Raw genomic sequence first — 56,303 nt, 5'->3', positions numbered from 1 at the left:
CCATTCGGTGAGGATTTCGTCGCGGTTCTTCGAGGCCCAGGCAAAGTCGTTCTTGATCAGGCGCTGCTCGTAATCCGCCGGCAATTCGGTCTGCGGCTTGGCAATACCCGGCTGTGCCAGCACGGCGAAGTTTTCCTTGTACAGCTCCATGGCCGCCGGGCTGGCCGAGAAATCCGCCAGCTTCTTCGCCGCCTCTTCATGGGGGGTGCCCTTCATCACCGCAGTCGCCTCGATCTCCCAACCCAGGCCTTCCTTCGGCAGGATGATGTCCAGTGGCGCGCCCTGACGCTTCAGCTGCACCGCCGGGTATTCGAAGGAAATACCGATCGGGAATTCACCCGACGCCGCCAGCTTGCACGGTTTGGAACCGGAGTGAACGTACTGGCCGATGTTCTGGTGCAGTTCATCCATGTACTTCCAGCCCTGCTCCTGGCCGAAGGTCTGCAACCAGGCGCTGACATCCAGGAAACCGGTGCCGGACGAGGCCGGGTTCGGCATCACGATCTTGCCCTTGTACTCGGGTTTGGTCAGGTCCTGCCAGCTCACCGGCTTGGTCAAATGCTGCTTCTCGGCTTCGACGGTGTTGAAGCAGATGGTCGCGGCCCAGACATCCATGCCAACCCAGGACGGCGGGTTCGCCGCGTCGCGATAGTGGTTGCCGATCTTGCCCAGGTCCTTGGGTGCGTAGCTTTGCAGCATGCCCTGCTGATCGAGGATCGCCAGGCTGGAAGCCGCCAGGCCCCAGACCACGTCAGCCTGCGGCCGCGCCTTCTCGGCCAGAAGCTTGGCGGTGATGATGCCGGTGGAATCGCGCACCCACTTGATTTCCACGTCCGGGTTGGCCGCTTCGAAAGCTTTCTTGTAGGCGGTCAACTGCTCGGACTCAAGGGCCGTGTACACGGTCAGTTCGGTTTTCGCGGCAAAGGCATTCAGGCTGAAAGCAGTGAGGACAGCAGCGGCAAGAGCCAGGGGCTTGAACATGGTGCGGTTCCTTGGTGAGTGTGGTTGGGTTGGGCAAATGGGTTGTGGCGGGATCAATGCCCGGGCTCGGTCTGCCGCCAGGCCTGGGAGCGGCGTAACACGCCGCGCGACGCCCAGGCCAGCAGCAGCGAGACGGCCACCGAGGTAAACAGGATCAGGCTCGACATGGCGGCGGCACCGCCGACATTGCCGGCGTCGTCCATATTCAGCACCGCCACCGCCGCGAGGATGGTGTCGGGGCTGTAGAGAAAGATCGCCGCCGACACCGTGGTCATCGCCGAGACGAACAGGTAACGCACGATGTCGAGCAACGCCGGCAGACAGATCGGCAACGTGACCCGCAAGTAGTGCCGGTAGAGCGGTGCCTTGAGCGACAGCGCGGCGGCTTCGAACTCGTTGTCGAGCTGGCGCAACGCGGTGGTGGCGGTCATCTGCGCGGTGGTCAGGTAATGGGCGATGGTGCAGACCACCAGCAGGGTCATGGTCCCGTAGAACACATTCAGCGGGTTGCCATTGAGGTTGAAGAAGAACACGTAGCCCAGGCCCAGGACCAAACCCGGGACCGCCATCGGCACGAAACCGAGGATGCGCAAGGCCAGGTTCAGGCCGCGTTGGCTGCGGGTTTTCTCCATCAGGTAGGCCCCGGTGAAAATCAGCCCGCTGCCGATCAGCGCCGTGCTCAGGGCCAGGGTCAGGCTGTTGCGGTAGGCCAGCCAACCGCTGCCGGTGGTCGCATTGAAGGCGTAGTGACTGAACGACAACGACAGGTTGTACGGCCAGAACTTCACCAGCGACGAGTACACCGCCATGCCGAATACCAGCAGCAGGGCCGCGCAGATCAACAGCACGATCGCCAGGTAGCAGGCGTCGCGGCGGCGTGACGGTGCCGGTTTGAATACCTGGGCCCGCCCGCTCATGGCCTCGCCATGACGGCGGCGCAGCCAGGCATCGACGGCAAAACTGAACAGCGCCGGCAACAGCAGGATCATGCCAATCAAGGCGCCACGCCCGAATTGCTGCTGGCCGACCACCGCCTTGTAGGCTTCCAGCGCCAGCACCTGATAGTCGCCGCCCACCACCACCGGCACGCCGAAGTCGGTGATCGTCAGGGTGAATACCAGGCAGAAGGCGGCGAATACCGCCTGGCGGCTGGCCGGCCAGGTGATGCTGTGAAACGCCTTCCAGGGACTGGCGCCCATGCTCGACGCGGCGTCGAACAACCGCGCATCGGCCAGGGACAAGGCCGAGATCAGGATCATCAGGGCATGGGGAAAGGTGTAGATGACTTCGCCCAGGACTATTCCCCAGAAACCGTAGATATTTTCCGACAGCAGGCCACGCAGCAGGCCCTGGTTACCGAACAGGTAGACCAGGGCGATACCCGGCAGCATCGACGGGGCCATCAGCGGCAACAGGGACAGGGCGCGCCACAGGGATTTGCCGGGAATCAGGGTCCGTTGCAGGGCGTAGGCAAACAGATAGGCCAGGGGTACGACGATGGCCGCCACACTGAGGGAAACCTTCAGGCTATTACCCAGCAGCCAGTGGAAATTGTCGCTGTTCACCAGTTCCTTTGCCGCGATCCAGCCACCGCCCTGCCCGGCTTCACTGCTGAAACCGCGCCAGAAGATCGCCAGCAATGGCAGCAGCACCGCCACACCCAGCAGACAGAGCCAGAGCAGCTTGCCGCCGACCACGAACAGACGGTCGCCGAGGCCGACCCGGGCAGTCTTCACGCTCGACTGCCGGGACAGGGCCAGGCTGATTTCAGCGGCCATCTCAGGCAAACACCTGGAGGCTGCGCGGCGGCAATGCCACCCAGATATCCGGCGCACCGAGACGTGGCATGTCCTGCGGACCGATTTCGGCCAACAGCGCATGACCGGGCAACTGGTTGAGTTCGAAGCTCATGCGGCAGCGATTGCCGAGGAAGGTGATCTCGCGAACCCGGGCCGGAAACAGGTTTTCCTCATGCACCGGCGGGTTGACGTTGATCGCCTCGGGGCGGCAGAACAGCCGACCGGAAGCCGCCCGTGCGGTGCCATCAGCCAGGCGCACATCCATGCCACCGACCCGCGCATGGCTGTCGCTGCTGCGCTGGAACGGCAGCCAGTTGCCCTGGCCGACAAATTCGGCGACGAACGGCGTGGCCGGCCTGTCGTAGATTTCCTGGGGCGTGGCGTACTGCTCGACCTTGCCGTTGTTCATCACGGCGATGCGGTCGGCCATCAGCATGGCCTCGTCCTGGTTGTGGGTGACCATCAGGGTGGTCACGCCGAGGTTGCGTTGCAGCTGGCGCAGCTCGGTGCACAGATGCTCGCGGACCCGGGCGTCGAGGGCCGACATCGGCTCATCCAGCAGCAACAGCGAGGGCGCCGGGGCCAGGGCGCGGGCCAGGGCTACACGCTGTTGCTGGCCGCCGGAGAGTTGCCCGGGGTATTTCTTTTCGCTGCCGAGCAGGCCGACCAGTTCCAGCATCTGACCGACACGCTTGCGGGTGACCTCGCGACCGCTGCCGGCCAGGCCGTAGGCGATATTCGCCTCGACCGTCAGATTCGGGAACAGCGCGTAGGACTGGAACAGGATGCCGTAGTCGCGGGCTTGGGGTGGCAGATCGGAGACATTGCGTTCGCCGAGGAACAGCTCGCCGTCGTCCTGACGTTCAAGGCCGGCGATGCAACGCAGCAAGGTGGTCTTGCCGCAGCCGGACGGGCCAAGCAGACAGACCAGCTCGCCGGCGGCCACGTCCAGGGAGACGTTGTCCAGCGCGGTGAAGGCGCCGAAGCGCTTGCGCACCCCACGGACCTTCATCGGGGCGCCGGGGTTGGCCAAGGCGTTGGCGATCGAGTTGTTCATGGACGGACCTCATCTAGCGGATGAGGGTCATGCTAGGGAGGGAATGCGTAGGCTATGTGGCAATGAGGCCAAAGTTGCCGATAGTGGTATTGGTAGATTTGGGTTTGAGGTATGGGTTGTCTGGACTGACGCCTTCGCGGGCAAGCCCTGCTCCTACAGTTTCGTGTCGTTCACAGGTTTTGTGTATGACAGCGCACTGTAGGAGCAGGGCTTGTCGGATCGCCGCACCGCCGCGAACGGCTGAGCAGCAGACGGCCATTCACCACCGATATCTCAGGCCGGCGCCATTTCCTGCGCCAACCCCAGAAACGCCGCCGGCAAACGCGCCGCCTTGCGTTCCTTGAGGCAATACAGGTATTCGGGAATCTGCGGGGCATTCTCGATGGTCAGCACCCGCAGTTGCGGGTCGTGAGGGACTTCCTGCCGGGCAATGATGCTGATGCCGATATTGCGTAGCACCGCCTCACGAATCGACTCACGGCTGCCGATTTCCAGCAGCGGGCCATAACTGACCTGCGCATTACGCAACAGCTCTTCCGTCAGATGCCGGGTGGTCGAACCCGGTTCTCGCATCAACAGGCAATGCCCGGCCAGCGCGCTCAACGGCACATGATCATGTACCGCCAACGGATGATTGCGATGCACCGCCAGCACCAGCGGATCACTGCCCAGCACCCGGCGGATCAGCCGTGGGTCCTCCAGCAACTGCGACGAAGCCGCCACATCGACCCGATAGTCCTCCAGCGCCTCCAGCACCTGCTGGGAGTTGCCGATCTCCACCGACACTTCCACCTGCGGCAGGCGTTCGCGAAAGGCCTTCACCAGATCGAGGATGTAATACGGCGCCGTCGCGGCAATGCGCAAGGTGCCCTGCACCTGCCCGGCGTTGCGCAGGAAAAACTCGATATCGGCTTCCTGCTGCAACAGCGCCTTGACCATCGGCAGCAAGCGCGCGCCGTCTTCACTGACACTCAAGCGCCGACCGCCGCGATAGAACAACTCGACCGAGTACTGGCTTTCCAGATGACGAATCTGGGTGGTCACCGTGGGCTGGCTGAGCCCGAGCTTTTTCGCCGCCAGGGTGATGCTGCCCAGGCGGGCGACCATATAAAACGCCTTCAGCTCGGCACTCAGCACATCACCCTCTCATTCGTTTACTTGCGCAACAGGCGCAACCCATTGAACACCACCAGCAGGCTGACGCCCATATCGGCGAACACCGCCATCCACATGGTTGCCAGCCCCAGGAAAGTCACCGCCAGGAAGATCGCCTTGATCACCAGCGCCAGGGCGATATTTTGCCTGAGGATACGCGCGGTCTGGCGCGAAAGGCGAATGAAAGCCGGAATCTTGCGCAGATCATCGTCCATCAGGGCGACATCGGCGGTCTCAATGGCGGTGTCGGTACCGGCGGCGGCCATGGCAAAGCCGATCTCGGCACGGGCCAGGGCCGGAGCGTCGTTGATACCGTCGCCGACCATGCCGACCTGATGGCCACGGGCATACAGCTCTTCGATGGCCTGTAGTTTATCGGTGGGCAACAGATCGCCACGGGCCTCGTCGATCCCGACCTGGGCGGCAATGGCCGAGGCGGTGTGGATATTGTCCCCGGTCAGCATCAGGGTCTTGATCCCCAGCGCGTGCAACTCGCGGATCGCCTCACGGCTGGAAGCCTTGACCGTATCGGCCACGGCGAACAGCGCCAACGGGCCGGAGGCGTCGAGCAGCAACACCACGGTCTTGCCTTGTTTTTCCAGGGCGAAGAGTTTTTCCTCCAGGGCCGCCGAGCAGAGACCGAGGTCTTCCACCAGGCGATGGTTGCCCAGGTGATAACCCTTGCCGCCGACCTCGCCGCGCACACCGCGCCCGGCCAGGGCTTCGAAGGCTTCGACGTCACGTAGCGTCCACTGTTTGTCCTGCGCATCCTTGGCAATCGCCAGGGACACCGGGTGATCGGAACGCGCCGCGAGGCTGGCGGCGATCAACGGCGCGGTCTCGACGAACAGTGGGTTGAGGACCAGATAGTCGGTCAGCACCGGCTTGCCGTGGGTGATGGTCCCGGTCTTGTCCAGGGCCAGGTAATCAAGCTTGTGCCCGCTTTCCAGATAGACCCCGCCCTTGACCAGAATGCCCTTGCGGGCGGCGGCGGCCAGGCCGCTGACGATGGTCACCGGGGTCGAGATCACCAACGCGCACGGGCAGGCGACTACCAATAGGACCAGCGCCCGGTAGATCCAGTCGAACCACAGGCCGTTCATGAACAGCGGCGGCAGCACCGCCACCGCCAGGGCGAAGGCGAACACCGCCGGGGTGTAGATTTTCGCGAAGGTATCGACGAACCGCTGGGTCGGCGCCCGCGCGCCCTGAGCCTGCTCGACGGCATGGATGATCCGCGCCAGGGTCGAATTGCCCGCGACGGCCGTCACCCGATAGTCCAGTGAACCCGCCTGGTTGATGGTGCCGGCAAAGACCTTGTCGCCCGGATTCTTCTCGATGGGCAGGCTTTCGCCGGTGATCGGTGCCTGATCGACGCTGGAGCTGCCGTAGACCACTTCGCCATCGAGGCCTATGCGCTCACCAGGACGTACCCGGACCAAGGCACCCAGTTCGATGCTTTTAACCTCACGTTCGACCCACTCGCCGTCATCCTGGCGCACCGTGGCCTTTTCCGGCGTCATCTGCATCAGGCCGCTGATGGCGTTGCGCGCGCGGTCCAGGGACTTGGCTTCGATCAGTTCGGCGATGGTGAAGAGGAACATCACCATCGCCGCTTCCGGCCACTGCCCGATCAGCACCGCGCCGGTCACGGCGATGCTCATCAGCGCGTTGATATTCAGGTTGCGGTTTTTCAGGGCGATCCAGCCCTTTTTATAGGTGGTCAGGCCGCCGCTGAGGATGGAAACCAGCGCGATGATTGCCACCACCCAGGTCGGGGCCACGGCGGTGAAGTGAATCACTTCGGCGACCAGGGCGCCGACACCGGACAAAGCCAGGGGCCACCAGGGTTTCTTCACCGGCGGCTGGCTTGGAGTTTCGGCGCTTGCGCCCTCTTCCAACGGCTCGGCCTGCATGCCCAGGGACTTGATGGCGTCGACAATCGGCGTGGTCGACGACAGGTCATGGGTCACACCGAGGATCCGGTTGATCAGGTTGAACTCAAGCTGCTGCACGCCCGCCAGCTTGCCGAGCTTGTTCTGGATCAGCGTCTGCTCGGTGGGACAGTCCATGGCTTCGATTCGGAAACGGCTCAACCGTGCGTCGGCGCTGGTGGTCTCGCTGAGTTTGATCAGCGCGGGGGCCTCGGCAGTCGAACAGCAGCTGTGGGCATGCCCGGCCGCCCCATGGGAGTGGGAAGCCTTTACCGGCTGGAGGACACGGAAAGACCGAGGCGCGGGCTTATCGGCCTGACCGTGGTCATGGCCGTGGTCGTGACTATGCTTGTGATCGTGATCGTGATCGTGATCGTGATCGTGATCGTGATCGTGGCCAGCATGGGCATGATCGCCGGCAGGCTTGTGCGAAGAGTGGATGGAGTCGCTCATGGGTGCGTCCCTGAAAGTGCTTGTTGCCAAGTGAACACCCTGTAGCCACTATAGGGTCAAGCACCCTTTTCGGAGATCGAACGATGAAGATTGGCGAACTGGCGAAACTCACCGACTGCCAGGTGGAAACCATCCGTTATTACGAGAAGGAAAACCTGCTGCCGGAACCGGCGCGCAGCGAGGGCAACTACCGCCTGTACACCCAGGCGCATGCGGAGCGCCTGACCTTTATCCGCAACTGCCGCAGCCTGGACATGACGCTGGAGGAGATTCGCAGTTTGCTGGGGTTGCGCGACAGCCCGCAGGATCAATGCGAAAGCGTGAATGCGCTGATTGATGAGCATATCCATCACGTCAAGGCACGGATCGACGGGTTGCTGGCGTTGCAGACGCAGTTGCTGGATCTGCGCCAGCGTTGTGGCGGCGGGCCGGATCTGGATCAGTGCGGGATCTTGCAGCGGTTGGAGGTCAGCGGCAGCGTGGTGGCGGCTGAAGAGCATTCACATGTCGGCAGAAGTCACGGGCATTGAGGGCCTATCGCGGGCAAGCTCCGCTCCCACAGGCCCCGAGTCGTGCACACCTTCTGTGTACGACGCAAATCCAATGTGGGAGCGGAGCTTGCCCGCGAAGCAGACGACGCGATACCGAGCCGAACTAGACCGCCATCGGCGCCGTCATCGGCGCATGGTGCTGGTAGCCTTCCAGCGAGAAATCCCCCGGTTCCACCAGCTCCAGCCACTCCGGCTGATAAACACCGGTCTTGGCAAACTCCGGCACACGGTCCGAAATCACCAGCTTCGGCATCGGGAACGGCTCGCGGGTCAGCTGTTCGTTGAGCATGTCCAGGTGGTTTTCATACACATGGGCATCACCGATGAAATAGGTGAACCAGCGCGGCGTATAACCGGTCAGGCGCCCGATCAGGCTCAGCAGTGCCGCGCCTTCGGTCAGGTTGAACGGCGTGCCCAACCCCAGATCATTCGAACGGATGTAGAGGGTCAGGGAAATCTCCTTGGTCTCCACATTCGGATGAAACTGATACAGCAAATGACACGGCGGCAAGGCCATTTCATCCAGCTGCGCACAGTTCCAGCCATGGAACAGAATCCGCCGGCTACCCGGATCCTTGATGATGGTGTCGACGCACTGGCGCACCTGGTCGATGGCCTTGTACAGCACCACATAGGCCTGGCCGTTTTCCTCGCCTTCGGCAATCCGCCGATAGCCCTGGCCCAGAGTCTGCTCGATGGCCGCCACATTGCTCTTGGCAATCTGCTTGTACGCCGGCCATTTACGCCATTGCACCCCATAGATCTCGCCCAGGTCGTCTTCGCCCTGGCGGAACGGGTTGGCCAGCCACTGGGCGTTTTCGTTGGCGTTCTGGTCCCAGACCTTGCAGCCCAGCGCACGGAATTCGGCGGCGTTGTTCACCCCACGAAGAAAACCGCACATCTCGCCAACGGCGGACTTGAAGGCCATCTTGCGGGTGGTGATCGCCGGGAAACCTTCCTGGAGGTCATAACGCAGCATGGCCCCGGGAAAACTGATGGTGTTCACACCGGTACGGTTGGCCTGCTTGGTGCCGTTCTTGATGACATGGGCGACCAGTTCGAGATATTGCTTCATGAGTTACCTGCATCCTTGAATACGGGGCCCGCGAGCCCCGATTCGAATTTAAAGCGCGGCGTCTTTCGCGGCCGGTGTAGTCGGGGCGCGGTGATAGGCGAACCACAGCAAGCCCAGGCCGCCGATGATCATCGGCAGGCTGAGGATCTGCCCCATGGTCACCCAGCCGAACGCCAGGTAGCCGAGCTGCGCATCTGGCACCCGGACGAACTCGACGACAAAACGGAAGATCCCGTAGAACAACGCGAACATGCCCGAAACCGCCATGGTCGGCCGCGGCTTGCGCGAGAACAACCAGAGGATCACGAACAGGGCCACGCCTTCCAGGGCGAACTGATACAGCTGCGACGGGTGACGCGGCAACTGGGCCGGGTCGCTGAACGGCGGGAAGATCATCGCCCACGGCAAATCAGTCGGTTTGCCCCACAGCTCGGCGTTGATGAAATTGCCGATCCGCCCGGCACCCAGGCCGATCGGAACCATCGGCGCGACAAAGTCCATCAGTTGGAAGAACGACTTGCCGTTGCGCCGGCCAAACCACCAGGCCGCCACCATCACCCCGATAAAGCCGCCATGGAACGCCATGCCGCCCTTCCAGACCTCGAAGATCAGCGTCGGGTTGGCCAGGTAGGCGCTCAGATCGTAGAACAGCACATAACCCAGGCGCCCGCCGACAATCACGCCCATGGCCAGCCAGAAGATCAGGTCGGAGAGCTTTTCCTTGGTCCAGGTCGGATCGAAACGGTTCAGGCGCCGGGAGGCCAGCAGCCACGCACCGCCAATGCCGACCAGGTACATCAGGCCGTACCAGTGGATTTTCAGCGGGCCGATGGCCAGGGCCACCGGGTCAATCTGCGGGTAAGGCAGCATTGCAACTCCTCGATAGAGTAAAAATTCAGGGCCCGGCGAACAGCAATCGCCCGGGCCGGCGGGTCATGTTGCAACAGCGCCATTAAGCCAATATTGCGCCGGCATGACTGAACCGAGCCTGTGGCTCAGATCAGGAACTTCAGGCCGACAATGAACAACAGGCCGGCAAACAGCCGCTTGAGCAACAGCGGCGACAGTTGGTGCGCCAGTTGCACACCGAACCGAGCAAAAAACATACTGGTCAGGGCAATCCCGAGCAAGGCCGGCAAATAGATAAAGCCCAGGCTGTGGGCCGGCAACAATGGATCGTGCCAACCCAGGATCATGAAACTCAAGGTACTGGCCAGGGCAATCGGCAAGCCACAGGCCGAGGACGTCGCCACCGCCTGCTGCATCGGCACGCTGCGCCAGGTCAGGAACGGCACGGTCAGGGAGCCGCCGCCGATCCCGAAAATCGCCGAGGCCCAGCCGATCACCGCCCCCGCCAGGCCGAGGCCGAACTTGCCGGGTACGCTGTGGCTGGCCTTGGGCTTGAGGTTCAGCGCCATCTGCGCCGCCACCACCAGGGCGAACACGCCGATGATCTTCTGCAGGTGCGGGCCGGCGATAGCCTTGGCGGTCAAGGCGCCGAGGCCCGAGCCCAGCAGGATGCCCACGGCCATCCAGGCAAAGACCGGCCAGAGCACCGCGCCACGCTTGTGATGCCCGCGAATGGTGTTGAACGAGGTGAAAATGATCGTCGCCAGGGACGTGCCCACCGCCAGGTGAGTAAGGATCAGCGGATCGAACCCTTGCAGGGTGAAACTGAACACCAGCACCGGGACGATAATGATCCCGCCGCCCACGCCGAACAGCCCGGCCAGCACGCCGGCGCAGGCCCCCAGGACCAGATAGAGCAGAAATTCCATGCGCGACCCCGCAAAACAAGTCCGGCATGGTAACGGAAGGAGGGACACGGCTCTACTGGATGGCGATGGATACCCTGCGTAGAGTGGGCAAAAACATCGAGGACCACCTGATGTGCCTGATTGTCTTTGCCTGGCGCCCGGGCCATGCCCAGCCGCTGATCGTCGCGGCCAACCGTGACGAATTTTATGCCCGACCAAGCCTGCCCCTAGCGCAATGGCCGGAAGCGCCGCAGGTCTATGCGGGGCGTGATCTGGAGGCGGGCGGGACCTGGCTGGGGATCGGGGCCCGGGGGCGCTTTGCGGCCTTGACCAATATCCGCAATCCGCACCAGCCGGTGGCCCGGCGCTCACGGGGAGAGTTGGTGGCGCGCTTTCTCACCGAAGACCTGCCGATTGATGAGTATTTAGCCGAAATTCGCGCAAGATCGGCAGAATATGCCGGGTTCAACCTGCTCCTGGGAACAGCGGATGCGCTGTGGCATCTCAATTCCCACGAGGGTGAACCGCGCCAACTGGCGGAGGGTGTCTACGGGCTGTCCAATGCCGGGCTCGATACGCCCTGGCCGAAACTGCTCAAGGCCCGCGCGGCGCTGTCCTGGGAACTGGCGGATCCGCGACCGGAGGCATTGCTGGCGATGCTCGGCGACCCGACGATCGCGCCGCTTGCCGAGTTGCCGGACACCGGGGTGGGACAGGCAACCGAGAGCCTGCTGTCCAGCGTGTTTATCGCCAGCCCCAGCTACGGCACCCGGGCCAGCACGGTGCTGATCAGCCACGCCGATGGCACGCGCCACCTCGTGGAGCGTAGCTTCGGGCCGTATGGCGGGCATCTGGGAGAGGTGGAGCTAAAGGTCTAGCTCCGCCCTCTCAATGCGTGACGGTCGGCACCACCATCCGTGACAGCCCGAGATTCTTCAGCGCCAACTGCAAGGTACTGCGAATCACCTGCGGGTTGTCGATGGTCATGACCTGGGCCAGCAGTTCCTGGGCCTTGCTCAGATTGATCTGGCGCAGCATCCATTTCACCTTCGGCAAGTTGGTGGCGTTCATAGACAGGCTGTCAAAGCCCATCGCCATCAACAGCACCGCCGCCATCGGATCACCGGCCATCTCGCCGCAGATACTCACCGGCTTGCCTTCGGCATGGGCGTCACGCACCACGTTCTGCAAGGCTTGCAGCACCGCCGGGTGCAGGTAGTCGTAAAGGTCCGCGACCCGTGGGTTGTTGCGGTCCACGGCCAGCAGGTACTGGGTCAGGTCGTTGGAGCCCACCGAGAGGAAGTCCACCTGCCGTGCCAGCTCGCGGGTCTGGTAGACCGCCGCCGGAATCTCGATCATCACCCCCACCGGCGGCATCGGCACGTCGGTGCCTTCGTCGCGCACCTCGCCCCAGGCCCGGTGGATCAGGTGCAGCGCCTCTTCCATCTCGTGGATGCCCGAGATCATCGGCAGCAGGATCCGCAGGTTGTTCAGACCCTCGCTGGCCTTGAGCATGGCCCGCGCCTGTACCAGGAAGATTTCCGGGTGGTCGAGGGTCACGCGGATACCGCGCCAGCCGAGGAACGGGTTGTCTTCTTCAATCGGGAAATACGGCAGCGACTTGTCGCCGCCGATGTCCAGGCTGCGCATGGTCACCGGTTGCGGATGGAACGCCGACAACTGCTCGCGATAGATCGCCAGCTGTTCCTTCTCGCTCGGGAAACGCTGGTTGATCATGAACGGCACTTCGGTGCGGTACAGGCCGACACCTTCGGCCCCGCGCTGCTGCGCCCGGGCCACATCCGCCAGCAGGCCGGTGTTGACCCACAGCGGCATGCGATGGCCGTCCGGGGTCACGCACGGCAGCTCGCGCAAGGCGTCCAGGCCCTCGGACAGCTGGCGTTCTTCTTCCACCACACCGGCGTATTGCTTGCGCAGGACTTCGCTGGGGTTGGTAAACACCTCGCCACGGGCGCCGTCGACGATCATCTCGATGCCGTCGACCTTCGAATACGGCAGGTCCACCAGGCCCATGACGGTTGGAATGCCCATGGCCCGCGCCAGGATCGCCACGTGGGAGTTACCCGAACCCAGTACCGAGACCAGGCCCTTGAGCTTGCCTTCCGGTACTTCGCCGAGCATCGCCGCGGTCAGCTCTTCGCTGACCATGATGGTGTTGTCCGGGTAGACCAGGGCTTGCTGGCGTTCAGACTGCAGGTAGGCCAGCAGCCGGCGTCCGAGGTCCTTGACGTCCGACGCGCGCTCGCGCAGGTAGGCGTCGTCCATCAGTTCAAAACGGTTGACGTGATCGGTCACCACTTGGCGCAAGGCGCCCTGGGCCCATTGGCCGGTCTTGATCACGTTGGTGATTTCGCTGCCCAGGGAGGCATCGTCGAGCATCATCAGGTAGACGTCGAACAACGCGCGCTCTTCCGGACGCAGCTGGGTCGCGAGTTTGGCCGAGAGCGTGCGCATATCGGCACGCACGCCTTCGATGGCGGTCTTGAACAGCGCCAGTTCGGCATCGATATCGGCGATCGCCTTGTCCGGCACCACGTCCAAGTCCGCCGGCGGCAACATGACCACCGCCGTACCCACCGCAGCACCCGGCGAACCCGGCACACCGATGAACTTGGCTTCCTGGATGCCCTTGCCTTCACGCCCCAGCCCACGGATCGAACCGGTGGCCTCGGCATGGGCGATAACGCCGGCCAACTGGGCGCTCATGGTCACCAGGAAGGCTTCTTCGCCCTCGTCGAACTGGCGACGCTCTTTCTGCTGGATCACCAACACGCCGACGACCCGGCGATGGTGGATGATCGGCGCACCGAGGAAGGAGGCATAACGCTCCTCGCCGGTTTCGGCAAAGTAGCGATACCGCGGGTGATCGGCGGCGTTTTCCAGGTTCAGCGGTTCTTCGCGCGTACCCACGAGGCCAACCAGGCCTTCGTTCGGCGCCATGCTGACCTTGCCGATCGAGCGCTTGTTCAAGCCCTCGGTGGCCATCAGGACAAAGCGGTTGGTTTCGGGGTCCAGCAAATAGACCGAGCAGACCTGGCTGCCCATGGCCTCTTTGACGCGCAATACAATAATGCCCAACGCCGCCTTGAGATCCTTGGCGGCGTTAACTTCCTGGACGATCTTGCGCAGCGTATTGAGCATGGCTCGGGGTCGAACTCCGTGTCAGTCGCGCGCCAACAGGCGCGGGGCAAGCTCTTTGAGCGCGCGACGGTAGACCTCGCGCTTGAATGTCACCACCTGGCCCAACGGGTACCAATAGCTGACCCAACGCCAGCCATCGAACTCCGGTTTACCGGTCAAATCCATCCGCACCCGCTGCTCGTTGGAGAGCAGGCGCAGGAGAAACCATTTCTGCTTCTGGCCGATGCACAGCGGTTGGCTGTGGGTACGCACCAGGCGTTGCGGCAAACGATAGCGCAACCAGCCCCGGGTACAGGCCAAAATTTGCACATCTTCGCGTTCCAGGCCGACTTCTTCGTTCAATTCACGGTACAAAGCGTCTTCAGGCGTCTCGTCCGGGTTGATCCCGCCTTGCGGAAACTGCCATGCATCTTGATTGATGCGACGTGCCCAGAGGACCTGCCCAGCATCATTCGTCAGAATTATCCCGACATTAGGACGGAAACCATCGGGGTCGATCACGGCAACCACCTCGCAAACGCATGTCATCGCATTGTTCCACAAAGGTTGTGAAAGCAGCAACGAGCCTGCCTACCTTATGTGCACTCTTGTGAAAAGACCGTATTCTGGAGGCCTTTTTACAGGCTTATCAGCGAGTAACCGCAATGCGTCTGGCTTTATTCGACTTGGACAACACACTTTTGGGCGGCGACAGCGACCACGCCTGGGGCGATTACCTCTGCGAACGGGGGATTCTCGACCCGGTGGCCTATAAAACCCGCAACGACGAGTTCTACCAGGATTATCTGGCGGGCCGCCTGGACAACGCCGAGTATCTGAATTTCTGCCTGGAAATTCTCGGCCGCAGCGAGATGGCGCAACTGGACGAGTGGCATCGCGACTATATGCGCGACTGCATCGAACCCATCGTGCTGCCCAAGGGCCTGGCGTTACTGGCCCAACACCGCGACGCCGGCGACAAGCTGGTGATCATCACCGCCACCAACCGTTTTGTCACGGCACCGATTGCCGCGCGGCTGGGGGTCGAGACCCTGATCGCCACCGAGTGCGAGATGATCGACGGCCGCTACAGCGGGCGCAGCACCGATATCCCCTGCTTTCGCGAGGGTAAGGTGACGCGTTTGAACCGTTGGCTGGAAGAAACCGGGCATGGCCTGGAAGACAGCTATTTCTATAGCGATTCGATGAATGACCTGCCGTTGCTGGAGCAGGTGGCCAATCCCGTGGCGGTGGACCCGGATCCGAATCTGCGGGCCGAAGCCGAGAAGCGTGGATGGCCGGTGATTACGCTGCGCGATTGATGGCCTATTCGCGGGCAAGCTCCGCTCCCACATTAGATTTGTGCCGTGCACAGAAGGTGCGTACGACTCAGGACCCGATGTGGGAGCGGAGCTTGCCCGCGAAGAAGGCGACTCGGTGTCAGATCAGACCGGCTTGGCGACCATCAGATAAAAAATCGCCATAAACGACAAAAACGCCGGCCAGCCCAGCACAAACCACCAGCGCATATAGGTCTCGGCCTGCATCGGCATCGCCGCTCCCGCGTGCAAGGCCTGCTCGGCCATTCTGTGCACCCGGATCTGCAACCAGACCACCGGCAACCAGCAGATCCCCGCCAACACGAACAGGCCCAGGCTCCCCATCAGCCAGCCTTGCTGGATCGGCCAGCCCGCCAGGTACATCAGCCCCAGCCCACTCAATGGCTGGAACACCGCCGTGGTGGTGGTAAAAGCCCAATCGGCGAACACCAGATGCTTGAAGGTCGCCGCAATCACCTCGACGTTGCCCGTGCGCCAGGCGCGCAAGGCGTAATACGCGGAACCGGCACCCAGGCCGAAAAGAATGGTGGAAGACAGGATATGCAGGGTTTTCAGCAGCAGGTAAGCACTCATCGACGCGGTTCGGTCCAAAGCAGCCAAAGGGTCGCCACCATCAGCACCAGATTCTTGGCGACGGCGGCATAAGGGTCAAACCAGTAGTGCGGCAGCACGAAGCTGATAATCAGGGTGTAGGCCCCCATCAACAGCAATTGCGCCCGGAACGTCCACTTGCGCGTACGCCGGAACAGCATTCCCAGGCCCAGCAGCCCGTCGCACAGCGACCCGGCGTAGACCGCGAACGCTGCGGAGTCCCCGCTTACCCCGGCCTCGGCCATGATCCGCAGGCTCCAGTCATAACCCGGCCCCAGGCAAACCACCGCCGTGCCCAGCCAGATCAACAGCATCACCGCCAGCAGCAAGGGCCGCAGCGCCGATTGGACACTCTGGCCGGCGTTCGGCCAGTCCTGCAGGCGAGTGGAGAGCGGCGCGGCGCGGTAACCACAGACCTCGGCCAGCGCCTCGGGACCGGCGACATTGTCACGCTGGGCCATGCGCAGGCTCTGGAGATTCAAGGCCTGCCAGCCCAGGCGCTCGCCCAGCCAGGCACCGGCCCGCGACAAGATCCCCGGCACCTTCACATACCGCGCAGGCCCCCAGCCCTGGGCCGCACGCAACTGATCGAGCACTTGCGCCAGAGTCAGCACTTGCGGCCCCACCAGCGGCAACACCTGGGAGTGCGCCGGCCAATGCCGCAGCAAGGCCAGCACGGCGGCGGACAAATCATCGATATGCAGCGGTTGCCAGCGCGCTTGCAGGTCAAGCAGTGGAATCAACGGCCACGGCGACAACCGCGCCAACCAGGCACTGCTGGCCCCGCCAGCCCCCAGCAGCAACGAGGGGCGCAGCACCACGGCCGGCACACCGAGCGTCATCAGGTAATCATCCGCCGCCGCCTTGCTCGCCAGAAATGGCACATCCGGCTGCTCGCCGGCGCCCAGCGCGGAAATATGCAGCACCCTCACGCCACGGCGCGCCGCCAGGTCGAACAGCGCTCGAGTGCCCAGGTCCTGGGTCAGGCGTAGCGCCTGCTCGTCGACGCTCAGCAACCCGGCGGCATTGATCAGCAGATCGATACCATGGGGCAGGATGAAATGCTTGGAGTCCTCGGCCAACCGATCCAGGTCGAGCACCTGCCATTCGACCCCCGGTAGCGAGCGCAGGTGATGATCACGGCTGGTGGCGATCACTTCGTGACCGGCGGCACTCAACGCCGCCAGCAAATGGCGGCCGACGAACCCCGTGGCCCCCACCAGAAGCACCTTCATGGCAAATCCCCGGCCTGACGGCTTAAACCGGTTTCGCGCCCATCAGGCCCGCAATGGCGACAAAACCGACAACCGTGAAAATCGCCAGGGCCAGCGTAAACCCTGGATGCCGCGCCGTGATGCCACGGCGCAGACGATTGAGGCGGACCACCAGCCACACCCAACTCAGGGTGCACAGGGTGTAGAGCACGCTCGAACCCAGCAGCCAGGTCTGCCCCAACGGCCAACCGGACAGGTGCACCAACCACCAGCCACTGACCGGCAGCACGGCCAGGCACAGCGCCATCAGCCCCCAAACGAAGAACCAGGGACGCTGCAAAGTGTGATTTTGAATGGTTGTATCGCCGGCACGGCGTCCGCGCCAAAGCCTGATCGTCACCGCCAGCGCGCTGCCCAGCAAAAGCACCGGCGCCGCACCGTGTAGCAGTTTCAAGGCAGTGAGGGTTTCCATTTCATCGTTTCCTTGGTTTTACGATCAACTTTCGAGCAGCAATCAGATGCAGAGTCGAACACATCCCGTGTAGGAGCATGGCTTGCCAGCGAAGGGGCCCATGAGAGCGTCAAAAGCTTCGCTGGCAAGCCAGGCTCCTACAAGGTTACGCGCTGCCTTTCAGAATGGAACCTGCCCATCAGCTTAGCAGCCATCCACCGTGTTTCAGCCGAGGAACAACCGATACGCCGGGTTATCGCTTTCATCCCAATACGGGTAGCCGATTTCCGCCAGGGCCGCCGGCACCAGATGACGCTCTTCCTCCGGCACCTGCAGGCCCGCGACCACCCGGCCATCAGCGGCACCATGGTTACGGTAATGGAACATCGAGATATTCCAGCGCCCGCCCAGCTTGTTGAGGAAGTTGAACAACGCCCCCGGGCGCTCCGGGAATTCGAAGCGCAGCACCATCTCGTCACTGACACGGGCCGCATGGCCACCGACCATATGACGGATATGCAACTTGGCCAGCTCGTTGTCGGTCAGGTCCAGCACCGGGAAACCCTGGCCGGTCAGGCTGTCGATCAGGGCACTGCGCGGATCGCTGTCGGGGTGGGTTTGCACGCCGACGAAAATATGCGCTTCGTGGCCGGTGTGATAACGGTAATTGAATTCGGTGATCTGACGCTTGCCGATGGCTTCGCAGAACGCCTTGAAACTGCCCGGCCGCTCCGGAATGGTCACGGCAATAATCGCTTCGCGCCCTTCGCCCAACTCGGCACGCTCGGCCACATGGCGCAGGCGGTCAAAGTTGACGTTGGCGCCGGAGTCGATGGCCACCAGGGTCTGCCCGGTGATCTTGCGCGACTCGACGTATTTCTTGATCCCAGCCACACCCAGGGCACCGGCCGGCTCGGTGATCGAGCGGGTATCGTCGTAGATATCCTTGATCGCGGCGCAGATCTCGTCGGTACTGACGGTGATCACCTCGTCGACATAGTCCTTGCAGATGTCGAAGGTGTGCTGGCCGATCTGCGCCACGGCCACGCCGTCGGCGAACAACCCCACGGTGGACAGGATCACCCGCTCGCCGGCGGCCATGGCCTGTTGCAGGCAGTTGGAGTCATCCGGCTCGACACCGATCACCTTGATCTCCGGCCGCAGGTACTTCACATAGGCCGCGATCCCGGAAATCAAGCCGCCGCCACCGACCGGAACGAAGATCGCATCCAACGGCCCCGGATGCTGACGCAGAATCTCCATCGCCACGGTGCCCTGCCCGGCAATGGTGTGCGGATCATCGTAGGGGTGGATATAGACGTAGCCTTTTTCCTCGACCAGCCGCAGGGAATGGGCCAGGGCTTCGGCGAAAGAGTCGCCATGCAACACCACTTTGCCGCCCCGGGAGCGGACGCCTTCGATCTTGATTTCCGGCGTGGTCTTGGGCATCACGATGGTGGCCTTGACCCCCAGCACCTTGGCCGCCAGGGCCAGGCCCTGGGCATGGTTGCCCGCCGATGCCGTGACCACGCCACGGGCGCGCTCGGCCTCGCTAAGCTGGGTCAGCTTGTTGTAGGCACCGCGAATCTTGAAGGAAAACACCGGCTGCAAATCTTCGCGCTTGAGCCAGACCTTGTTGCCCAGCCGCTCGGAGAGCTGGCGAGCGGTCTGCAACGGGGTTTCCACGGCAACGTCGTAGACGCGCGAGGTGAGGATCTTCTTGACGTACTGTTCAAGCATCGGAAGGCATCGCTGGCGGGTGTGGACAGGGACCGAGGAGTCTAACCCAGCGCTTGCGGCAACGACCACAGGGTTCCTGAGGTTTTATTGCCCGTGCCTGCGGCCAAACGGACAATGACCTTCCCCGCCCCGACGCTTATAATGCCGGCCTTTCGCACACCCCCTGCCCGCTTTCGGAGCCCGCATGACCCAGGATCAACTCAAACAGGCCGTGGCCCAAGCCGCTGTCGACTTCATCCTTCCCAAGCTCGATGACAAAAGCGTGATCGGCGTGGGCACCGGCTCCACCGCCAACTGCTTTATCGACGCCCTGGCGCAACACAAGGGCGCCTTCGACGGCGCGGTCGCCAGCTCCGAAGCCACCGCCGCGCGCCTCAAGGGCCACGGGATTCCGGTCTATGAGCTGAACACCGTCAGCGATCTGGAGTTCTACATCGACGGCGCCGACGAAAGCGACGAACACCTGAACCTGATCAAGGGCGGCGGCGCGGCCCTGACCCGCGAGAAGATCGTCGCGGCCGTGGCCAAGACTTTTATCTGCATCGCCGACGGCAGCAAGCTGGTCCCGGTGCTCGGCGCTTTCCCGCTGCCGGTCGAAGTGATCCCCATGGCCCGCAGCCATGTGGCGCGCCAGTTGGTGAAACTGGGGGGTGATCCGGTGTATCGCGAGGGCGTGTTGACCGATAACGGCAACATCATTCTGGATGTGCACAACCTGCAGATCACCAACCCGGTGGAGCTGGAAAGCCAGATCAATGCGATTGTCGGCGTGGTCACCAACGGCCTGTTCGCGGCGCGTCCGGCGGACCTGCTGCTGCTGGGCACCAGCGAAGGCGTGAAGACTCTCAAGGTCTGAGGCAAGCACCGCCCCCCCTCTGTAGGAGCGAGCTTGCTCGCGATGGGCGTTAACGATAACGCGGGGCGCCTGATGCCCCACGGTGTCTGTGCCATCATCGCGAGCAAGCTCGCTCCTACAGGGGGGGGCGTCGGGATTAACGGACGCTGCTGTTGAAGCGGCTGGCGCCCGGCAATTCCAGTACCAGCTCATCCCCGGCATTCAGCGGGCCGACGCCCACCGGCGTACCGGTCAGGATCACGTCACCGGCCTGCAACGAAAAGCATGCGGCCATGTACTGAATCATCGGCACGATCGGGTTGAGCATGTCGCTGCTGATCCCGTCCTGGCGAACCTGACCGTTGATGGTCAGGCGAATGCCGATCTGGGTCAGGTCCGGGAAGGTACTCCCCACCACGAACGGCGACAGCACGCAGGCACCGTCGAACGACTTGGCGACTTCCCAGGGCAGGCCCTTGCTCTTCAGCTCCGCCTGCTTGTCGCGCAAGGTCAGGTCCAATGCCGGCGCAAACCCGGAAATGGCATCCAGCACCTCTTCCACGCTCGGCTTGTTGGACAGCGGCTTGCCGATCAACACGGCAATCTCGGCCTCGTAATGCACCGAACCACGGTCCGCCGGGATGCTGAAACCACCTTCGATCGGCACCACGCAACTGCCCGGCTTGATAAACAGCAGCGGCTCGGTCGGCACCGGATTATCCAGTTCCTTGGCGTGCTCGGCGTAATTACGGCCGATGCATACCACCTTGCCGAGAGGAAAGTGAATACGGGTACCGTCGACATACTGGTGCTGATAGCTCATGACTGACTCCTGGTCTTTGTCATCAGTGACTTCTGGTTCAAACCGCGAAGATCTTGCCCGGGTTCATGATCCCGTTCGGATCGAACACCGCCTTGATCGCCTTCATGTATTCAATTTCAACCGGGGAACGGCTGTAGGTCAGGTAATCGCGCTTGGTCATGCCCACGCCGTGTTCGGCGGAGATCGAACCGTTGTACTTCTCGACGGTTTCGAACACCCACTTGTTCACGGTAGCGCACTTGGCGAAGAACTCGTCCTTGCTCAGGTTTTCCGGCTTGAGGATGTTCAGGTGCAGGTTGCCGTCGCCGATGTGACCGAACCAGACGATTTCGAAGTCCGGGTAGTATTCGCCGACGATGGCGTCGATTTCCTTGAGGAACGCCGGCACTTTCGACACAGTGACCGAAATGTCGTTCTTGTACGGCGTCCAGTGGGAAATAGTCTCGGAGATGTACTCGCGCAGCTTCCAGAGGTTCTGCAACTGGGTTTCGCTCTGACTCATCACGCCGTCCAGCACCCAGCCCTGCTCGACACAGTGCTCGAAGGTTTCCAGGGCCTGGTTGGCCACTTCTTCAGTGGTCGCCTCGAACTCCAGCAGGGCGTAGAACGGGCAGTCGGTTTCGAACGGCGCCGGCACGTCGCCACGGCCGAGGACCTTGGCCAGGGCCTTGTCGGAGAAAAATTCGAAGGCGGTCAGGTCCAGCTTGCCCTGGAACGCGTGCAGCACCGGCATGATCGAGTCGAAATCCGGGGTGCCGAGGACCATGCAGGTCAGGTTCTTCGGCGCGCGGTCCAGGCGCATGGTGGCTTCGACCACAAAACCCAGGGTGCCCTCGGCGCCGATAAACAGCTGGCGCAGGTCGTAGCCGGTGGCGTTCTTGATCAGGTCCTTGTTCAGTTCCAGCACATCGCCCTTGCCGGTCACCACCTTCATGCCGGCCACCCAGTTACGGGTCATGCCGTAGCGAATCACCTTGATCCCGCCGGCATTGGTGCCGATATTGCCGCCAATCTGGCTGGAACCGGCCGAGGCGAAGTCCACCGGGTAGTACAGGCCCTTTTCCTCGGCCACGTTCTGCAGGTGCTCGGTGACCACGCCCGGCTGGCAAACCGCGGTACGGTCGGTCAGGTTGATGTCCAGCACCTGGTTCATATAGTCGAAGGACACCACCACCTCACCGTTGGCCGCCACCGCCGCGGCGGACAGGCCGGTACGCCCGCCCGATGGCACCAGCGCGACCTTGTGCTGGTTGGCCCAGCGCACGATGGCCTGGACCTGTTCGGTGGTCTTCGGAAAGACGATGGCCGTCGGCGCGGGAGCGAAATGCTTGGTCCAATCCTTCCCGTAAGCATTCAGGGAGTCAGCATCGGTCAGGACCTTACCAGGCTCAACCAGGGTCTTCAGCTCATCAATCAGGGCAGGATGGGTCATCGACAGAACTCTCGAACAATTCATGGTCATCCTGAGGACGCTTCACGTCGCAGAATGAGTGTTTGCGGGTCGCATATGCTAGCATACGCCCCCCGCAGAAGCGTGCTATCAGGCCGATCTGCGGTGCCGGCGATCACGCCGCGCGGTCAGCTCAAGCTGTCCATTTCCCTGCCATTTTTCTCCGGGACACAGGTTTACGCAGATGAGCAAGACTTCTCTCGATAAGAGCAAGATCAAGTTCCTTCTTCTCGAAGGCGTCCACCAATCCGCCGTGGACGTCCTCAAGGCCTCCGGGTACGTCAATATCGAGTACCTGACTGGCTCCTTGCCAGAAGCCCAGTTGAAGGAAAAGATCGCCGATGCCCACTTCATCGGCATTCGCTCGCGCACCCAACTGACCGAAGACATCTTCGAACACGCGAAGAAACTCGTCGCTGTCGGTTGTTTCTGCATCGGCACCAACCAGGTCGACCTCAACGCGGCTCGCGAGCGCGGCATCGCCGTGTTCAACGCCCCGTACTCCAACACCCGCTCCGTTGCCGAGCTGGTGCTGGCCGAAGCGATCCTGTTGCTGCGCGGCATTCCCGAGAAGAACGCTTCCTGCCATCGCGGTGGCTGGATCAAGAGCGCGGCCAACTCCTTCGAAATCCGCGGCAAGAAGCTGGGGATCATCGGTTACGGCTCGATCGGTACGCAGTTGTCGGTTCTGGCCGAAGGCCTGGGCATGCAGGTGTTCTTCTACGACACCCTGACCAAGCTGCCGCTGGGCAACGCCACCCAGGTCTCGAACCTGACCGACCTGCTGGGCATGTCCGACATCGTCACCCTGCACGTTCCGGAAACCGCCGAGACCCAGTGGATGATCGGTGAGAAGGAAATCCGCGCGATCAAGAAAGGCGGGATCCTGATCAACGCCGCGCGCGGCACCGTGGTCGAGCTGGACGCCCTGGCGAACGCGATCAAGGACAAGCACCTGATCGGCGCGGCCATCGATGTCTTCCCGGTGGAGCCACGCTCCAACGACGAAGAGTTCGAAAGCCCGCTGCGTGGCCTGGACAACGTGATCCTGACCCCGCACATCGGTGGCTCGACCGCCGAAGCCCAGGCCAACATCGGTCTGGAAGTGGCGGAAAAGCTGGTCAAGTACAGCGACAACGGTACCTCGGTATCGTCCGTGAACTTCCCTGAAGTGGCCTTGCCGGCTCACCCAGGCAAGCATCGCCTGCTGCACATCCACCAGAACATCCCGGGTGTGATGAGCGAAATCAACAAGGTCTTCGCGGAAAACGGCATTAACATCTCCGGTCAGTTCCTGCAGACCAACGAGAAAGTCGGTTACGTGGTGATCGACGTCGACGCCGAGTACTCGGACCTGGCGCAAGAGAAGCTGCAACACATCAACGGCACCATCCGGTCCCGCGTGTTGTTCTAAGCCTCAAGCGCTGGACGAAAAAAGGGAGGCCTGCGAGGGCCTCCCTTTTTTTCTGACACGGATTTACTTCACGTTGACGGTGATGACTTTCGAGGCGACGGTCGGATTGAACTGCATATGCCCCTTGTCACCCGCCACCAGTTGCAAGGTGTGCTTGCCCGGGGTCAGGGTCAGCTGGGTTTCGGTCTGGGCCTTGCCGTAGTGGATCACGGTGTCGGTCGCCGGAATCGGCAGGGCTGGGTCCGGCAGGGCCTTCTGGTCGACCAGCAGGTGGTGGTGACCGGAGCCTGGCGTTTCGTCACCGGCCGGCTTGAGCACCAGGCCCTTCATGCCGAACTTGACCGTGAAGGTCTTGTCGACCGTGGCGCCGTTTTTCGGCGAAACGATAAAGACCTTGGCGTCCTTGGGCGCCGCAATACGCGGAAGATCATCCGCAACCGCCAGCATCGAAGAACCCAGCAAAACAGTAGCCAACGCAACACGAGACACTAAGGTTTTCATTAACTTCTCCAGTTTTCCGCAATTTCAGTACGGTTATGACAACTTTGTGGCGATTTGTGGTCCAAGGCACTCAATAACATAGCAAAGCGTGCCTGAACGGCGCGGTACATATTTGTATTCCAATTCGGGAGCGACCATGGGTTTTCTGCCTGGCCTATTAATTTTACTGCCTTTCGTCAGCCCTTTCGTCCAGGCTGAACTGATTGATGACGTCAACGACCGGGGCGAGTTGCGCATTGCCCTGGAAGGCGACATGCGACCCTTCGGCTTTACCGAAGACGGGCGCCTGACCGGCTTCGAAGTCGAACTGGGCGAACAACTGGCTCGGGAACTGGACGTGCAGGCCTCGTTTGTCCCCACCGACGTCACCGACCTGCTGCAAGGCGTCGAGAGTGGAAAGTACGATGTCGCCATCAACCACATGCCTATGACTGCAGAACTGAGAAAACGTTACGACTTCAGCGAGCCTTATGGTTATCCCAGCATGAAATGGATCACACACCGGGAAGAACCGCCGACACAGATCCCCTTCGCCATGCGCGACAGCTCGCTACCACTGGTTCCGGAGGACTCCGACGGGCCGACAGTGGCCCTGGCGATTCCGTTTCAGAAGGGTAACCCGGCGTTCCAGGCAAGCCTGGACAATGCGCTGCAGCGCATGAAGGCGGACGGGCGCCTCGCGGCGCTCTCAAAGAAGTGGTTCGGGATAGATGCGACTCAGCCGCCGAAGCCGTGAGCCAGCGGTTTACGGCTTCGGGTGATGCTCCAGGACCTGCAGGGCGATAAGCGCGTCAGGCAGTTCCAACTCACTGAACACCTGCACGCCGGCCTGCTTCAACAAGGCCGCCGTCACCCCTTCGCCGCGAACCTTCACCCCACTGAAGGTCCCGTCATAGGTCAACAGGTTGCCACAGGACGGGCTGTTGGCCTTGAGCACCGCGATACGGATGTCATGCCGCCGCACCAACTCCAGCGCCTGATACGCACCAGAGAGAAAAGCGTCGCTGACATCCTCGCCCTCGGTGGTGATCACCCGGGCCAGTCCTTCCAGTACCTGCGCGCCCTGCCCGCCGGGAATCTCCGCCGCCGCACGGGGCGTCGGCAGGCCACCGGCCACTTCCGGGCACAACGGCACCACCCGACCTTCATCCTGCCACTGGGACAGCTGCGCGTAAGGCCCGCTGGCGCCGCCGTCATAACGAACCAGATGCCCCAGCAAGCAGCGACTGACCAGAATCTTCTGCTTCATGGAAACGGATCGCTCCCGCGCCGACGAAACCAGCCGGTCAGTGACAGGCGTTCACGGGTCGCCGGCAAGACTTCATGGGGCACCTCCCCCGAGAGGAACAGCACCAGGCAACCGCCGGTCGGAACCACGTCATGCACCGAGCCGTCGTCAAGGTACATACGCAATTGGCCGCCGTGCTCCGGCAACCAGTCGTCGTTCAGGTAGATAACCGCCGACACCGTCCGTCGATCATCGTCACGGAAGCGGTCCACGTGTTTTTTGTAGAAGGCTCCGGGCGGGTACAGCGCGAAATGGCTTTCGAAATCCTCGAGCCCCAGGAACAGGCCACGGTTGAGGGCCTCGCGCAGGCTGTCCATCAAGCCCATGTATTCATCGCAGGGCCTGGTCTGGCCGGGTTCCAGCCACTGGATATGATCGCCACGAATTCCCTCGCGCACTTCCTGGGCAGGCCCGCGTCCCACGCCAGCCGGGGTCAGCTCGCCCTCGGCGGATCGCTGGCGGCACTCGGCGGCCAGGGCCAGGGTCAGCGCCTGCGGCAGGAAGATATTCTGCTGCGACCAGCCACGCTCGGCCAGGTCGTCGACGATACGTAACAGCAGCGGGTGATCAGAGGGAATGTGCATGCCGCGCATAGTATCCAGAAGCCCGGAAATCCGACAGAGCCCCCCGAACGACTTACAGGAATTCTCGACAAGTACCGCGCTCGCCGGGACAATAGCCGGCTGTAGACAGGAGTCCCTATGCGCCGTTTGCTTTTTTCGCTATTGATGTTCTGCACCTTGCCCGCCTGGGCAGACAACCACGACCAGTTGTACCGGGTCGCCGGTTGGCCGGAACAACGCGCGCATTTCAACGATGCCCTGAGCGCCGCCCAGCAAAAGTACCGCAACAGCCTGCCACCGGCGGTCTATGACGCACTGGTGAGCAACAGCAACCAGCGTTTCGCGCCCCAGGCCATGGACCAGCGGGCCGAGGCCCAGTTGCGCCAGAACCTCGCCAACCCGAAGCCGGCCCTGACGTTCTTCCAGTCACCGCTGGGGCGCAAGATCGTCTCCGCCGAACTGCTCGCCACCCGCCGCGACCAATTGGCCAAGAACGCCAAGGGCCTGCCGCATATCGAAGCCAGCGCCACCCGGCGCCTGCTGATCAACCATCTCGGCCGGGCGCTGCCGGCGCGCGAAGCCGGGGCGGAAGTCAGCCTGGCCATCGCCGGCGTCGCGGCCGACAGCCTGAGTTCGATGATTCCGGGGCTGCTCGGTGCCGGCGCGGCACAAAGCATGCTGAACGGCCAGCGCGAACGCTTGATGGAACAGATCGGCAACGACCTGGATAACACCCTGCTCTACGTCTATCGCGGCCTGTCCGACCCGGAGCTGGAAGAATTCAGCACCTTTGCCGAGTCGCCGGAAGGCAAGGCCTACTACCAGGCCGCGCTGGCCGCGATCCGCGCCGGGCTGGCGGTGGGACAGAACCTGCCAACCGCGCCGCCTGAAAACTGAAGGCAACACGGCCATGCCTGCAACGCTCGAAATCCGGGCGTAATATAAAAACTTGGGCGCCATCCATGCAGTAGGTTCGCCTCCCCCCAGGAGACCACCCATGTACAGGATCAACCTTGCTACCGCTGCTGATATCGAGGGTATCGCCCAACTGCTCCAGGCCAATTCCCCTTCCCAGGGCGGATCGCTGACCGGAGAGTTTCCTCTCGACAAGGTCAGGCAGATGGCCCTTGGCGGCTCCCCCGTGGTGGTTGCCTTCCGCGATGACCGTGTCGTTGGCGTATTGTTCAGCGCGCCGAAGGATATGCACCCCGCGCCGCCATCGATCCAGGCCATGCTGAGCGCATGGCCGGGTACGCCCGACGCCTACGTGTACGGCCCCGCCTGCATCGCCAGCACGGAAAGAGGCCAAGGCCTCCTGCCTAAGCTCTACGCGCAGCTTCAGCAGCATTGCCCGGGGCGTGAGGCAATTCTATTCATACGCCGGGACAACACCGCCTCGCTGCGAGCCCATGAACGCCTGGGCATGCACGAAGTCGCAGGCTTTACGCTGGAAGGCGACGAGTACGCCGTGCTCAGTGACCGACCGGTTATGCAATAAGACGCAGCGCCCTCGGTAGCCCCTAGGCGGCCTGCCCCTCAAGGGACCAGGCCGCGACCCACTCCCGCACATCGGCATAGGGATAGGCCTCCAGCGCCGAAAACCCCGGCAGCGCCCTGGCCTTCAACTTCGTAAACAACGGCACGCTGATACCGCAGAGGAAGCGCGTCAGGCACTCCGCACTCGGCGAATGCCCGTTGTGCTCCTGGTGCCTGTGGATAAAACCACTGCACAGCCCCGGAAAGTCGCGCTGATCAAGAGCAGGCAACGCCGGCGGCTCCGGCAGACACGCCACCTGCCCGTGACATACCGAACAATGCCCACAGCGCTCGGGCGCCTGCTCATCGCCGAAATAGCGGGCCAGCCGGTAGCCCAGACACTGCTCGGTGGCAAACAACGCCAGCATCGCGTGAATCCGCGCAATCTCGCTGACCTCGTGCTGGGCAAAATAAGCGTACAGCTCCAGGCTCAGGGCATGGGGATCGAAATCGCTGACCAACAGACTGTAGACCTCGGTCATCTGCTTGCTTTCCAACTCGATCCAGCGCCGTTCCTGGAAGAAGTCCAGGGCCTTCACCACCCGGCCGCGCTCGGCCTGATGCTGTTGATACAAGGCGTCGAAGTTCACCGTGGCCCAGGTCCGCGCGCGGCTGGAGGTCTGGATAATCGCCGAGACGAAGTCACGCCGCTCGCCCTCGAACTTCGCCAGCAACACCTCGGGTTCCACCAGGAACTTGAAACGGTATTCGGCAAAATACGCATAACGCGGCGCGATCAAGCCACGCAACTCCAGTTGCACCAGCAAGGTCTTGAGCGGCAACTGGCGGATATTGCTCTGATCCGCCAAAGGCCCGAGCAGGAACTCCCACTGGCCGTCCGGGATCGCCCCCTTCAGCTCATCCAGCACCCGCCGAATTCCCTCCAGCTCAGGCGTATCGCCGTAGACGAAGTTCTCCAGCACATTGAGGCTGTCGCGGTTGGCCAGCACCAGGCAATCGGAAGGCTGGCCGTCACGCCCGGCCCGGCCGATTTCCTGGCTGTAATTCTCGATGGACTTGGGCAGGTCGAAATGCACCACGTTACGGATATCGGCCTTGTCGATGCCCATGCCGAATGCGATGGTGGCGACGATGCAGTTCAACTGCCCGGCCATGAACTGCTTCTGGATCGCCTCCCGCTGCTCATGGGGCAAGCCGGCATGATAGGCCGTGGCCGGGATTTCGTTGCGGCTCAGGTGCTGGGCGATCTGCTCGGCGGTCTTCTGCAAGGTGACGTAGACGATACTCGGCTGCCCGAGGCGCCCGCCCAGCCATTCCACCAGCCGGCGATGCTTGTCCTGGCCACCGACCGATTCCACCAGCAGGTTCAGGTTCGGCCGATAGAAACCGGTGGTGACCACATCGTCCGGCGCAATGGCGAACTTGGCCTGCATATCGGCGATCACCTTCGGCGTCGCGGTGGCGGTCAGCAGCAAGGCCTGGGGAATGCGGAACTGGCGCTGATAGTCCGGCAGTTTCAGATAGTCCGGGCGGAAATTGTGGCCCCACTCGGAAATACAGTGCGCCTCGTCCACCACCAGCAGGGAAATCCGCACCTGCTGGAGAAAATTGCGGAAGCGCTCGTTCTTCAGGCGCTCCACGGAAATCATCAGGATCTTCAGCTCGCCGGAGCGCGCCCGGGCCATCACCGCATTGGCGTCATCGCGGCTCTGGGCCGAATCGATGCTCGCCGCTGCAATGCCGTGGCGTTGCAAAAACGCAAGCTGGTCCTGCATCAGTGCCAGCAGCGGCGACACCACCAGCGTCAGGTGCGGCAGGAGCAGCGCCGGCAGCTGATAACACAAGGACTTGCCGGAACCGGTGGGAAAGATCGCCGCCGCCGAACGCCCGGCCAATACCGCGCTGATCGCGGCCTCCTGGCCGTCGCGAAACTGTGGATAACCAAAAACCCGCTGGAGGGTGTCGTGCATAAGCTGTCACTCCGTTGACCGCTGTGGATAAACAAACCCTAGGCGGTCGGGCGAGAAAAGGTCCGAGGCAAGCATTACAAACTGCTACGGCGCGCCAGACTAGCGCAAAGCAGGCCGGGGTTGCGCGATGGCGACCAATACCCGGATACAAATCCCCAGGTGCGCCCCTGTGGAAATGCCGGTTACATCGAAGCTCCTTTGGCGACTGACAACCAGTCGCCGATCACTGCGCCGTTGAAACGGACGGTTCAACGGTCCTCGTTTGCACAGGAGCTTACATGGACACCGCACCTCGCCCCTTCTCTCGGTTGGCCCGTCACGGCCTGCTCCTGGCGCCTCTCTTGCTGAGCGGCTGCCTGTCCGGCCTGGACTCCAGCCTGCTCAAGCCGGGCGCGGCTGAGATCGAGCCGCTCTCCAGCCGCTTCGAAACCCCCGAATACAAGGCCCAACGCGCGCTGGCACTGGTCAAGGCGTCGGCACTTTATGCACAGGGCGGCACGGGCAAAGGCGTTAGCGTGGCTATCATCGACTCGGGCCTCAACCCTGAACTGTCCGAATTCAAGGACCGCCTCGCCACACTTGGCCACGATTACGTGCGCGACGTCCCCGAACTGATCGATCCCCACGGCCATGGCACGCAGATGGCCGGCATTATCGCCGCCAACCGCGACGGCCAGGGCATGCACGGCATCGCCTTCGATGCCAAGCTGATCGCCATGCGCATCGGCGACAACAACGAACCGTTCTTTTTCGACGATCAGATCGCCCGCGCCTGGAAAGACAGCTTCGCGGCCGGGGCCCGGATCCTGAGTAACTCCTGGGCCAACGACATTCCCGCCACCGAAATCACTGAAGCGCGCTACAAACAGGTGATGGGCGATTCCTTGCCGGTTGCTCGCCAGTTAGTGGCCGACGGCGCCGTGTTTGTTTTTCCCACGGGCAATGAGCTACGCCGCGAACCCCTGGCCGAACCCGGCCTGCCCGTGGCCTTGCCGGAGCTGGAAAAGGGCTGGATCGCCGTGGTGGCGCTGAAGAATGACGGCACGCTTATCAACCAGAAGTCCAACTACTGCGGCGTGGCCGAACGCTGGTGCATCGCGGTCCCGGGCGGGGATGGTGGCGTCGACAAAGGTTTGCTGACCACCAGTGCCAAGGGCGGCTACAAGGAAACCGCCGGGACCTCGCCCGCCGTGGCGCTGGTCAGTGGCGCGCTTGCCGCCCTGCAAAGTCGCTTTCCCGAACTCACCCCCCAGCAACTGCGTAATGTATTGCTCGACAGTGCCAACAACAGTGGGCTTTTTGCCAAGGGCGAGGCTTATGGGCGCGGCCTGATGGATCTGGCGGCAGCGACGCGGCTGGCAGGCGAGCGTGCGAAGCAGCAGCCGACAAATCTCGCCTACCGATAACGGTCCTGCGGGATAGAACACCCCGTAACGGCCCCCAGAAACGAACAACGCGCCAGACAGGGCGCGTTGTGGGGTTGGATCAGTGTGCGATTCAGCGATTTTTTACCCGCTCGATCGCCGTGTCGTACACCGGGTTGGCTTTCTGTTCCTTGGCCAACTCGTAGTGACGCTGGGCGTCGGAGAACTGCCCGGCGTCTTCATAGATACGGGCAATGTTGTAGTACGAGCTCGCGCGCACGGTGTTGGCCGAGTTGCCGGCTGCCAGGGCAACGGCCTTGCGGTTGGCCCAAATGGCTTCAGCAGTATTACCGGCCTTCTGATACGCCAGACCGAGGTTGCTGTAGGCCTGACCAAAGCCGTTGTTCAGATCGATGGCCTGACGGAAGAAGGCAATCGCCTGCTCCAGATTACCGGCCTTGTAGGCTGCCTCGCCTTTCACATTCAGCGCCTTCGCATCGATCTGCGCCGTAGAGCTGACCGCTACTTCAGCGACCGCGACCTTGTCGTCGAGCAGCGGCGAGACTTCATTCAACACATTCTTGGCCTCCACGGTCACACCGCTGAAGGTGTTGATGTCCTGGAAGTCACCGTTGCCGGTCATACGGAACACGGTCCACAGGTTGCCGCTGCGATTGACGGGAACGTAATAGGTACGGACCAGGGACTGCCCCATGTAGACAAATACCGTGGCCTGGCTGTTGGACAACTGGCGAGAGCCCGGATTGTTGGCGTTGGTGTAGTCATGCACCGCATACACATAGCTTTCGCCGTAGTGCTTCTTCTGCAGGGTGATGGTTTCCGGGCCATAGCTGTCGGTGTCATCCACGTCCAATTCGGCGTCGGTGCCCTTCTGCTGTTCGAAGTAGATATTGTTGCCGGGGAAAATCATGTGGGAGTCGAGGTCTGCCGGAGTCTTGCCCCAGGTCAGCACCACGCGCAGGCCGTCGAGGCTCTGCATCACTGGACTGACGGCATAGGTCATGTCCTTGCAGGGGCACTTGACCACCAGATTGGAATAACCGGTCTTCTTGATGATCAGCAGATTGCTGGCATCGTCGGCGAAGTTGGCCTCGAGAACGACCTGGCCCTGGGCGTTGGTCTTGCCCACCACGTTCTGCTCACCGTTGCGCTGCAACAGCACTTCGGCGTCGGCGATCTTCTGATCCTTGACCACGGCACTGAGGACTTCGATGGGCAATTGCCCGGCCTGGACCGACCAGGCGGCGGCACACAACGACAATACCGAGGCCACGCGAAGCAGAGACATACTTAACTCCCTTTAAGTGCAAAAATCGAGCACCGGATGGCGCCCTCAAAATTGGTGGGAAACATACCGATTTTTTGTCTGAGGTGCCTGCTTTTCAAAAGGAAAATTTCATTTTTGTGGAGCCATCGTTACTCGCCAACGGCCATTTGACGATTTAATCTGCAACTCCCCTCAAAGCCCACGAGAAAGCGCCGATAACCCGCTGACTCACCAAGGAAGGCAGCGGCGACATGCACCAACCCGAGCAAGAAGATGACGATGGCGTCATCCGTTTCAAGCGCCTGCACCCCGAACATTTTGACGTGGTGCTGGGATCGCACCCGGCCAAACAGAAAGTACCGCGCCCGGCGCAGCCCAAATCCTATGGAATGTGGGTATTGGTGCTGATACTGGTGGGTATGCTCGGCTACATGACGGTCAACCGTAACAGCAGCCACCCGATCCCTGTTGCGCCACTGCCAGCGGATGAGCCAGTGCCGATTGAAACGGCCAAGCCGTCCGAAGCGCCAGTGGAGCCGGTATCGCATCCAGAACCTACCGCCAAACTCGTGCCAGCGCCTGCACCGCAAGTGGTTGTCGTGGTGCAGACCCAGGCGCCCGCGGCAGCAGCACACGCCGCAGCCCCACCCACCCCGAAGGTCCAGGGCCTGGTGTCGGCCAGCTACCTGGCGGGCTACCAAGCCAACTTGAACGCACCTGAAGCCAGGCAGACACGCCAATACGAAATCGCCACGGTGAGCATTCGCGAATGGGATGGCCGCGACCGTTATCAGGCGAAATGGCGGATCTTCAACAACGTCATCGACAACGCCAGCGTCTGCGGCAACTTCCTCGCCGGCAGCACCGAGCGCCGTGAATGTCGCAAATCGGCGGAGGTCTTTTTCAAGGAACAGTGCGGCGAATGGGGCAAGCGCTGGGACCGCGACCAGGATGAGAAAAGCAAAGAGATGGAAGTGCGCTATTGCACCGCGATGAAGACATATAGCGCGGCGGAGTGAGTCAGAACCGGACGTCGATAATCGTCAGATCGTCATCGCTATCCGGCGCCAATAACGCACCACTTTCCAGATGTTTCCGTTGTTTGACAGGACAAAGGTCCGCCCAAAACCCGTCCGTTGCCAAAACCCAACGCGAGCCATCTGACACCTGGAATCGGCTGACCTGAGGAGAATGCTCACGCCTTGCGCTGAAACAGCGCGTCAGGCTGTGGCGGTCGGCATGTATCGCAATCTGTGCATGGGTCAAATCACCTCGCCAGTTGGCTCGGCAATGGGGCAAGGTCAGCCACTCAACCTCACCGGACTCTAGAACCCGACCCAAACAACAATCTCCGGCATGAATCGCAAGGACCTCGTCAGGGGTAAATAGCACGATCAAATAGCTGGTACTTGATGGGGCAAATACCCTGGCGAGTGAGTCATGCCCCTCACTCAGCAACTGTAATAACGCCGCTTCAACCCTGTCTGGATGCAATTGCTTTGCACTTAATTGCCCAAAACCACCCTCCATATGCGCAATCAGGGCCTTGGCCAACTCAGCGCTCTGCGAAGACGAAGTCGAGCCGTCAGCCAGCAGGTAAAGGTGGTGGTGCTCCTGTGAGGCAAATCCGGTGCAATCCCTGTTATCGCTCGTTCGCCCACCTTGAATCGTCAGTACATGGTCGATGGGCATGAACTGACTACCCCTTTGCCATCTGCTTCAGTCGACCAAAAATAATGGCCTCACGCCCACGATCGCCCCGAGCGGCGCTCTGCACCACATAGGAAAAATCCCTGTTGTTGATCAGTTCGGTCATATGCTCACTGAGATACTGCTTGAGCGGCAGAGCGGCATTGCTCACTTCGGCCACTAACTCCTCGCGCCCATCAACCAGGTTGACGATGTCCTCGATATCCTTGCTATTGAGCGTGTCACCACCGCCTCGTCCTTTGTAGGCTTCAAACTTGGTACCGAGAAAGTAGGGTGGCGCGAAGACACGTATTTGCGCACCGCTGGGCAGACGGTGGAGCCGAGCGTGCTGAAAACCCTCATCGAACCAACGGTTGCTGTAGCCCAGAATCGCTTTGTCGGAAGGCATGAAATCGACCTTCAACTCGCCAAGACGCATTCGACAATTAACGTCATCCAGAGGGCTTTCCATGAAGCCTCGACTACGAAGTTGCTCCATCAACCTTGGCCAACCTGCATAACCGGCCAGTTGCACGACCAGATCAACATCATCGGTAAAACGCAGGTCCTCAAGCGTCACCTCATCGGTCACCAACAAGGCCGTGGTGCAGCCGCCGACAAATGCCACCTGCTGGCAGAGTTCCTCACCCAGAGCCTGAGCGACCACATCCAGCATTTCCAACAGGGCTTTCTGTTGCTCACTCATGAAGAATCCATTTTCTCAGTAGCTGGTTCGCCACATCGGCTTCTCGCGGGCTTCCCAAACGTATGGCGTCGACCAATGCCAGATAGTGGTAAAGCAGGTAATCTCGCTTGACCGCCTCGGGGACAGTCTTGTAAATCGGAGCCACCGCCTGGCCCTTCTTTTTTCCCTTGGGATCCGGCCAGACCGGTATCAGATCGCCCCCGCTCATGACCTTTCCTTCCAGGATCGGTGCGGCAAAACCGGTAGGAATACCGCGAACTGTCGCACCGGGCCTTACCGGAAAAACGTACTTGAGCCCATTAGCCACAAGATCCAGCAAAGCACGACTATTGGCCTTTGGCAGGCCGTCTTCGTATCCAAGCGTTACGAGACCGATGTCACGGCAGCGAGTCAGGGCGTTTGAAACTTCACTTTTGCTCAAGCTCAACGACGCAGCCAAGGCTCGGACCGTGTAGCTGTCGTCGCTCTGCTGATCAGCAGGCTCAGCCTGATAGTCCCAACCTTGCCACTCCAAAGCGTCCGAGAGATGGAAGCTCATCGTGTCCCGATGACTGAACAAGTCCTCTGGATTGCCGTACAAAAATTGACCTATCTCACCAGTGCTTTCGGAAATTTCCAGCCGTCGCTCTCGACTCAGATCTTCCTGAGCCTGCTTTTCCAAGCTGATCAATTTGAAGAGAAGCAACACATCTTGACTTTTCATCTCAATAGAACCTCACATGTCCACAGTCCATGGACTGTGGACATGTAGCCTTTGCCAGTTGGATTTTGTCAAGAAAAAAGCACCATCAAACCGCTATAGCAGGCTGAATGGCCAAACCGATAGGTAGCCACCTGACAATCCAAAATGCCACGGCTTGCGGAGCCGTAATGAAGCCCCCTATAGTTCGCCCCGTCGCTGCCAATTCAGCGACCGGGTTTGGTCACCTGTCAGAGTGCGCACTAGCGCCACAGTGGATGTTGCAGGCGCGTTTCGTGCCAGCACGCTTCATGGCGGCTGTGTGCAGGACACCTTCGGGTGTGCCGGTGCGCTCTGCCGGTTGACCAACCTGTGCACAGTCCGCCACCCATCGCTTGGTCACGATGAGAGCGGATCCATGGAACTCATCAGAGCGCATACCTATGAATACTCAAAATCGCTATATCCCTCTCAGCACCAATTTCACCACTATTCCCGTCCTGGTCATCGACACCAACGCCAGCCTCGACGACCTGCAAACCAGCGCCTACCAACGCCTTCAGGCCGCCAGCGACCTGCTGGAAACCATGACGTGCGTGAGCCTCGTCACCACCTGCGACAAAGACTTCACTCACGTCACCAATGCCGCGTACCTGCTGGTGCGTGAAGGCTGCGACCTGTTGCAACTGGTCCAGCAGCGAACGATGGCGTTGAGCAGGCAAGTCGCTCAGTAACCCCCTCAAAGACAGGCCATCTCTCTATAGGAAATGGCCTACTTAGCTTGGGTAATTCACAACCCATTTTGAGAGTCTGGCTACGAGAATGAAGGTAAGAGCTGATCCACAGCAGGTATCAGCGCCTTCATTATTTGCATTCGGCTTTCTGACGCAGCCTCTCAATAGCCCGCAGAAAATCCCTTCTGGAGGTAATCAGGTGACAATTCAGACAATGCTCGAGCAAGCATATGCCTTGCCTATGCAAAAAACCGATGCTACTCTGCATATGCTAGACATATGCAGGAGCGACATCATGCGCACAGTCTCAATTTTCAAGAACGGAAAAAATCAGGCGATTCGCCTGCCAAACGACATGGCTTACGAAGGTGTAGGAGAACTGGAAATTACCCGCAATGGCGATGTGATCACCCTGCGCCCCGTGCGTCCCAGCTGGCAATCGCTGGCAGAAGTGCCCGCTGCTGACACGGACTTTCTGCAAGAGCGTCCGGACATCATCACCGATGAAGGTAGGTTCAACCTGTGACCACCTATATGCTCGATACCTGCATTTGCTCGTTCATCATGCGTGAACGCCCCGAATCCGTATTGAAGCGGTTGGTAGCAGAAGTTGGCCGAAATAACCGAATCGTAATTTCTGCGATCACTTATTCAGAAATGCGCTACGGACAGATCGGCAAGAAAGCGTCCGCCAGACACAAAACGATGGTTGATGAGTTTGTGAAACGCCTGGATGCTGTCCTGCCGTGGGATCAGAGCGCCGTGGACGCAGCGATCGAAGTAAGACGTCAATTAACTGATAGCGGCTCAATCATTGGCGGCAATGATACTGCCATTGCGGGCCACGCCATAGCCATGGGGTGCAAGCTAGTCACCAATAATCTGCGCGAGTTCAGTCGTGTTACAGGTCTTGAATACGAAGACTGGGTTCACTGAAGTATTACTCGCCAAGCTTGTTGTCTTGGGACGAGCAGATTGATAAAATAGCCACAACGCATCTGGTCAACCATTTGCCCACCTTCCGAGGCCCGCATCGATTCATCGAGCGGGCTTTCGTGCATCTGGGGATAAGAAATGCATACTTTCTTGTAAGTTATTTCTTTTAATATCGAAAGCCCTGTCTGAAAGATGCTCGCCATACTAAGCACGAAAAATAAATATTGTTATAAGGCAACCTCATACTGTTGAGGTCTGTTCCCGTGTATACCTGCCCATTGATTCATCAATTGAAACTCGATGCCCAAAGCCTCGCCAGCATCGAACAGATCAACAAAATCACTCGCATGACCCAGCTCGGTGCAGCCGTGACGTCGAGTGGCGTGATAGCCCGCTTATTCACCCGTAGCGTGCCGCTGGAAACGGCCTTCAACATCACCCAATACGACTGGAAGCTCTTCAGCGAAAGCACACATGCCTGGTCGAAAATACAGCGCAATCGAGTCGTCACCATCGCCAATGACCAGGCACTGCAGCACTTACACGATCGAGCTCAATTCGAGTTCTGGAAAGGAGTCGCCAATGGCTGCATGTACTAAGGCAATCTGGATCGGATGCCTTGGCGCACTGGCCCTTGGAGCCAGCGCCGATCAGTCCATAACCGTCGAGCAGCGCTTCCATGGCTTCGTTATTGCCGACTTCGCCAGGGCCACCGCCGCCATGGAGGCACAACAACAAGCCTGCCTAAACACGGAAAAGGTCCTGCCTGCCAATCTATTGTCCCCTGCCGGACTGGATGACGAAGAAAAGAAAATTGCCTTGCTGTACTTCAGATCCCTGGCGTCGTGGGAGTGCGAGAAGCATGCCACTCTCGAACTACTCGCTGCCACACAGATGGCCAGGGAAACAGGTCTGCCGGACTTCTCCGCAACCGACGACCCACAAAACCTGGCCGCCACTGTTCAGCTCATGGGCTACGACACAATGCTGCGTTATAAGGCCAGGTATCAGACCTTGCCAGAGTCGAAGCGCAGACAACTGGACGATCTGGAGATACTGAGACATCCCTTTAAACTACTGGAATCCGCTAGTGCAAACGGATTACCAGCACCCAGCCCATGAGCAAAAATCCCGCAGCCGTTCACAAACCGTCAAAAGTGGATACCCCTGAAGCTATCGACAGCAGAATCAGCCACACAATAAAAAACCGCCCCGAAGGGCGGTTTTCTTGAGGCGGATAACCAGACTCGATTACAACTTCGGCCCAGCCGCCTTGATCGCGTCGCTCACGTCGAACTTCTTGAAGTTCTCGATGAACAGACCCGCCAGCGCTTTCGCCGCTTCGTCGTAGGCAGCCTTGTCAGCCCAGGTGTTGCGTGGGTTCAACAGGCCAGTCTCGACGCCCGGTACGGCCAATGGCACGTCCAGGTTGATGGTGTCCAGGTGCTCGGTCTCGGCACCAATCAACGCGCCGCTCTGGATCGCGGCAATCACGCCACGAGTAGTCGGGATATTGAAGCGCTTGCCCACGCCGTAGCCGCCGCCGGTCCAGCCGGTGTTGACCAGGTAGACCTTCGAACCGAAACCACGGATACGCTTGATCAGCAGTTCAGCGTACTCGCCAGCCGGACGCGGGAAGAACGGCGCGCCGAAGCAGGTGGAGAAGGTCGACTTGATGCCGGCGCCCGAACCCATTTCAGTCGAGCCCACCAGAGCGGTGTAGCCGGACAGGAAGTGGTAAGCGGCCTGTTCTTCGCTGAGGATCGACACCGGTGGCAGTACGCCGGTCAGGTCGCAGGTCAGGAAGATCACGGCGTTTGGCTCGCCACCGAGGTTTTTCGGTGCGCGCTTTTCGATCAGTTCGCGCGGGTAGGCCGCACGGCTGTTCTGGGTCAGGCTGTCGTCGGCGTAGTCGGCCTTCTTGTTGGCGTCCAGCACGACGTTTTCCAGCACGGCGCCGTGCTGGATGGCTTTCCAGATCACCGGCTCGTTCTTCTCGGACAGGTCGATGCACTTGGCATAGCAACCGCCTTCGATGTTGAACACCACGCCCACGCCCCAGCCGTGTTCGTCGTCACCGATCAGGTAACGGCTTTCGTCAGCCGACAGGGTGGTCTTGCCGGTGCCCGACAGACCGAAGAACAGGGTCACGTCGCCCTCTTCGCCCATGTTCGCCGCACAGTGCATCGGCAGTACATCGACGGCCGGCAGCAGGAAGTTCTGCACCGAGAACAGGGCTTTTTTCATTTCACCGGCGTAACGCATGCCGGCGATCAGGACTTTCCTGGCCGCGAAGTTGAGGATCACGGTACCGTCGGAGTTGGTGCCGTCACGCTCTGGCACGCACTCGAACTCCGGCACGTTGAGGATCTGCCACTCGTCCTTGCCACCGGCGTTGTACTGGCCGGCTTCCGGGTTGATGAACAGGCAACGGCCGAACAGGTTGTGCCAGGCAGTACCAGTGGTCATCTTGACCGGCAGGTAGTGCGCCGGGTCGGAACCGACGTGCACGTGGGAAACAAAACGCTCACGCTCGCCGATAAAGGCTTCAACGCGGTTCCACAGGGCATCGAACTTGTCGGCCGGGAACTTGCGGTTGATCGGGCCCCAGGCAATGGCGTCCTGGGTGGAAGGCTCTTCGACGATAAAACGGTCGACCGGCGAACGACCGGTACGGTGACCGGTGCGCACGACCAGCGCGCCGGTGTCGGCGAGTTCGCCTTCACCACGAGCCAGGGCTTCTTTTACCAGATCGTCAACACTCAGATCGGTGTACACGGCATTGTTTGCTTGCGTCATGAGATTCCCCGTCGGCCACTGGCCGAGTGCTCCAAACGTTTTGTAGTAGAAAGTCGTGCACTACTACCGCGAAAAAAGTGGGCCGGATTATGCCAGAAAAGCCCAAAAAGAGTAGGGTCCTCCTGTCAGAACGCCCGTTTTCTGTCGTTTGACAGGAGATTTACCTGCGCTGAACCGTTTTAGTGACGAGTATCTGACGGGGTGTCGACGCCGGCACCTGCGAACAATTGCGAAACGTCAGCGGCATCGAACAGATAGCGCTGGTTGCAAAACTGGCAATCGACCTCGATATGGCCGCCGTGTTCGACCACCAGTTGCTGGGCATCTTCCAGCCCCAGGCTGACCAGTGCATTGCCCGAACGCTCCCGCGAACAGCTGCAATGGAAACGCAGCGGTTGAAGGTCGAACAGGCGCACGGCTTCTTCGTGGTAGAGGCGGTGCAGGACGGTTTCGTTGTCCAGGCTCAGCAGTTCGTCAGCGGTCAGGGTGCTGGCCATGGCGGTCAGGTGCTGCCAGCTGGCGTCGCGCTCTTCCTGATCGCGCAGGCGGTCGGCGGGCAGTTGTTGCAGCAGCATGCCACGGGCGCGGCGGCCGTCGGCGTGGAGCCAGAAGCGTGTGCCAACCTGTTGGGACATGACGAAGTAGTTGGTGAAACACTCCGACAGGGTTTCGCCGTCCAGGTCGACAATGCCCTGGTAGCGCTGGCCCTGGGTCGGATCGACGGTCAGGGCGAGGACGCCGTTGGGCATCAGGTCGGCCAGGGTCGCGTCAGCCGGGATCAGTGCCTCGTCGTAGCGAGCCAGACCACGGATCTCGCGCTCGCTGGAGCATTCGATCATCAGCAGCGGCACCGGGCCTTCGGAGCGCGCCTGGAGAATCAGCAGGCCATCGAACTTCAGGGTACCGACCAGCAACGACGCGGCGGCCATCAGTTCGCCGAGCAGTTGCGCGATAGGCTCCGGATAGGGGTGCTTGGCCAGTACTTCGGCGTAGCTGCGCTCCAGCGACACCAATTCGCCGCGGGTGTCGCTGTCATCGAAGATGAAGCGCTGGGTGTAGTCGGTGTCCGGTAGGTCTGACATAGGTATCAATTCTGGAAGTAGGAATAGGGGTGTTCTGCCCAGGGAAGTGAGCATTTTATGAACAAACGGGATTTGTACCAAGCAACATGGGGGCGAATGGCGCTCAGTCAAGGACTGAGGCGACGCGCTGCGCCCTATTCGGCGCCGCTGCCACGAAACTTGAACAGATCGCGTCGCTGTTTCTTGCTCGGCTTGCCGTCGGTGGTCAGGCCCAGCGCACCGGCCTTGCGTTGCGCCGCCGCGGCTTCGCGCTTGGCCAGGCTCTGCTCGGTCTCAGCATAGAGCGTCTGCGCTTCGGGAGCGCCGCGACGGACCAGCGACAGCGCCTGCACCACCACGGTCCGTTCGTCGAAACCGGTGCGAATCTGGATCTCGTCGCCCACCCGTGGCTCCTTGCCCGGCTTGCAGCGCTCGCCGCGACAATGCACCTTGCCGCTTTCAATCGCCGCCTTGGCCAGGGCACGGGTCTTATAGAAGCGCGCCGCCCACAACCACTTGTCCAACCGAACCTTGTCGTCCTCTTCCGCTTTCTGCGCCACTGTCCTTCCTCAAACTGAAATATTGTCGAACTGTACTACCGTTGCCGTCGAAGCTGAATGGTCCTGGCCAGTCTAGAATGCCAGGTGATCCAGGGGGTAATTTCACGACCTGAAACAGGTCGCAGAGATAACTATCGCCATTTACCCGATATTCTGCGTGAATACCGCAATTACGGCTGCCGGGCAGCCAGAGCGCCTTTTTCCACCGGTTGAGCATTTTGAAGACATTTGACCATTTGACTGTTGTGGGTCTGCGCGAGTGGGTGGCGCTTCCGGATTTGGGAGTCGCCGGCCTGCGGGCGAAAATCGACACCGGTGCCAGCACCTCCAGCCTGCACGCCACCGAAATCGAGCCCTTCGAGCGCGACGGTGAGCAGTGGGTGCGTTTCACCGCCCACCTGGGCAGCGTGGTGCAATTGCGTCACCGCCGCTGCGAAGCACCGTTGCTGACGATGAAGACCATCAAGAGCTCCAACGGCCATGCCCAGGTGCGTTATGTGATCGCCACCACCCTGGCCCTGGGCGACCGGGTCTGGCAGGTGCAGTTCACCCTCGCCTGCCGCAAAGCCATGCGTTATCGCCTGTTGCTCGGTTCCAAAGCCCTGATCGATGGCCAGTTGGTGGTCAATCCAGAGCACAAATACGTTCAAGACAAGCCGGTTTTCCCGGTCACTACTACCTCTGCCACAGGTGTTGCATGAAGATCGCTGTGCTGTCGCGTAACCCGCGTCTGTATTCCACTCGTCGCCTGGTAGAGGCCGGCGTTGCCCGCGGCCATGAGATGGTGGTGGTCGACACCCTGCGCGCCTATATGAACATCGCCAGCCACAAGCCGCAGATCCACTATCGCGGCAAGCCCCTGGAGGGTTTCGATGCGGTGATCCCGCGGATCGGCGCCTCGGTGACCTTTTATGGCTGCGCGGTGCTGCGCCAGTTCGAAATGATGGGGGTGTTTCCCCTCAACGAGTCGGTGGCCATCGCTCGCTCGCGGGACAAGCTGCGTTCGCTGCAGTTGCTGTCGCGGCGCGGGATCGGCTTGCCGGTGACCGGTTTTGCCCACTCGCCGGACGATATTCCCGACCTGATCGCCATGGTCAACGGCGCACCGCTGGTGATCAAGGTGCTCGAGGGCACCCAGGGTATCGGCGTGGTGCTGTGCGAAACGGCGACGGCGGCGGAGTCGGTGATCGAGGCGTTCATGGGCCTGAAGCAGGACATCATGGTCCAGGAGTACATCAAGGAAGCCGGTGGTGCCGATATCCGCTGCTTCGTGGTGGGCGACAAGGTGATTGCGTCGATGAAGCGCCAGGCCAAGCCCGGGGAGTTCCGCTCCAACCTGCATCGCGGCGGCAGCGCCAGCCTGATCAAGATCACCCCGGAAGAACGCATGACCGCGATTCGCGCGGCCAAGGTGATGGGCCTGAGCGTGGCCGGGGTGGATATCCTGCGCTCCAATCACGGCCCGCTGGTGATGGAGGTGAACTCCTCGCCCGGCCTTGAGGGCATCGAGGTGACCACCGGCAAGGATGTGGCCGGGATCATCATCGAGCACATCGAGAAGAACGGCGGCCCGAACATGACCCGGACCAAGGGTAAAGGCTGATTTCTACACTGCGTCGCGAGGCAGCATCAACCCCAGCGGCAAACGAACCCGCGCTTCCAGGCCACCACCGGTGCGGTTGCGCAGTTCGACATTGCCGCCATGCATCGAGGCGATCCGCCTGACAATCGCCAGCCCCAGGCCCGTGCCCTTGCCGCCACGGGCCTTGTCGCCCCGGGTGAAGGGATTGAAGATGCCTTCCAGCTCCGCCGGATCAATCCCCGTCCCACGGTCCATGACGCTCAGTACCACGTACGGCGCGCTGCTGTCGCCCGAAACATAGGCCGCCACTTCCACGCCCTCGCCGGCATGGTGCAAGGCGTTGCCGATCAGGTTGTTCAACAGCCGCTTCATCGACACCCGGCGCAACGGGAACGGCTGGATCGGTTGCAACCGCGTGCGTACCCGCTCTTCGCTCTGGTTATAGGGCGCCACCACTTCGCGCACCAGCTCGCTCAGGTCGACCTCTTCCACCGACTCGTCGCGACCGTCGCGGATAAAGGCGAGGAACTGGTCGAGGATGGCGTCCATGTCCTCGATATCCCGGACCATCTCATCGCTGAGATCGTCATGACTGCCCATCAGCTCCAGTGACAGGCGCAGCCGCGTCAACGGCGTACGCAAGTCATGGGACACACCTGCCAGCATCAACTCCCGTTCTCGACCCGCCTGTTCGACGTCCTCGGCCATCTGGTTGAAGGCCCGGTACACCTCGGTCATTTCGCTGGGGGTATCACTGATCGGCAACCGTACGCTGCGCCCCTGGCCGAGTTGCCGCGCGGCATCCACCAGACGCTTCAACGGCTGGTTGAGCTGGCTGACGAAGATCCAGGCCGACGCGGTGGAGAGCAGTCCGATGGCCAGGAACCACCCAAGCACGCTCCAGATTTTCTGCCCGCGCAACGGATGCGGGTACAGCGGCACTTTCAGCCAGCCGGCACCCAGGCTCGGCGCCCGCACCCAGAGGGCCGGCGGCGAATGCATGCGCAGCCGCACCTCGGTGTCGGCACCCAGCTCGGCCTGCATCTGGCGCTGGTAAATCTCACTGTAGGGCCAGTGCTGTTCACCTTCCGGCACCCCACCGCTGACCACCCGGATCAAGCCGGCGGCATCGGCGATCTTGTCGCGATCGTCCTCGTCCGCCGCCCAATAGGCACGCAGGGTCAGGGCCACGCCGTGACTGTACTGACGGTCCACCAGCACGTCTTCGTTCATCAGCAGGTACACCAGGGTCAGTGCCTTGGAGAACAGCACGACGATCAGCACCAGCCAGAGGGTACGGGCGAAGAAACTTTGGGGGAACCAGAGAGGGGTTTTCATGGGCAGCCGCTGGACACTTTGCAGAGGCGAGCGGGCGGGCTCGCATATTGCGGATTGCGACTCGCCCGGGGTTTACCCGGGCGAATCGTTCCTACCGATCAACAGGCACCCGTCAACAGGCACCGGGCATCGTCACTTGGTCGCGGCGCCGTCCGGCACGAACACGTAACCCACGCCCCACACGGTCTGGATATAGCGCGGCTTGGACGGATCCGGTTCGATCATGCGGCGCAGACGGGAAATCTGCACGTCGATGGAACGCTCCAGGGCATCCCATTCACGACCCCGGGCCAGGTTCATCAGCTTGTCGCGGGTCAGCGGCTCGCGGGCATGCATGACCAGCGCCTTGAGCACGGCGAACTCGCCGGTGGTGAGCATGTGCACTTCTTCGCCGCGCTTGAGTTCGCGAGTGGCCAGGGACAGCTCGTAGTCACCGAAGGTCACGCTCTCGTCTTCGCTGCCCGGTGCGCCCGGCACCGGTGCCGACTGGCGACGCAACACCGCCTTGACCCGGGCCATCAGCTCATCGGGGTTGAAGGGTTTGGCCAGGTAATCGTCGGCGCCCAGCTCCAGGCCCTTGATCCGGCTCAGCTCGTCGCCCTTGGCGGTGAGCATGATGATCGGCACCTGGTTGTTCGCCGCGCGCAGGCGACGGCAGGCGGTCAGGCCGTCTTCGCCGGGCAGCATCAGGTCGAGGACCACCAGGTTGAAAACTTCACGGGACAGCAGGCGGTCCATCTGTTCGGTGTTCGCCACTGCGCGGGCGCGATAGCCCTTGCTGGTGAAAAAACGTTCCAGCAGGCTGCTCAGCCCGGGATCGTCATCAACGATGAGTATTTTTTCGCCTTCAGCAGGGTTTGCAGTGCTGCTCATTGGATGCTCCTTTGATCTCGGCACGCATTATGGGCCCAGCGGCCCTTATCCGTATCCGGTGCATTGTTAGCAGATTTTTCCTCAACTACCAGTAAACGCTCTAAAGGCACCGCGCGGGTGCACAATCCCCGCAAGCCCGGAACGCTGGTTATAATGCGCCGCCTCTTGTCTCAGGCAACGTCTGATCATTGCTGTGGCGTGCCGCTCTTTATTTTCCAAGGCACACAGCAATGTGCTGATTTCATGGGTCTCAAGGCTGCCTTTTGATCCCAAACCAGATTCGTCCCGATGGCTTGAGAGCCTCGACGCGTCTGCTTTCACACTTTGTCAGGTGGTTTTATGGACAGCATCAACAGCCGCATCGCCGAAGAACTCGGCGTCCGCCCACAACAGGTCGAAGCGGCCGTCGCTCTACTGGATGAGGGCTCCACCGTGCCCTTCATCGCGCGCTACCGCAAGGAAGTGACCGGCAGCCTGGATGACATCCAGCTGCGTCACCTGGAAGAGCGCCTGCGCTACCTGCGAGAACTCGACGAACGGCGCATCAGCATCCTCGCCAGCATCGAGGAGCAAGGCAAGCTGACTCCGGAATTGGCCCGCGATATCAAGCTGGCCGACACCAAGACCCGCCTCGAAGACCTTTACCTGCCGTACAAGCAGAAACGCCGCACCAAGGGCCAGATCGCCCTGGAAGCCGGCCTCGGCGAGTTGGCGGACGGCCTGTTCAACGACCCGATGCTGAATCCGGAAGTCGAAGCCGCGCGCTTCGTCGACGGTGAAAAAGGCGTGGCGGACGTGAAGGCGGCCCTGGAAGGCGCCAAGTACATCCTGATGGAACGCTTCGCCGAAGATGCCGGCCTGCTGGACAAGCTGCGCAACTACCTCAAGCAGGAAGCCACCCTGAGTGCCCGGGTCATCGCCGGCAAGGAAGAGGAAGGTGCCAAGTTCCGCGACTACTTCGAACACGACGAGCCGCTGAAAAGCATGCCGTCGCACCGCGCCCTGGCGATTTTCCGGGGCCGCAACGAAGGCATCCTCAGCTCCGCGCTGAAGGTCGGCGACGAGCAGCCGGGCAGCATGCACCCGTGCGAAGGCATGATCGGCCAGCAGTTCGGCATCCAGAACCAGAACCGTCCCGCCGATAAATGGCTGGGCGAAGTGGTGCGCTGGACCTGGAAGGTCAAGCTCTACACCCACCTGGAAACCGACCTGCTGGGCGAGCTGCGCGACGGCGCGGAAACCGAGGCGATCAATGTCTTCGCCCACAACCTGCACGACCTGCTGCTGGCCGCGCCGGCCGGCCCGCGCGCCACACTGGGCCTCGACCCGGGCCTGCGTACCGGCTGCAAGGTCGCGGTGGTGGACTCCACCGGCAAGCTGCTGGACCACGCCACCGTCTACCCCCACGTGCCGCACAACAAGTGGGACCAGACTCTGGCCGTGCTCGCCGCCCTGTGCGCCAAGCATTCGGTGGACCTGATCGCCATCGGCAACGGCACCGCCAGCCGTGAAACCGACAAGCTGGCCGCTGAACTGATCAAGAAATACCCAGCCATGAAGATGACCAAGGTCATGGTGTCCGAAGCCGGCGCCTCGGTGTACTCGGCCTCTGAACTGGCCTCCAAGGAATTCCCCGACCTGGATGTGTCGATCCGTGGCGCCGTGTCCATTGCCCGCCGCCTGCAGGACCCGCTGGCCGAGCTGGTGAAGATCGACCCGAAATCCATCGGCGTCGGCCAGTACCAGCACGACGTGTCCCAGCTCAAGCTGGCCCGTGGCCTGGATGCGGTGGTGGAAGACTGCGTGAACGCCGTCGGCGTCGACGTGAACACCGCCTCGGTGGCGTTGCTGGCGCGGATTTCCGGCCTCAACCCGACCCTGGCACAGAATATCGTCAACCACCGCGATGAAAACGGCGCGTTCAAGACCCGCGCCGCGCTGAAGAAAGTCGCCCGCCTGGGCGAGAAGACCTTCGAGCAGGCCGCCGGCTTCCTGCGGGTGATGAACGGCGACAATCCGCTGGACTCCTCCGCCGTGCACCCGGAAGCCTACCCGCTGGTGCAGCGCATCGCCGCAGAAACCGACCGCGACATCCGTTCGCTGATCGGCGACGCCAGCTTCCTCAAGCGCCTGGACCCGAAGAAATTCACCGATGAAACCTTCGGCCTGCCCACCGTCACCGACATTCTCCAGGAATTGGAGAAGCCGGGCCGCGACCCGCGTCCCGAGTTCAAGACCGCAGCGTTCCAGGACGGCGTCGAAGACCTCAAGGACCTGGAGCCGGGGATGATTCTCGAAGGCGTGGTAACCAACGTCACCAACTTCGGTGCCTTTGTCGATATCGGCGTACACCAGGACGGCCTGGTGCATATCTCCGCACTGTCCGAGAAGTTCATCAAGGACCCCCGTGAAGCGGTGAAAGCCGGCGATGTGGTGAAGGTCAAGGTCATGGAAGTCGATATCCCGCGCAAACGCGTCGGCCTGTCGATGCGCATGAGCGACACCCCGGGCGAGAAAGTCGACGGGGCCCGTGGCTCGCGTCCGGGCTCGGCACCACGGCCGTCGCAGAACAGCGCGCCGCGCAAGGAAAGCACCCCGGCCGCGCCAAGCAACAATGCTATGGCTTCGCTGTTCGCCAACGCCAAACAGTTGAAGAAACGCTGATGGACATTCCTGAGGGCCTCACCCAGAGCGCTTTCAGCGAGATGCTCGGCTGCCGCCTGCAACGCCTGGAAACCGGTGTTGCCGAGGTGGCCCTGGCGCTGGAGCCGCACCTGCGCAATCGCGGCAACGTGATGCACGGCGGGGCGATTTTCAGCCTGGTGGACATCACCATGGGACTGGCCTGCTCCAGCTCCCATGGTTTTGACCAGCGCAGCGTGACCATCGAGTGCAAGATCAACTACATGCGGGCGGTGGCCGAGGGCGAAGTGTTGTGCGTCGCCACGGTCATCCACCCCGGCCGCCGCACCTTGGTGGTCGAAGCCGAAGTGCGCCAAGGCGACAAACTTGTCGCTAAAGCACAAGGCACCTTCGCTGTTCTCTAGCCGCCCTGGCTCGATTTGAGTTAATTTCGACACTGTGAAAGCAGTGTCGGGGTTTTCCCTTTCACTGCCTCCGACCCAGGGAGGAAGTGTCGGCGTTTTCTGATATTTACCAGGCGACCACGCCAGTTCTCAACTTCACCCTTGTAGACCGTCTTGCCCACCCCCATATTGGGGCGACCGACGCGTGAAGGAATCCAACTTGAGCGAACTTCTCAACCGCCGCCTGGCTCTGCTCGGCGAGCGCGACCACCTCTCTCTGCTCGAACAGTGCCTGCACGGCATCGAGCGTGAATGCCTGCGCGTCACCGGCGTTGCTCGTCTGGCGCAGACACCGCACCCCGAAGAGCTGGGCTCCGCACTGACCAACGAACAAATCACCACCGACTATTCCGAGTCGCTGCTGGAGTTCATCACTCCCGCCCTGGCCGACCCGGCGGACACCCTGGCCAGCCTGGACAAGATCCATCGTTTTGCCTACAGCAAGCTCGGCAACGAGTACCTGTGGAGCCCGTCGATGCCTTGCCCGTTGCCGGCGGAAGAAGATATTCCGATCGCCTATTACGGCACCTCGAATATCGGCAAGCTCAAGTATGTGTACCGCCAGGGCCTGGCCCTGCGCTACGGCAAGACCATGCAGTGCATTGCCGGGATTCACTACAATTTCTCCCTGCCGGAGCAGCTCTGGCCCGTGCTCAAGCAGGCAGAGGGTTTCGTCGGCACGGACCGCGACTACCAGTCGCTGGCCTACATCGCGATGATCCGCAACTTCCGCCGATACAGCTGGCTGCTGATGTACCTGTTCGGTGCATCGCCGGCCCTGGACGCCGGTTTCCTGCGCGGGCGTGCCCATTCGCTGGAACAGTTCGACGCCGATACGCTGTACCTGCCCTACGCCACCAGCCTGCGCATGAGCGACCTGGGTTACCAGAGCAACGCCCAGGCCGGCCTGACGCCCTGCTACAACGACCTGGACAGCTACATCGACAGCCTGCGCAAGGCGGTGGCCACTCCCTACGCACCTTACGTAGAGATCGGCACACACAAGGATGGTGAGTGGGTACAGCTCAACACCAACATCCTGCAGATCGAAAACGAGTACTACTCCAACATTCGCCCCAAACGCGTGACCTACACCGGCGAGCGGCCGATCCAGGCGCTGATGGCCCGTGGCGTGCAGTATGTCGAGGCGCGCTGCCTGGACATCAACCCATTCCTGCCGACCGGTATCGATCTGACCGAGGCGCGTTTCCTCGATGCGTTCCTGCTGTATTGCGCGCTGAACGACAGTCCGCTGTTCGAAAACAACGAGTGCGGCAATGCCACCTCGAACTTCCTCAGCGTGGTCAAGGAAGGTCGGCGCCCGGGCCTGCAATTGCAGCGTCGGGGTGAGGCGGTGGGCCTGAAGGAATGGGCCAACGAGTTGCTGGAGAAGATCGCGCCGCTGGCGGCGTTGCTGGACCGCAGCCATGGTGGTGATAGTCACGCCAAGGCGCTGGACGAGCAGCTTGCCAAGGTCAAGGATTCGTCCCTGACGCCATCGGCCCAGGTGTTGGCGAGCATGACCGCGCACAAGGAAAGCTTCGCGCAGTTCTCGATGCGCCAGAGCCAGGCCCATGCCGAGTTCTTCCGCAGTCAGCCGTTGAGCAAGGAAGAACAGGCCGGCTTCGAGGAAGCGGCTCGTAAATCCCTGGTGCAACAGGCTGAGCTGGAACAGAACGAGGTGGGGGATTTCGACGTGTTTGTCGGGTCGTACCAGGCGAGTATTCTGGCAATCAGTAATTGATGCGGCGTCTTCATTGACGCCTTCGCGGGCAAGCCCTGCTCCTACAGTTCCGTGTCCTACACAAGGTCAGTGGTCGACGACGTACTGTAGGAGCAGGGCTTGTCGGGACGCCGCACCGCCGCGAAGAGGCCCTTGAGACCGACAAAAAACCTCAAGGACCAGACCCGCTCATGAAGATCAGAGGGCTTTTTCGAAGATCTTCGAATTACGCTGATAGTTGTACAGCGAAGCCCGCGCGCTCGGCAGCCGCTCCACACTGCTCGGCTCAAAGCCACGCTCACGGAACCAGTGTGCCGTACGGGTCGTCAGCACGAACAAGGTCTTCAATCCCTGCTCCCGCGCCCGCGCTTCAATCCGCTCCAACAGCTCATCGCCGCGACCGCCATGGCGATACTCCGGGTTCACCGCCAGGCACGCCAACTCCCCCGCCTCTGAATCGGCAATCTGATACAACGCCGCACAGGCAATGATCATCCCCTCGCGCTCAACCACGCTGAACTGCTCGATCTCACGCTCCAGCACTTCCCGCGAACGCCGCACCAAGATGCCCTGCTCTTCCAGCGGGCTGATCAGGTCGAGCAAACCGCCGACATCTTCAATCGCCGCCTCGCGCACCAGTTCGAACTGCTCCTGGGCCACCAGCGTACCGCCGCCGTCACGGGTAAACAGCTCGGTCAACAGCGCGCCATCCTCGGCATAACTGACGATATGGCTGCGCGCCACACCGCCACGACAGGCCTGCGCCGCCGCATCCAGCAGCTCGCCCTGGTAATCGTTGCCCAGGCGCAACAGATGCGCGGGCACCTGCTGCGGACGCAGCTCGCGGACCAGCTTGCCATTTTCATCGATCAGGCCATGATCGGCGCCAAACAGCAGGAGCTTTTCCGCCTCCAGGTCGATGGCGGCACGGGTCGCCACGTCTTCGCAGGCCAGGTTGAAGATTTCCCCCGTGGGCGAATACCCCAGCGGCGACAGCAGGACAATCGAGCGCTCGTCCAGCAGGCGGTTGATACCCCGGCGGTCGACCCGGCGCACTTCGCCGGTGTGGTGATAGTCGACGCCTTCGAGCACGCCGATCGGCCGCGCCGTGACCAGGTTGCCGCCGGCCACCCGCAGCCGCGAGCCCTGCATCGGCGAGGCGGCCAGGTCCATGGACAGGCGCGCCTCGATGGCGATCCGCAGTTGGCCGACGGCGTCGATCACGCATTCCAGGGTCGCCGCATCGGTAATCCGCATGCCGTGGTGGTAATGCGGGGTCAGGCCACGGGCCGCCAGGCGGCTTTCGATCTGCGGACGCGAGCCGTGCACCAGCACCAGCCGCACGCCCAGGCTGTGGAGCAGCACCAGGTCGTGGACGATATTGCCGAAGTTGGGGTGCTCGATACCGTCGCCAGGGAGCATGACCACGAAGGTGCAGTCCCGATGGGCATTGATATAGGGAGAGGCATGGCGAAGCCAATTCACGTAATCGGGCATAAAACCTGAACCTGTATAAAAAACAGCCAATAGAAAATAGATGCAACGTCAAAACGCACAACGGGCTGTTGGTTATCGTCGGAACAGGCTTGGCGACACGCGCGCTCTCCTTGGTATCCAGGAAAAAATCAATGAGCCGCGCATTTAACGCAAGGTTGCGGCCGGGCTCAAGCAGTAATGTTGAATCAATTCACGCAGTAGATGCACGGTAGGCTGCAAACGTGACATTTCGAGGTATTCCCCCGGCTGATGCGCACACGCGATGTCGCCAGGGCCCAGGACCAGGGTTTCGCAGCCAAGGCGCTGAAGATAAGGCGCTTCGGTGCCGAATGCCACTGCCTCGGCGCGATGACCGGTGATTTTTTCCGCAACCTGGACCAGTTCCGAATCAGCGGCCTGTTCGAACGGCGGCACTTCGGGAAACAGCGGTGCGTAGTCGATCTTCACCTGGTGCCGTTGCGCCAGGGGTTCGAGCTTGGCGCGAATCGCCGCCCGCAGCACGCTCGGGTCCATGCCCGGCAAGGGCCGCAGGTCGAACTCCAGGGAGCACTGGCCACAGATGCGGTTGGGGTTGTCGCCGCCGTGGATGCAGCCGAAGTTCAGGGTCGGCTGGGGCACGCTGAATTGCGGGTTGTTGTATTCGCGCTGCCATTGCCAGCGCAGGCCCTTGAGCTCGCCGATGGCGTCGTGCATGGCCTCCAGGGCGCTATGGCCCAGGCTCGGGTCGGAGGAGTGGCCGCTGCGGCCGAGAATCTCGATGCGCTCCATCATCACGCCCTTGTGCAGGCGGATCGGCTTCAGGCCCGTGGGTTCGCCGATCACTGCGGCGCGACCGAGAGGCCGGCCGGCTTCGGCCAGGGCCCGGGCGCCGGACATGGAGCTTTCTTCGTCGCAGGTGGCGAGGATCAGCAACGGCTGCTTGAACGGTTGCTCGAGCAGCGGGATCACCGCTTCAATGGCCAGGGCGAAAAAGCCCTTCATGTCGCAACTGCCCAGGCCGACCCAGCGGCCATCGACTTCGGTCAGTTTCAGCGGGTCGGTCTGCCACAGCGCGCCATCGAACGGTACGGTGTCGCTGTGCCCGGCCAGCACCAGGCCGCCGGGGCCGCTGCCGAAGCTGGCGAGCAGGTTGAACTTGCCGGGGCTGACCTGCTGGATATCGCAGCTGAAACCCAGGTCGCCGAGCCAGGTCGCCAGCAGGTCGATCACCGGACGGTTGGACTGATCCAGGCTCGGCTGGGTACAGCTGACCGACGGCGCGGCAACCAGCGCAGCGAATTGATCTTTCATCGACGGCAACGGCATGACGCTGACTCCCGAACTCCAAGGCGAAGCTCATCATAGAGCCATCCGGCGACTGGAATAAACCGCCGCGACGCGTGCCGCCCGCTTGTCCTGTACACTGCACGGCCTAGGCAGCCCCCTTCTCCCCCGGCTGCGCTCCCGATCCTGGATTTTCCGGCCATGCAGAAAGAAACCGAAATCAAACTCCGCGTCAGCCGCGAAACCCTCGCCGCCCTGCGCGAGCACCCGCTGCTGAAAAAACGCAACAAAAGTGGCTGGGAACGTCGCGAGCTGACCAATCAGTATTTCGACACCCCCGAGCGCGACCTGGCCAAGGCCAAGGTCGCCCTGCGCCTGCGCCGTGACGGCGAAGAAGTGATCCAGACCCTCAAGACCCGCGGCCAGAGCGTCGCCGGTCTGTCGGAACGCAACGAGTACGACTGGCACCTGGCCAAGGCCAAGCTCGATGTGAAAAAACTCGACGGCGAATGCTGGCCCGAAGCGCTGGCCGAGCTGGACAAGAAAACCCTGAAGCCGATCTTCACCACCGATTTCGTCCGCGAACGCGCCGAAATCGCCTGGGGTCGCGGCAAGGCCAAGGTGGTGATCGAAGCCGCCCTGGACCTGGGCTTTGTCATCGCCGGCAAGCAGAAAGAAGAAATCTGCGAGCTGGAACTGGAATTGCGCGAAGGCGACCCGTCGGCACTGCTGGAACTGGCCGCCGATCTGGCCGAGAAACTGGCGCTGATGCCGTGCGATATCAGCAAGGCCGAGCGCGGTTATCGCCTGTTCGACGCCAACAGCTATTCGCTGAGCCTGCCGGCCCCGCAGTTGAGCGCCGAGATGCCGCTGGACGATGCGTTCGCCGCCTTGGGCTGGCATTTGCTCGCCAGCAGCCAGCGACTGGCCGAACAATACCGGTTCAACGGTCACTGGCGTTTGCTGCAGGACTGGGTCGAGCAGTTGATCGAATTGCGCGCCCTGCTCGGCAGCCTCGGCCAGGCCGCGCCACGGCAATCCACCAGCGAACTGCGCAGCGCCCTGGATGCGTTGCTGGAAGACTGGCGCCCACTGGTCCACGCCGGCCAGGAAGACGAAGACGTGCGCAAGGCCGCGCCGGAGCAGTTCCTGGAAGAGCTGGAAGATGTGCGCTGGGGCCTGTTCTCGCTGAACACCTCGCGCTGGTTGCTGGCCCGTAGCTGGACCGCCGAGCGCACCACCCGCGGCAATCGCCAGGGCGCGGCCCAGTTGCAGAACTGGTTGCCACGGCTGCTGGCCGAAGAAGCCACCTCGTTGCAACTGGGACGCTACCAGCAGCAACCGGAAGACCTCGCCGAACAACTGCCGCGTATCGAGCGCATCCAGGCCTGGCTGCATCTGGCCCGTGGCGTGCTGGAGTTGCCGGAGCTGGATCGCCTGTTCGGTGAAATGAACAAGCTGGCGCAACTGGCCGAGACCGATATCAGCGATGAAGTGCTGGAGGCCCGGGTGCAGCAGGCGCTGACGGTGTTCCAGAGCCGTGCCTGGAAAACCTTGTTGCGTCTGTAACGCCCCGCAATCTGTAGGAGCATGGCTTGCCAGCGAAGCTTTTGGCGGTAGTAAGGGCCTCTTCGCGGGCAAGCCACGCTCCTACAGGAAGGTGTCGTTCGGCAGGACGCTGTTCGACATCAGACTCACCGAAAATTTCTTGCATCGGTAAATCTGGTCTACATTTGAACCTGATAGATCAATAAAGCACTCTGGATTAACACTAAGTGCCTTCGGTTCTATCGCAAGACGTTCAGGCGACACCTTTAAGAACACCATCGTTTGCCCACCGCCCGGTAGGCATGCAGCACGACGGCATTGTGTGATTAGCCGTATCTGTCCCCTTTCAAGATTTTCTTAGAATGGTACGGATGGGTGCTGTCATGCAGCCTTCAGATGACGACGATGATGTTGCGAACCTGATGGGAAAGTTCGGTGCCAAGGCCGACCGCTATCGGGAAATCGAGGTGGCCCGGGTCTTCACCGAAACGCCAGCGCCCACCCCTGCGGCCCCCCAGCCTCCAGCCCCCACGCCTGCCGAACCGACCTCGCCGCCGCTCGTCCAGGGTGATACCGGCGCGCCTGAAACAACCGCAGCACCGTCCCTGCGCACACTGCTCCAGGATCTCGCCCGGCAACGCCAGGCGCAGGCCACGCAACAACCCCAGCCGGCCCTCGCCGCCCAGGTTCCGGGCCGGATCATTGCGGTGGTCTCGACCCGTGGCGGCGTCGGCCGCAGCACCTTGGCCAGTCTCCTGGCCATCCTGCTCAACAGCACTGACCGGCAGGCCATCGTCCTCGAACTCGACCCACAGAATGCGCAATACCATCACCTGGGCACCCGCCCACCCGCACAAGGTATCTGCCAGGCCAGCCTGGAACAGCGCAGCTGGCACGATCTTGCGCAAACCGGCTACGCCAACACCCGGCTGCTGGCCTTCGGCGAGAACGACCCGCAACAGTTGCAAGCCCTTGAACACCAGCTTGAAGGTGACCCGCACTGGCTGGCCCGCCACCTGAACGAACTGGCCCTCGGCAAGCACGACACACTGATCATCGACACCCCTCCCGGCAGCACGCTCTATCAGCAGCAGGCGCTGCACATGGCCGACCTGGTGATCGCCGTCGTCCGGCCCGACGCGGCCTCCCACGCCGCCCTCGAGCGCCTGATCACGGCGATCAAGCCTCACCTGGGCGGTGACAGGCCGGCAAGCTGCTGGTTCGTGATCAACGGCGTGGACAACGCCCACCCCTTGTCCGTGGACATCGCGCAGATCCTCGAGAGCCAACTGAAAACCCAACTGCTCGGCACGATCACCTGGGACGAGGCCATCGCCGAGGCGCTGGCCTATGAATGCAATCCGTTCGAGCAATCCGCCGAATCCCGCGGCTGCCAGGACCTCCTGGCCATCGCCGACAAGCTCCACGATCAGCTGGAGTCACAGCACCCATGACCTTCGAACGCCGCGTCCAACGCCTGCTCGGCACCGCCCTGCACCACCTCCGCCAATGGTCGCAGCCACTGCGCCTGGGCCTGATCCTGTGCGCCGCGATCCTCTGCGCCGTGGTCCTGGCCGGGGTGATCAGCGCGCCCGCGGACCTGCTCCAGCAAACCCTGTTCGGCCTTGCCTGCCTGGTCGCGGTCCTGGTCCTGCGACGCTTCGAAGGTCACCTGCCGATCATCGCCATGATCAGCCTGTCGCTGATTGCCTCCCTGCGCTACATGTACTGGCGCCTGACCGAGACCCTGGAGTTGGAGAATTTCCACGACATGCTGTTCGGCTACACCCTGGTGCTGGCCGAGCTCTATGCGCTGCTGGTGCTGGTCTTCGGCTACGTACAGACCGCCTGGCCGCTCAAGCGCCGGCCGATCCTGCTCAGCGAAGACCCGGCGCAATGGCCCAGCGTCGATGTGTTTATCACCACCGTCAACGAGTCGCTGGAGATCGTCAAGATCACCGTATTCGCCGCGCTACGAATGAACTGGCCGACAGACA

General features: G+C 61.7%; 54 protein-coding genes (2 of these 54 running past the window's edge). 23 read left to right on the top strand and 31 right to left on the bottom strand.

Translation table 11 applies throughout. The features are described from left to right. The 5 genes from HX830_RS14915 to HX830_RS14895 all read right to left on the bottom strand — a co-directional run. Positions 1–981 carry the 5' portion of a putative 2-aminoethylphosphonate ABC transporter substrate-binding protein gene (locus HX830_RS14915; RefSeq protein WP_152736783.1) on the bottom strand. 42 nt of this gene lie to the left of the window's left edge, so 981 of the gene's 1,023 nt are visible here — the first part of the coding sequence; it begins with the start codon at positions 979–981; its stop codon lies off the left edge, out of view. Between the two features lie 53 nt (positions 982–1,034). Continuing rightward, entirely contained in the window at positions 1,035–2,759 is a 1,725-nt protein-coding gene (locus tag HX830_RS14910; RefSeq protein ID WP_177100960.1) for a putative 2-aminoethylphosphonate ABC transporter permease subunit, read from the bottom strand. A 1-nt stretch (position 2,760) separates the two neighbouring features. After that, positions 2,761–3,837 (bottom strand): putative 2-aminoethylphosphonate ABC transporter ATP-binding protein, encoded by a 1,077-nt coding sequence (locus HX830_RS14905; protein ID WP_152736781.1) that lies wholly within the window; start codon positions 3,835–3,837, stop codon positions 2,761–2,763. A 273-nt stretch (positions 3,838–4,110) separates the two neighbouring features. After that, on the bottom strand, positions 4,111–4,974 hold the full coding sequence (locus tag HX830_RS14900; protein WP_177100958.1) for a LysR substrate-binding domain-containing protein: 864 nt from the start codon (positions 4,972–4,974) through the stop codon (positions 4,111–4,113). A gap of 17 nt (positions 4,975–4,991) precedes the next feature. Beyond that, positions 4,992–7,379 (bottom strand): heavy metal translocating P-type ATPase, encoded by a 2,388-nt coding sequence (locus HX830_RS14895; protein WP_177100956.1) that lies wholly within the window; start codon positions 7,377–7,379, stop codon positions 4,992–4,994. Between the two features lie 83 nt (positions 7,380–7,462). Here HX830_RS14895 and cadR point away from each other — a divergent pair, with 83 nt between their 5' ends. Further along, on the top strand, positions 7,463–7,909 hold the full coding sequence (gene cadR, locus HX830_RS14890) for a Cd(II)/Pb(II)-responsive transcriptional regulator (protein ID WP_177100954.1): 447 nt from the start codon (positions 7,463–7,465) through the stop codon (positions 7,907–7,909). 124 nt (positions 7,910–8,033) lie between these two features. Here cadR and HX830_RS14885 read toward each other — a convergent pair whose 3' ends face one another. From HX830_RS14885 to HX830_RS14875, 3 genes are all read right to left on the bottom strand, one after another. Continuing rightward, a complete protein-coding gene (locus HX830_RS14885) occupies positions 8,034–9,005 on the bottom strand; it encodes a thymidylate synthase (protein ID WP_177100952.1) in 972 nt (323 codons plus the stop codon). A gap of 48 nt (positions 9,006–9,053) precedes the next feature. Further along, positions 9,054–9,875, bottom strand: coding sequence for a prolipoprotein diacylglyceryl transferase (gene lgt, locus HX830_RS14880; RefSeq protein ID WP_103497949.1), 822 nt, complete (start codon positions 9,873–9,875; stop codon positions 9,054–9,056). Positions 9,876–10,000: 125 nt separating this feature from the next. After that, on the bottom strand, positions 10,001–10,783 hold the full coding sequence (locus HX830_RS14875; RefSeq protein WP_177100950.1) for a sulfite exporter TauE/SafE family protein: 783 nt from the start codon (positions 10,781–10,783) through the stop codon (positions 10,001–10,003). Positions 10,784–10,893: 110 nt separating this feature from the next. Here HX830_RS14875 and HX830_RS14870 point away from each other — a divergent pair, with 110 nt between their 5' ends. After that, complete coding sequence (locus tag HX830_RS14870; protein ID WP_177101021.1) at positions 10,894–11,640, top strand: NRDE family protein; 747 nt, start codon at positions 10,894–10,896, stop codon at positions 11,638–11,640. 10 nt (positions 11,641–11,650) lie between these two features. Here HX830_RS14870 and ptsP read toward each other — a convergent pair whose 3' ends face one another. Together ptsP and HX830_RS14860 are read right to left on the bottom strand one after the other, a co-directional pair. Further along, on the bottom strand, positions 11,651–13,924 hold the full coding sequence (gene ptsP, locus HX830_RS14865; protein WP_100942022.1) for a phosphoenolpyruvate--protein phosphotransferase: 2,274 nt from the start codon (positions 13,922–13,924) through the stop codon (positions 11,651–11,653). Between the two features lie 21 nt (positions 13,925–13,945). Continuing rightward, positions 13,946–14,425, bottom strand: coding sequence for an RNA pyrophosphohydrolase (locus HX830_RS14860; RefSeq protein WP_040071746.1), 480 nt, complete (start codon positions 14,423–14,425; stop codon positions 13,946–13,948). A gap of 143 nt (positions 14,426–14,568) precedes the next feature. Here HX830_RS14860 and HX830_RS14855 point away from each other — a divergent pair, with 143 nt between their 5' ends. Then, the gene (locus tag HX830_RS14855; protein ID WP_103497951.1) at positions 14,569–15,225 is read left to right on the top strand and encodes an HAD family hydrolase; all 657 of its coding nucleotides are present in this window, start codon (positions 14,569–14,571) and stop codon (positions 15,223–15,225) included. A 123-nt stretch (positions 15,226–15,348) separates the two neighbouring features. Here HX830_RS14855 and HX830_RS14850 read toward each other — a convergent pair whose 3' ends face one another. The 4 genes from HX830_RS14850 to ilvA form a co-directional block, all read right to left on the bottom strand. Then, the gene (locus HX830_RS14850; RefSeq protein ID WP_177100947.1) at positions 15,349–15,816 is read right to left on the bottom strand and encodes a DUF2269 family protein; all 468 of its coding nucleotides are present in this window, start codon (positions 15,814–15,816) and stop codon (positions 15,349–15,351) included. Next, positions 15,813–17,069, bottom strand: a complete 1,257-nt coding sequence (locus tag HX830_RS14845; protein WP_177100945.1) for an SDR family oxidoreductase — start codon at positions 17,067–17,069, stop codon at positions 15,813–15,815. Before HX830_RS14845 ends, HX830_RS14850 begins: the two co-directional genes overlap by 4 nt. Positions 17,070–17,091: 22 nt before the next feature. After that, entirely contained in the window at positions 17,092–17,520 is a 429-nt protein-coding gene (locus HX830_RS14840; RefSeq protein ID WP_152736775.1) for a DUF2269 family protein, read from the bottom strand. Between the two features lie 204 nt (positions 17,521–17,724). Then, the gene (gene ilvA / locus HX830_RS14835; RefSeq protein WP_103497955.1) at positions 17,725–19,308 is read right to left on the bottom strand and encodes a threonine ammonia-lyase, biosynthetic; all 1,584 of its coding nucleotides are present in this window, start codon (positions 19,306–19,308) and stop codon (positions 17,725–17,727) included. 115 nt (positions 19,309–19,423) lie between these two features. On the opposite strand from ilvA, the gene rpiA reads away from it, so the two are divergent. Then, on the top strand, positions 19,424–20,095 hold the full coding sequence (gene rpiA, locus HX830_RS14830; protein WP_177100943.1) for a ribose-5-phosphate isomerase RpiA: 672 nt from the start codon (positions 19,424–19,426) through the stop codon (positions 20,093–20,095). Between the two features lie 136 nt (positions 20,096–20,231). On the opposite strand, the gene HX830_RS14825 is transcribed toward rpiA, so the two are convergent. Together HX830_RS14825 and HX830_RS14820 are read right to left on the bottom strand one after the other, a co-directional pair. Then, positions 20,232–20,897 carry a fumarylacetoacetate hydrolase family protein gene (locus HX830_RS14825; RefSeq protein WP_103497957.1) on the bottom strand — a complete coding sequence of 222 codons (666 nt, stop codon included), beginning with the start codon at positions 20,895–20,897 and terminating at the stop codon, positions 20,232–20,234. 37 nt (positions 20,898–20,934) lie between these two features. Then, a complete protein-coding gene (locus tag HX830_RS14820; RefSeq protein ID WP_177100941.1) occupies positions 20,935–22,329 on the bottom strand; it encodes an FAD-binding oxidoreductase in 1,395 nt (464 codons plus the stop codon). A gap of 202 nt (positions 22,330–22,531) precedes the next feature. Between HX830_RS14820 and serA the strand changes: the two genes are divergently transcribed. Continuing rightward, entirely contained in the window at positions 22,532–23,761 is a 1,230-nt protein-coding gene (gene serA, locus HX830_RS14815) for a phosphoglycerate dehydrogenase (RefSeq protein ID WP_103497959.1), read from the top strand. A 63-nt stretch (positions 23,762–23,824) separates the two neighbouring features. Here serA and HX830_RS14810 read toward each other — a convergent pair whose 3' ends face one another. Continuing rightward, a complete protein-coding gene (locus HX830_RS14810; protein ID WP_103497960.1) occupies positions 23,825–24,262 on the bottom strand; it encodes a DUF4399 domain-containing protein in 438 nt (145 codons plus the stop codon). A gap of 136 nt (positions 24,263–24,398) precedes the next feature. On the opposite strand from HX830_RS14810, the gene HX830_RS14805 reads away from it, so the two are divergent. Further along, complete coding sequence (locus HX830_RS14805; RefSeq protein ID WP_152736771.1) at positions 24,399–24,998, top strand: transporter substrate-binding domain-containing protein; 600 nt, start codon at positions 24,399–24,401, stop codon at positions 24,996–24,998. A 9-nt stretch (positions 24,999–25,007) separates the two neighbouring features. On the opposite strand, the gene HX830_RS14800 is transcribed toward HX830_RS14805, so the two are convergent. Together HX830_RS14800 and HX830_RS14795 are read right to left on the bottom strand one after the other, a co-directional pair. Continuing rightward, the gene (locus tag HX830_RS14800; protein ID WP_152736770.1) at positions 25,008–25,511 is read right to left on the bottom strand and encodes a DUF523 domain-containing protein; all 504 of its coding nucleotides are present in this window, start codon (positions 25,509–25,511) and stop codon (positions 25,008–25,010) included. Beyond that, positions 25,508–26,143 (bottom strand): 2OG-Fe(II) oxygenase, encoded by a 636-nt coding sequence (locus HX830_RS14795; RefSeq protein ID WP_177100939.1) that lies wholly within the window; start codon positions 26,141–26,143, stop codon positions 25,508–25,510. Before HX830_RS14795 ends, HX830_RS14800 begins: the two co-directional genes overlap by 4 nt. Positions 26,144–26,251: 108 nt before the next feature. Between HX830_RS14795 and HX830_RS14790 the strand changes: the two genes are divergently transcribed. Both HX830_RS14790 and HX830_RS14785 read left to right on the top strand, forming a co-directional pair. Then, on the top strand, positions 26,252–27,010 hold the full coding sequence (locus HX830_RS14790) for a DUF2059 domain-containing protein (protein ID WP_152736768.1): 759 nt from the start codon (positions 26,252–26,254) through the stop codon (positions 27,008–27,010). 100 nt (positions 27,011–27,110) lie between these two features. Next, on the top strand, positions 27,111–27,611 hold the full coding sequence (locus tag HX830_RS14785) for a GNAT family N-acetyltransferase (protein ID WP_177100937.1): 501 nt from the start codon (positions 27,111–27,113) through the stop codon (positions 27,609–27,611). A 22-nt stretch (positions 27,612–27,633) separates the two neighbouring features. Here the strand turns inward: HX830_RS14785 and HX830_RS14780 are convergent, their stop codons facing one another. Beyond that, complete coding sequence (locus HX830_RS14780) at positions 27,634–29,580, bottom strand: RecQ family ATP-dependent DNA helicase (RefSeq protein ID WP_177100935.1); 1,947 nt, start codon at positions 29,578–29,580, stop codon at positions 27,634–27,636. Between the two features lie 278 nt (positions 29,581–29,858). Here HX830_RS14780 and HX830_RS14775 point away from each other — a divergent pair, with 278 nt between their 5' ends. Further along, positions 29,859–30,986, top strand: a complete 1,128-nt coding sequence (locus HX830_RS14775) for a S8 family peptidase (protein ID WP_177100933.1) — start codon at positions 29,859–29,861, stop codon at positions 30,984–30,986. Positions 30,987–31,077: 91 nt separating this feature from the next. On the opposite strand, the gene HX830_RS14770 is transcribed toward HX830_RS14775, so the two are convergent. Continuing rightward, complete coding sequence (locus HX830_RS14770; RefSeq protein WP_152736764.1) at positions 31,078–32,253, bottom strand: tetratricopeptide repeat protein; 1,176 nt, start codon at positions 32,251–32,253, stop codon at positions 31,078–31,080. 230 nt (positions 32,254–32,483) lie between these two features. Here HX830_RS14770 and HX830_RS14765 point away from each other — a divergent pair, with 230 nt between their 5' ends. Beyond that, positions 32,484–33,251 (top strand): hypothetical protein, encoded by a 768-nt coding sequence (locus tag HX830_RS14765; RefSeq protein ID WP_152736763.1) that lies wholly within the window; start codon positions 32,484–32,486, stop codon positions 33,249–33,251. Between the two features lies 1 nt (position 33,252). Here the strand turns inward: HX830_RS14765 and HX830_RS14760 are convergent, their stop codons facing one another. Genes HX830_RS14760 through HX830_RS14750 form a run of 3 tightly spaced genes read right to left on the bottom strand, consistent with a single transcriptional unit; the run spans position 33,253 to position 35,330 of the window. Continuing rightward, positions 33,253–33,924: a PP2C family protein-serine/threonine phosphatase gene (locus HX830_RS14760; protein ID WP_152736762.1), complete on the bottom strand. Its 672-nt coding sequence runs from the start codon at positions 33,922–33,924 to the stop codon at positions 33,253–33,255. Between the two features lie 7 nt (positions 33,925–33,931). Then, positions 33,932–34,627: a hypothetical protein gene (locus HX830_RS14755; RefSeq protein ID WP_152736761.1), complete on the bottom strand. Its 696-nt coding sequence runs from the start codon at positions 34,625–34,627 to the stop codon at positions 33,932–33,934. Then, the gene (locus HX830_RS14750; protein ID WP_152736760.1) at positions 34,620–35,330 is read right to left on the bottom strand and encodes a hypothetical protein; all 711 of its coding nucleotides are present in this window, start codon (positions 35,328–35,330) and stop codon (positions 34,620–34,622) included. Before HX830_RS14750 ends, HX830_RS14755 begins: the two co-directional genes overlap by 8 nt. Positions 35,331–35,749: 419 nt before the next feature. Between HX830_RS14750 and HX830_RS14745 the strand changes: the two genes are divergently transcribed. The 5 genes from HX830_RS14745 (at position 35,750) to HX830_RS14725 (ending at position 38,098) form a co-directional block, all read left to right on the top strand. Beyond that, on the top strand, positions 35,750–36,040 hold the full coding sequence (locus HX830_RS14745) for a hypothetical protein (RefSeq protein WP_152736759.1): 291 nt from the start codon (positions 35,750–35,752) through the stop codon (positions 36,038–36,040). A 295-nt stretch (positions 36,041–36,335) separates the two neighbouring features. Beyond that, complete coding sequence (gene vapB, locus HX830_RS14740; RefSeq protein ID WP_103497971.1) at positions 36,336–36,566, top strand: type II toxin-antitoxin system VapB family antitoxin; 231 nt, start codon at positions 36,336–36,338, stop codon at positions 36,564–36,566. Next, positions 36,563–36,976, top strand: a complete 414-nt coding sequence (locus HX830_RS14735; protein ID WP_103497972.1) for a type II toxin-antitoxin system VapC family toxin — start codon at positions 36,563–36,565, stop codon at positions 36,974–36,976. Before vapB ends, HX830_RS14735 begins: the two co-directional genes overlap by 4 nt. 290 nt (positions 36,977–37,266) lie before the next feature. Then, positions 37,267–37,575, top strand: coding sequence for a hypothetical protein (locus HX830_RS14730; protein ID WP_103497973.1), 309 nt, complete (start codon positions 37,267–37,269; stop codon positions 37,573–37,575). Then, the gene (locus HX830_RS14725) at positions 37,559–38,098 is read left to right on the top strand and encodes a hypothetical protein (RefSeq protein WP_103497974.1); all 540 of its coding nucleotides are present in this window, start codon (positions 37,559–37,561) and stop codon (positions 38,096–38,098) included. The genes HX830_RS14730 and HX830_RS14725 overlap by 17 nt, the downstream gene beginning before the upstream one ends. Positions 38,099–38,227: 129 nt before the next feature. Here HX830_RS14725 and HX830_RS14720 read toward each other — a convergent pair whose 3' ends face one another. The 3 genes from HX830_RS14720 to HX830_RS14710 form a co-directional block, all read right to left on the bottom strand. Then, positions 38,228–39,775: a phosphoenolpyruvate carboxykinase gene (locus HX830_RS14720; protein ID WP_177100931.1), complete on the bottom strand. Its 1,548-nt coding sequence runs from the start codon at positions 39,773–39,775 to the stop codon at positions 38,228–38,230. Between the two features lie 179 nt (positions 39,776–39,954). Next, positions 39,955–40,857: an Hsp33 family molecular chaperone HslO gene (gene hslO / locus HX830_RS14715; protein WP_152736755.1), complete on the bottom strand. Its 903-nt coding sequence runs from the start codon at positions 40,855–40,857 to the stop codon at positions 39,955–39,957. Positions 40,858–40,991: 134 nt separating this feature from the next. Further along, on the bottom strand, positions 40,992–41,396 hold the full coding sequence (locus HX830_RS14710; RefSeq protein WP_103497977.1) for an RNA-binding S4 domain-containing protein: 405 nt from the start codon (positions 41,394–41,396) through the stop codon (positions 40,992–40,994). 218 nt (positions 41,397–41,614) lie between these two features. On the opposite strand from HX830_RS14710, the gene rimB reads away from it, so the two are divergent. Together rimB and rimK are read left to right on the top strand one after the other, a co-directional pair. Beyond that, on the top strand, positions 41,615–42,097 hold the full coding sequence (gene rimB, locus HX830_RS14705) for a retropepsin-like aspartic endopeptidase RimB (RefSeq protein ID WP_152736754.1): 483 nt from the start codon (positions 41,615–41,617) through the stop codon (positions 42,095–42,097). Next, positions 42,094–42,999: a 30S ribosomal protein S6--L-glutamate ligase gene (gene rimK / locus HX830_RS14700; RefSeq protein ID WP_100942049.1), complete on the top strand. Its 906-nt coding sequence runs from the start codon at positions 42,094–42,096 to the stop codon at positions 42,997–42,999. Before rimB ends, rimK begins: the two co-directional genes overlap by 4 nt. A 3-nt stretch (positions 43,000–43,002) precedes the next feature. Here rimK and HX830_RS14695 read toward each other — a convergent pair whose 3' ends face one another. Both HX830_RS14695 and ompR read right to left on the bottom strand, forming a co-directional pair. Continuing rightward, complete coding sequence (locus tag HX830_RS14695) at positions 43,003–44,316, bottom strand: ATP-binding protein (protein WP_152736753.1); 1,314 nt, start codon at positions 44,314–44,316, stop codon at positions 43,003–43,005. A gap of 132 nt (positions 44,317–44,448) precedes the next feature. Further along, positions 44,449–45,189 carry an osmolarity response regulator transcription factor OmpR gene (gene ompR / locus HX830_RS14690; protein WP_100942051.1) on the bottom strand — a complete coding sequence of 247 codons (741 nt, stop codon included), beginning with the start codon at positions 45,187–45,189 and terminating at the stop codon, positions 44,449–44,451. A gap of 339 nt (positions 45,190–45,528) precedes the next feature. Here ompR and HX830_RS14685 point away from each other — a divergent pair, with 339 nt between their 5' ends. The 3 genes from HX830_RS14685 to gshA all read left to right on the top strand — a co-directional run bounded on the left by HX830_RS14685 (position 45,529) and on the right by gshA (position 50,019). Beyond that, complete coding sequence (locus tag HX830_RS14685; protein ID WP_177100929.1) at positions 45,529–47,853, top strand: Tex family protein; 2,325 nt, start codon at positions 45,529–45,531, stop codon at positions 47,851–47,853. Beyond that, positions 47,853–48,236 (top strand): PaaI family thioesterase, encoded by a 384-nt coding sequence (locus HX830_RS14680; protein WP_103499807.1) that lies wholly within the window; start codon positions 47,853–47,855, stop codon positions 48,234–48,236. The genes HX830_RS14685 and HX830_RS14680 overlap by 1 nt, the downstream gene beginning before the upstream one ends. Before the next feature lie 199 nt (positions 48,237–48,435). Next, entirely contained in the window at positions 48,436–50,019 is a 1,584-nt protein-coding gene (gshA, locus tag HX830_RS14675; RefSeq protein WP_103499806.1) for a glutamate--cysteine ligase, read from the top strand. Positions 50,020–50,196: 177 nt separating this feature from the next. Here gshA and argA read toward each other — a convergent pair whose 3' ends face one another. Together argA and argE are read right to left on the bottom strand one after the other, a co-directional pair. Further along, complete coding sequence (argA, locus tag HX830_RS14670; RefSeq protein ID WP_103495539.1) at positions 50,197–51,495, bottom strand: amino-acid N-acetyltransferase; 1,299 nt, start codon at positions 51,493–51,495, stop codon at positions 50,197–50,199. A gap of 144 nt (positions 51,496–51,639) precedes the next feature. After that, the gene (gene argE, locus HX830_RS14665) at positions 51,640–52,800 is read right to left on the bottom strand and encodes an acetylornithine deacetylase (RefSeq protein ID WP_103495538.1); all 1,161 of its coding nucleotides are present in this window, start codon (positions 52,798–52,800) and stop codon (positions 51,640–51,642) included. A 159-nt stretch (positions 52,801–52,959) separates the two neighbouring features. Between argE and HX830_RS14660 the strand changes: the two genes are divergently transcribed. From HX830_RS14660 to bcsA, 3 genes are all read left to right on the top strand, one after another. Then, positions 52,960–54,327 (top strand): CYTH domain-containing protein, encoded by a 1,368-nt coding sequence (locus tag HX830_RS14660; protein ID WP_177100927.1) that lies wholly within the window; start codon positions 52,960–52,962, stop codon positions 54,325–54,327. A 362-nt stretch (positions 54,328–54,689) separates the two neighbouring features. After that, positions 54,690–55,760: a cellulose biosynthesis protein BcsQ gene (bcsQ, locus tag HX830_RS14655; protein WP_103495535.1), complete on the top strand. Its 1,071-nt coding sequence runs from the start codon at positions 54,690–54,692 to the stop codon at positions 55,758–55,760. Then, positions 55,757–56,303, top strand: partial view of a UDP-forming cellulose synthase catalytic subunit gene (gene bcsA, locus HX830_RS14650; protein ID WP_177100925.1) — the 5' portion only. Its footprint extends 1,655 nt past the window's final position; 547 of the gene's 2,202 nt are visible here — the first part of the coding sequence; its start codon is at positions 55,757–55,759; the stop codon falls past the right edge of the window. Before bcsQ ends, bcsA begins: the two co-directional genes overlap by 4 nt.

The organism is Pseudomonas gingeri, assembly GCF_013385425.1.
Classification (GTDB): Bacteria; Pseudomonadota; Gammaproteobacteria; order Pseudomonadales; family Pseudomonadaceae; genus Aquipseudomonas; species Aquipseudomonas gingeri_D.
The sequence above is the reverse complement of the archived record's forward strand: the minus strand, read 5'-3'. Positions and strand labels throughout refer to the sequence as shown.

Coding starts and splice junctions, on each gene's coding strand:
- HX830_RS14910 (WP_177100960.1), bottom strand. CDS start 2,759: ATGGCCGCTGAAATCAGCCTGGCCCTGTCCCGGCAGTCGAGCGTGAAG.
- HX830_RS14905 (WP_152736781.1), bottom strand. CDS start 3,837: ATGAACAACTCGATCGCCAACGCCTTGGCCAACCCCGGCGCCCCGATG.
- HX830_RS14895 (WP_177100956.1), bottom strand. CDS start 7,379: ATGAGCGACTCCATCCACTCTTCGCACAAGCCTGCCGGCGATCATGCC.
- cadR (WP_177100954.1), top strand. CDS start 7,463: ATGAAGATTGGCGAACTGGCGAAACTCACCGACTGCCAGGTGGAAACC.
- HX830_RS14885 (WP_177100952.1), bottom strand. CDS start 9,005: ATGAAGCAATATCTCGAACTGGTCGCCCATGTCATCAAGAACGGCACC.
- lgt (WP_103497949.1), bottom strand. CDS start 9,875: ATGCTGCCTTACCCGCAGATTGACCCGGTGGCCCTGGCCATCGGCCCG.
- HX830_RS14875 (WP_177100950.1), bottom strand. CDS start 10,783: ATGGAATTTCTGCTCTATCTGGTCCTGGGGGCCTGCGCCGGCGTGCTG.
- HX830_RS14870 (WP_177101021.1), top strand. CDS start 10,894: ATGTGCCTGATTGTCTTTGCCTGGCGCCCGGGCCATGCCCAGCCGCTG.
- ptsP (WP_100942022.1), bottom strand. CDS start 13,924: ATGCTCAATACGCTGCGCAAGATCGTCCAGGAAGTTAACGCCGCCAAG.
- HX830_RS14855 (WP_103497951.1), top strand. CDS start 14,569: ATGCGTCTGGCTTTATTCGACTTGGACAACACACTTTTGGGCGGCGAC.
- HX830_RS14850 (WP_177100947.1), bottom strand. CDS start 15,816: ATGAGTGCTTACCTGCTGCTGAAAACCCTGCATATCCTGTCTTCCACC.
- HX830_RS14845 (WP_177100945.1), bottom strand. CDS start 17,069: ATGAAGGTGCTTCTGGTGGGGGCCACGGGGTTCGTCGGCCGCCATTTG.
- HX830_RS14840 (WP_152736775.1), bottom strand. CDS start 17,520: ATGGAAACCCTCACTGCCTTGAAACTGCTACACGGTGCGGCGCCGGTG.
- rpiA (WP_177100943.1), top strand. CDS start 19,424: ATGACCCAGGATCAACTCAAACAGGCCGTGGCCCAAGCCGCTGTCGAC.
- HX830_RS14825 (WP_103497957.1), bottom strand. CDS start 20,897: ATGAGCTATCAGCACCAGTATGTCGACGGTACCCGTATTCACTTTCCT.
- HX830_RS14820 (WP_177100941.1), bottom strand. CDS start 22,329: ATGACCCATCCTGCCCTGATTGATGAGCTGAAGACCCTGGTTGAGCCT.
- serA (WP_103497959.1), top strand. CDS start 22,532: ATGAGCAAGACTTCTCTCGATAAGAGCAAGATCAAGTTCCTTCTTCTC.
- HX830_RS14810 (WP_103497960.1), bottom strand. CDS start 24,262: ATGAAAACCTTAGTGTCTCGTGTTGCGTTGGCTACTGTTTTGCTGGGT.
- HX830_RS14805 (WP_152736771.1), top strand. CDS start 24,399: ATGGGTTTTCTGCCTGGCCTATTAATTTTACTGCCTTTCGTCAGCCCT.
- HX830_RS14800 (WP_152736770.1), bottom strand. CDS start 25,511: ATGAAGCAGAAGATTCTGGTCAGTCGCTGCTTGCTGGGGCATCTGGTT.
- HX830_RS14795 (WP_177100939.1), bottom strand. CDS start 26,143: ATGCGCGGCATGCACATTCCCTCTGATCACCCGCTGCTGTTACGTATC.
- HX830_RS14790 (WP_152736768.1), top strand. CDS start 26,252: ATGCGCCGTTTGCTTTTTTCGCTATTGATGTTCTGCACCTTGCCCGCC.
- HX830_RS14785 (WP_177100937.1), top strand. CDS start 27,111: ATGTACAGGATCAACCTTGCTACCGCTGCTGATATCGAGGGTATCGCC.
- HX830_RS14780 (WP_177100935.1), bottom strand. CDS start 29,580: ATGCACGACACCCTCCAGCGGGTTTTTGGTTATCCACAGTTTCGCGAC.
- HX830_RS14775 (WP_177100933.1), top strand. CDS start 29,859: ATGGACACCGCACCTCGCCCCTTCTCTCGGTTGGCCCGTCACGGCCTG.
- HX830_RS14770 (WP_152736764.1), bottom strand. CDS start 32,253: ATGTCTCTGCTTCGCGTGGCCTCGGTATTGTCGTTGTGTGCCGCCGCC.
- HX830_RS14765 (WP_152736763.1), top strand. CDS start 32,484: ATGCACCAACCCGAGCAAGAAGATGACGATGGCGTCATCCGTTTCAAG.
- HX830_RS14760 (WP_152736762.1), bottom strand. CDS start 33,924: ATGCCCATCGACCATGTACTGACGATTCAAGGTGGGCGAACGAGCGAT.
- HX830_RS14755 (WP_152736761.1), bottom strand. CDS start 34,627: ATGAGTGAGCAACAGAAAGCCCTGTTGGAAATGCTGGATGTGGTCGCT.
- HX830_RS14750 (WP_152736760.1), bottom strand. CDS start 35,330: ATGAAAAGTCAAGATGTGTTGCTTCTCTTCAAATTGATCAGCTTGGAA.
- HX830_RS14745 (WP_152736759.1), top strand. CDS start 35,750: ATGAATACTCAAAATCGCTATATCCCTCTCAGCACCAATTTCACCACT.
- vapB (WP_103497971.1), top strand. CDS start 36,336: ATGCGCACAGTCTCAATTTTCAAGAACGGAAAAAATCAGGCGATTCGC.
- HX830_RS14725 (WP_103497974.1), top strand. CDS start 37,559: ATGGCTGCATGTACTAAGGCAATCTGGATCGGATGCCTTGGCGCACTG.
- HX830_RS14720 (WP_177100931.1), bottom strand. CDS start 39,775: ATGACGCAAGCAAACAATGCCGTGTACACCGATCTGAGTGTTGACGAT.
- hslO (WP_152736755.1), bottom strand. CDS start 40,857: ATGTCAGACCTACCGGACACCGACTACACCCAGCGCTTCATCTTCGAT.
- rimK (WP_100942049.1), top strand. CDS start 42,094: ATGAAGATCGCTGTGCTGTCGCGTAACCCGCGTCTGTATTCCACTCGT.
- HX830_RS14695 (WP_152736753.1), bottom strand. CDS start 44,316: ATGAAAACCCCTCTCTGGTTCCCCCAAAGTTTCTTCGCCCGTACCCTC.
- ompR (WP_100942051.1), bottom strand. CDS start 45,189: ATGAGCAGCACTGCAAACCCTGCTGAAGGCGAAAAAATACTCATCGTT.
- HX830_RS14685 (WP_177100929.1), top strand. CDS start 45,529: ATGGACAGCATCAACAGCCGCATCGCCGAAGAACTCGGCGTCCGCCCA.
- HX830_RS14680 (WP_103499807.1), top strand. CDS start 47,853: ATGGACATTCCTGAGGGCCTCACCCAGAGCGCTTTCAGCGAGATGCTC.
- argA (WP_103495539.1), bottom strand. CDS start 51,495: ATGCCCGATTACGTGAATTGGCTTCGCCATGCCTCTCCCTATATCAAT.
- argE (WP_103495538.1), bottom strand. CDS start 52,800: ATGCCGTTGCCGTCGATGAAAGATCAATTCGCTGCGCTGGTTGCCGCG.
- HX830_RS14660 (WP_177100927.1), top strand. CDS start 52,960: ATGCAGAAAGAAACCGAAATCAAACTCCGCGTCAGCCGCGAAACCCTC.
- bcsQ (WP_103495535.1), top strand. CDS start 54,690: ATGCAGCCTTCAGATGACGACGATGATGTTGCGAACCTGATGGGAAAG.